The 56,071-nt window shown below is 65.0% G+C and carries 55 protein-coding genes (2 of these 55 cut by a window edge); 31 read left to right on the top strand and 24 right to left on the bottom strand.

The window, feature by feature from the left end; all coding sequences use genetic code 11:
• Positions 1 to 1,092: the 3' portion of a tRNA 2-thiouridine(34) synthase MnmA gene (gene mnmA / locus Q0C42_RS12425; RefSeq protein WP_295076050.1), read on the top strand. Its footprint begins 54 nt before the window's first position; 1,092 of the gene's 1,146 nt are visible here — the last part of the coding sequence; the start codon falls outside the window, past its left edge; its stop codon occupies positions 1,090 to 1,092.
• Positions 1,089 to 1,568: a DUF2059 domain-containing protein gene (locus Q0C42_RS12420; RefSeq protein WP_295076048.1), complete on the top strand. Its 480-nt coding sequence runs from the start codon at positions 1,089 to 1,091 to the stop codon at positions 1,566 to 1,568. Before mnmA ends, Q0C42_RS12420 begins: the two co-directional genes overlap by 4 nt.
• 35 nt (positions 1,569 to 1,603) lie before the next feature.
• On the opposite strand, the gene Q0C42_RS12415 is transcribed toward Q0C42_RS12420, so the two are convergent.
• The 13 genes from Q0C42_RS12415 to pyrH form a co-directional block, all read right to left on the bottom strand.
• On the bottom strand, positions 1,604 to 3,007 hold the full coding sequence (locus tag Q0C42_RS12415) for a heme peroxidase family protein (RefSeq protein ID WP_295076045.1): 1,404 nt from the start codon (positions 3,005 to 3,007) through the stop codon (positions 1,604 to 1,606).
• Positions 3,008 to 3,151: 144 nt separating this feature from the next.
• Positions 3,152 to 4,273, bottom strand: a complete 1,122-nt coding sequence (lpxB, locus tag Q0C42_RS12410; protein ID WP_295076330.1) for a lipid-A-disaccharide synthase — start codon at positions 4,271 to 4,273, stop codon at positions 3,152 to 3,154.
• Between the two features lie 88 nt (positions 4,274 to 4,361).
• Complete coding sequence (locus Q0C42_RS12405) at positions 4,362 to 5,174, bottom strand: LpxI family protein (RefSeq protein WP_295076042.1); 813 nt, start codon at positions 5,172 to 5,174, stop codon at positions 4,362 to 4,364.
• A complete protein-coding gene (gene lpxA, locus Q0C42_RS12400) occupies positions 5,171 to 5,977 on the bottom strand; it encodes an acyl-ACP--UDP-N-acetylglucosamine O-acyltransferase (RefSeq protein ID WP_295076039.1) in 807 nt (268 codons plus the stop codon). Before lpxA ends, Q0C42_RS12405 begins: the two co-directional genes overlap by 4 nt.
• A gap of 10 nt (positions 5,978 to 5,987) precedes the next feature.
• Complete coding sequence (gene fabZ, locus Q0C42_RS12395) at positions 5,988 to 6,449, bottom strand: 3-hydroxyacyl-ACP dehydratase FabZ (protein ID WP_295076036.1); 462 nt, start codon at positions 6,447 to 6,449, stop codon at positions 5,988 to 5,990.
• An 87-nt stretch (positions 6,450 to 6,536) separates the two neighbouring features.
• Entirely contained in the window at positions 6,537 to 7,046 is a 510-nt protein-coding gene (locus Q0C42_RS12390) for an OmpH family outer membrane protein (protein ID WP_295076033.1), read from the bottom strand.
• Positions 7,047 to 7,096: 50 nt separating this feature from the next.
• Positions 7,097 to 9,424 carry an outer membrane protein assembly factor BamA gene (bamA, locus tag Q0C42_RS12385; protein WP_295076030.1) on the bottom strand — a complete coding sequence of 776 codons (2,328 nt, stop codon included), beginning with the start codon at positions 9,422 to 9,424 and terminating at the stop codon, positions 7,097 to 7,099.
• 166 nt (positions 9,425 to 9,590) lie between these two features.
• Complete coding sequence (rseP, locus tag Q0C42_RS12380; protein WP_295076027.1) at positions 9,591 to 10,919, bottom strand: RIP metalloprotease RseP; 1,329 nt, start codon at positions 10,917 to 10,919, stop codon at positions 9,591 to 9,593.
• Positions 10,919 to 12,103 (bottom strand): 1-deoxy-D-xylulose-5-phosphate reductoisomerase, encoded by a 1,185-nt coding sequence (gene dxr, locus Q0C42_RS12375; RefSeq protein ID WP_295076024.1) that lies wholly within the window; start codon positions 12,101 to 12,103, stop codon positions 10,919 to 10,921. Before dxr ends, rseP begins: the two co-directional genes overlap by 1 nt.
• 4 nt (positions 12,104 to 12,107) lie before the next feature.
• Positions 12,108 to 12,914, bottom strand: a complete 807-nt coding sequence (locus Q0C42_RS12370; RefSeq protein WP_295076021.1) for a phosphatidate cytidylyltransferase — start codon at positions 12,912 to 12,914, stop codon at positions 12,108 to 12,110.
• Positions 12,914 to 13,648 (bottom strand): polyprenyl diphosphate synthase, encoded by a 735-nt coding sequence (uppS, locus tag Q0C42_RS12365; RefSeq protein ID WP_295076018.1) that lies wholly within the window; start codon positions 13,646 to 13,648, stop codon positions 12,914 to 12,916. The genes Q0C42_RS12370 and uppS overlap by 1 nt, the downstream gene beginning before the upstream one ends.
• A 21-nt stretch (positions 13,649 to 13,669) precedes the next feature.
• Positions 13,670 to 14,236: a ribosome recycling factor gene (frr, locus tag Q0C42_RS12360; protein WP_295076015.1), complete on the bottom strand. Its 567-nt coding sequence runs from the start codon at positions 14,234 to 14,236 to the stop codon at positions 13,670 to 13,672.
• A 159-nt stretch (positions 14,237 to 14,395) separates the two neighbouring features.
• The gene (pyrH, locus tag Q0C42_RS12355) at positions 14,396 to 15,118 is read right to left on the bottom strand and encodes a UMP kinase (protein ID WP_295076012.1); all 723 of its coding nucleotides are present in this window, start codon (positions 15,116 to 15,118) and stop codon (positions 14,396 to 14,398) included.
• Between the two features lie 42 nt (positions 15,119 to 15,160).
• On the opposite strand from pyrH, the gene miaA reads away from it, so the two are divergent.
• The 6 genes from miaA (at position 15,161) to Q0C42_RS12325 (ending at position 23,591) form a co-directional block, all read left to right on the top strand.
• On the top strand, positions 15,161 to 16,066 hold the full coding sequence (gene miaA, locus Q0C42_RS12350) for a tRNA (adenosine(37)-N6)-dimethylallyltransferase MiaA (protein WP_295076009.1): 906 nt from the start codon (positions 15,161 to 15,163) through the stop codon (positions 16,064 to 16,066).
• Between the two features lie 259 nt (positions 16,067 to 16,325).
• Positions 16,326 to 17,042, top strand: coding sequence for an AraC family transcriptional regulator (locus tag Q0C42_RS12345; protein WP_295076327.1), 717 nt, complete (start codon positions 16,326 to 16,328; stop codon positions 17,040 to 17,042).
• A gap of 214 nt (positions 17,043 to 17,256) precedes the next feature.
• Positions 17,257 to 18,891, top strand: a complete 1,635-nt coding sequence (locus tag Q0C42_RS12340) for an ABC transporter substrate-binding protein (RefSeq protein ID WP_295076006.1) — start codon at positions 17,257 to 17,259, stop codon at positions 18,889 to 18,891.
• A gap of 84 nt (positions 18,892 to 18,975) precedes the next feature.
• Positions 18,976 to 20,064, top strand: coding sequence for an ABC transporter permease (locus Q0C42_RS12335; RefSeq protein ID WP_295076003.1), 1,089 nt, complete (start codon positions 18,976 to 18,978; stop codon positions 20,062 to 20,064).
• A 13-nt stretch (positions 20,065 to 20,077) separates the two neighbouring features.
• Positions 20,078 to 21,487 (top strand): ABC transporter permease, encoded by a 1,410-nt coding sequence (locus tag Q0C42_RS12330; RefSeq protein WP_295076000.1) that lies wholly within the window; start codon positions 20,078 to 20,080, stop codon positions 21,485 to 21,487.
• 4 nt (positions 21,488 to 21,491) lie between these two features.
• Positions 21,492 to 23,591 carry an ABC transporter ATP-binding protein gene (locus Q0C42_RS12325; RefSeq protein ID WP_295075997.1) on the top strand — a complete coding sequence of 700 codons (2,100 nt, stop codon included), beginning with the start codon at positions 21,492 to 21,494 and terminating at the stop codon, positions 23,589 to 23,591.
• A gap of 30 nt (positions 23,592 to 23,621) precedes the next feature.
• On the opposite strand, the gene Q0C42_RS12320 is transcribed toward Q0C42_RS12325, so the two are convergent.
• The gene (locus Q0C42_RS12320; protein WP_295075994.1) at positions 23,622 to 24,227 is read right to left on the bottom strand and encodes a lytic transglycosylase domain-containing protein; all 606 of its coding nucleotides are present in this window, start codon (positions 24,225 to 24,227) and stop codon (positions 23,622 to 23,624) included.
• Positions 24,228 to 24,423: 196 nt separating this feature from the next.
• Here Q0C42_RS12320 and ssb point away from each other — a divergent pair, with 196 nt between their 5' ends.
• From ssb to Q0C42_RS12280, 8 genes are all read left to right on the top strand, one after another.
• Positions 24,424 to 24,957, top strand: a complete 534-nt coding sequence (ssb, locus tag Q0C42_RS12315; RefSeq protein ID WP_295075991.1) for a single-stranded DNA-binding protein — start codon at positions 24,424 to 24,426, stop codon at positions 24,955 to 24,957.
• A gap of 91 nt (positions 24,958 to 25,048) precedes the next feature.
• Entirely contained in the window at positions 25,049 to 25,414 is a 366-nt protein-coding gene (locus Q0C42_RS12310) for an SUF system Fe-S cluster assembly protein (RefSeq protein WP_295075988.1), read from the top strand.
• A 158-nt stretch (positions 25,415 to 25,572) separates the two neighbouring features.
• Complete coding sequence (locus Q0C42_RS12305) at positions 25,573 to 26,151, top strand: hypothetical protein (protein ID WP_295075985.1); 579 nt, start codon at positions 25,573 to 25,575, stop codon at positions 26,149 to 26,151.
• On the top strand, positions 26,148 to 26,963 hold the full coding sequence (locus Q0C42_RS12300) for a DUF3307 domain-containing protein (protein WP_295075981.1): 816 nt from the start codon (positions 26,148 to 26,150) through the stop codon (positions 26,961 to 26,963). Before Q0C42_RS12305 ends, Q0C42_RS12300 begins: the two co-directional genes overlap by 4 nt.
• A gap of 24 nt (positions 26,964 to 26,987) precedes the next feature.
• Positions 26,988 to 27,347, top strand: a complete 360-nt coding sequence (locus Q0C42_RS12295) for an iron-sulfur cluster assembly accessory protein (RefSeq protein ID WP_295075978.1) — start codon at positions 26,988 to 26,990, stop codon at positions 27,345 to 27,347.
• Positions 27,348 to 27,451: 104 nt separating this feature from the next.
• Entirely contained in the window at positions 27,452 to 28,195 is a 744-nt protein-coding gene (gene tpiA / locus Q0C42_RS12290) for a triose-phosphate isomerase (RefSeq protein ID WP_295075975.1), read from the top strand.
• A 60-nt stretch (positions 28,196 to 28,255) separates the two neighbouring features.
• Positions 28,256 to 29,173, top strand: coding sequence for a DMT family transporter (locus Q0C42_RS12285; RefSeq protein WP_295075971.1), 918 nt, complete (start codon positions 28,256 to 28,258; stop codon positions 29,171 to 29,173).
• Positions 29,170 to 30,345: a cytochrome P450 gene (locus tag Q0C42_RS12280; protein WP_295075968.1), complete on the top strand. Its 1,176-nt coding sequence runs from the start codon at positions 29,170 to 29,172 to the stop codon at positions 30,343 to 30,345. The genes Q0C42_RS12285 and Q0C42_RS12280 overlap by 4 nt, the downstream gene beginning before the upstream one ends.
• 40 nt (positions 30,346 to 30,385) lie before the next feature.
• Here Q0C42_RS12280 and Q0C42_RS12275 read toward each other — a convergent pair whose 3' ends face one another.
• Entirely contained in the window at positions 30,386 to 30,847 is a 462-nt protein-coding gene (locus Q0C42_RS12275; RefSeq protein ID WP_295075965.1) for an Lrp/AsnC family transcriptional regulator, read from the bottom strand.
• A gap of 138 nt (positions 30,848 to 30,985) precedes the next feature.
• Between Q0C42_RS12275 and Q0C42_RS12270 the strand changes: the two genes are divergently transcribed.
• The 5 genes from Q0C42_RS12270 (at position 30,986) to Q0C42_RS12250 (ending at position 35,027) form a co-directional block, all read left to right on the top strand.
• Positions 30,986 to 31,291, top strand: a complete 306-nt coding sequence (locus Q0C42_RS12270) for a DUF2849 domain-containing protein (RefSeq protein WP_295075961.1) — start codon at positions 30,986 to 30,988, stop codon at positions 31,289 to 31,291.
• 8 nt (positions 31,292 to 31,299) lie between these two features.
• On the top strand, positions 31,300 to 32,970 hold the full coding sequence (locus Q0C42_RS12265; protein WP_295075959.1) for a nitrite/sulfite reductase: 1,671 nt from the start codon (positions 31,300 to 31,302) through the stop codon (positions 32,968 to 32,970).
• Positions 32,960 to 33,739, top strand: coding sequence for a phosphoadenylyl-sulfate reductase (locus Q0C42_RS12260; RefSeq protein WP_295075957.1), 780 nt, complete (start codon positions 32,960 to 32,962; stop codon positions 33,737 to 33,739). The genes Q0C42_RS12265 and Q0C42_RS12260 overlap by 11 nt, the downstream gene beginning before the upstream one ends.
• Positions 33,736 to 34,140 (top strand): DUF934 domain-containing protein, encoded by a 405-nt coding sequence (locus Q0C42_RS12255; RefSeq protein WP_295075954.1) that lies wholly within the window; start codon positions 33,736 to 33,738, stop codon positions 34,138 to 34,140. Before Q0C42_RS12260 ends, Q0C42_RS12255 begins: the two co-directional genes overlap by 4 nt.
• Positions 34,141 to 34,208: 68 nt before the next feature.
• On the top strand, positions 34,209 to 35,027 hold the full coding sequence (locus Q0C42_RS12250) for a ferredoxin--NADP reductase (protein WP_367115732.1): 819 nt from the start codon (positions 34,209 to 34,211) through the stop codon (positions 35,025 to 35,027).
• Positions 35,028 to 35,227: 200 nt separating this feature from the next.
• Here Q0C42_RS12250 and Q0C42_RS12245 read toward each other — a convergent pair whose 3' ends face one another.
• On the bottom strand, positions 35,228 to 35,713 hold the full coding sequence (locus Q0C42_RS12245; protein WP_295075951.1) for a hypothetical protein: 486 nt from the start codon (positions 35,711 to 35,713) through the stop codon (positions 35,228 to 35,230).
• A gap of 208 nt (positions 35,714 to 35,921) precedes the next feature.
• On the opposite strand from Q0C42_RS12245, the gene infC reads away from it, so the two are divergent.
• Positions 35,922 to 36,461, top strand: coding sequence for a translation initiation factor IF-3 (infC, locus tag Q0C42_RS12240; RefSeq protein WP_367115736.1), 540 nt, complete (start codon positions 35,922 to 35,924; stop codon positions 36,459 to 36,461).
• A gap of 52 nt (positions 36,462 to 36,513) precedes the next feature.
• Here the strand turns inward: infC and Q0C42_RS12235 are convergent, their stop codons facing one another.
• From Q0C42_RS12235 to Q0C42_RS12210, 6 genes are all read right to left on the bottom strand, one after another.
• Positions 36,514 to 37,515 carry a molybdopterin-binding protein gene (locus Q0C42_RS12235; protein WP_295075945.1) on the bottom strand — a complete coding sequence of 334 codons (1,002 nt, stop codon included), beginning with the start codon at positions 37,513 to 37,515 and terminating at the stop codon, positions 36,514 to 36,516.
• Entirely contained in the window at positions 37,515 to 38,501 is a 987-nt protein-coding gene (locus Q0C42_RS12230; protein ID WP_295075942.1) for an XdhC family protein, read from the bottom strand. The genes Q0C42_RS12235 and Q0C42_RS12230 overlap by 1 nt, the downstream gene beginning before the upstream one ends.
• A 92-nt stretch (positions 38,502 to 38,593) precedes the next feature.
• Positions 38,594 to 40,909 (bottom strand): OmpA family protein, encoded by a 2,316-nt coding sequence (locus tag Q0C42_RS12225; RefSeq protein ID WP_295075939.1) that lies wholly within the window; start codon positions 40,907 to 40,909, stop codon positions 38,594 to 38,596.
• Positions 40,910 to 41,054: 145 nt separating this feature from the next.
• Positions 41,055 to 42,305, bottom strand: a complete 1,251-nt coding sequence (locus Q0C42_RS12220; RefSeq protein ID WP_295076321.1) for a VWA domain-containing protein — start codon at positions 42,303 to 42,305, stop codon at positions 41,055 to 41,057.
• 64 nt (positions 42,306 to 42,369) lie between these two features.
• Entirely contained in the window at positions 42,370 to 43,275 is a 906-nt protein-coding gene (locus Q0C42_RS12215; protein ID WP_295075936.1) for a MoxR family ATPase, read from the bottom strand.
• A 15-nt stretch (positions 43,276 to 43,290) separates the two neighbouring features.
• Entirely contained in the window at positions 43,291 to 44,226 is a 936-nt protein-coding gene (locus Q0C42_RS12210; protein WP_295076318.1) for a LysR substrate-binding domain-containing protein, read from the bottom strand.
• An 85-nt stretch (positions 44,227 to 44,311) separates the two neighbouring features.
• On the opposite strand from Q0C42_RS12210, the gene Q0C42_RS12205 reads away from it, so the two are divergent.
• The 3 genes from Q0C42_RS12205 to Q0C42_RS12195 all read left to right on the top strand — a co-directional run bounded on the left by Q0C42_RS12205 (position 44,312) and on the right by Q0C42_RS12195 (position 47,754).
• The gene (locus Q0C42_RS12205; protein ID WP_295075933.1) at positions 44,312 to 45,544 is read left to right on the top strand and encodes an acyl-CoA dehydrogenase; all 1,233 of its coding nucleotides are present in this window, start codon (positions 44,312 to 44,314) and stop codon (positions 45,542 to 45,544) included.
• Positions 45,545 to 45,652: 108 nt separating this feature from the next.
• A complete protein-coding gene (locus Q0C42_RS12200) occupies positions 45,653 to 46,672 on the top strand; it encodes a glycosyltransferase family 2 protein (RefSeq protein WP_295075930.1) in 1,020 nt (339 codons plus the stop codon).
• A 164-nt stretch (positions 46,673 to 46,836) separates the two neighbouring features.
• Positions 46,837 to 47,754 (top strand): phosphoadenosine phosphosulfate reductase, encoded by a 918-nt coding sequence (locus Q0C42_RS12195; protein WP_295075927.1) that lies wholly within the window; start codon positions 46,837 to 46,839, stop codon positions 47,752 to 47,754.
• On the opposite strand, the gene Q0C42_RS12190 is transcribed toward Q0C42_RS12195, so the two are convergent.
• A complete protein-coding gene (locus Q0C42_RS12190) occupies positions 47,755 to 48,192 on the bottom strand; it encodes a lysozyme inhibitor LprI family protein (RefSeq protein WP_295075924.1) in 438 nt (145 codons plus the stop codon).
• A 46-nt stretch (positions 48,193 to 48,238) separates the two neighbouring features.
• Between Q0C42_RS12190 and pyrC the strand changes: the two genes are divergently transcribed.
• From pyrC to Q0C42_RS12175, 3 genes are all read left to right on the top strand, one after another.
• Positions 48,239 to 49,279: a dihydroorotase gene (pyrC, locus tag Q0C42_RS12185; RefSeq protein WP_295075921.1), complete on the top strand. Its 1,041-nt coding sequence runs from the start codon at positions 48,239 to 48,241 to the stop codon at positions 49,277 to 49,279.
• Positions 49,280 to 49,370: 91 nt separating this feature from the next.
• The gene (locus Q0C42_RS12180; RefSeq protein WP_295075918.1) at positions 49,371 to 50,048 is read left to right on the top strand and encodes an orotate phosphoribosyltransferase; all 678 of its coding nucleotides are present in this window, start codon (positions 49,371 to 49,373) and stop codon (positions 50,046 to 50,048) included.
• A 241-nt stretch (positions 50,049 to 50,289) separates the two neighbouring features.
• Complete coding sequence (locus Q0C42_RS12175; RefSeq protein WP_295076315.1) at positions 50,290 to 51,780, top strand: replicative DNA helicase; 1,491 nt, start codon at positions 50,290 to 50,292, stop codon at positions 51,778 to 51,780.
• Here the strand turns inward: Q0C42_RS12175 and Q0C42_RS12170 are convergent.
• Positions 51,777 to 53,672 (bottom strand): cation-translocating P-type ATPase, encoded by a 1,896-nt coding sequence (locus Q0C42_RS12170; RefSeq protein ID WP_295075915.1) that lies wholly within the window; start codon positions 53,670 to 53,672, stop codon positions 51,777 to 51,779. The two genes, Q0C42_RS12175 and Q0C42_RS12170, sit on opposite strands and share 4 nt — an antisense overlap.
• A 113-nt stretch (positions 53,673 to 53,785) precedes the next feature.
• Here Q0C42_RS12170 and alr point away from each other — a divergent pair, with 113 nt between their 5' ends.
• The 3 genes in view from alr to Q0C42_RS12155 are tightly spaced (each overlapping or abutting the next) and all read left to right on the top strand, a layout consistent with a single transcriptional unit that may run on beyond the window.
• The gene (gene alr / locus Q0C42_RS12165; RefSeq protein ID WP_295075912.1) at positions 53,786 to 54,835 is read left to right on the top strand and encodes an alanine racemase; all 1,050 of its coding nucleotides are present in this window, start codon (positions 53,786 to 53,788) and stop codon (positions 54,833 to 54,835) included.
• Complete coding sequence (locus Q0C42_RS12160) at positions 54,832 to 55,611, top strand: ABC transporter permease (protein WP_295075909.1); 780 nt, start codon at positions 54,832 to 54,834, stop codon at positions 55,609 to 55,611. Before alr ends, Q0C42_RS12160 begins: the two co-directional genes overlap by 4 nt.
• Positions 55,608 to 56,071: the 5' portion of an ABC transporter ATP-binding protein gene (locus Q0C42_RS12155; RefSeq protein WP_295075906.1), read on the top strand. Its footprint extends 283 nt past the window's final position; only the first 464 of its 747 coding nucleotides appear in the window; the start codon lies at positions 55,608 to 55,610; the stop codon falls past the right edge of the window. The genes Q0C42_RS12160 and Q0C42_RS12155 overlap by 4 nt, the downstream gene beginning before the upstream one ends.

Raw genomic sequence — 56,071 nt, 5'->3', positions numbered from 1 at the left:
ACGCGGGTCGTCGTTGCCATGTCCGGCGGCGTCGACAGTTCGGTCGTGGCCGCGATGCTGGCCGAAGAAGGCTATGACGTCGTCGGCGTCACGCTGCAGCTTTACGACCACGGGGCTGCGCTGGCTAAAAAGGGCGCCTGCTGTGCGGGCCGCGACATCCACGATGCCCGGCGGGTGGCCGAGACGATGGGCTTTCCGCATTATGTGCTGGATTACGAGAACACGTTCCGGGAGGCGGTGATCGAGGAATTCGCCGACGCCTATCTGGCGGGCGCGACCCCGGTGCCCTGCATTCGCTGCAACGAGCGGGTGAAGTTCAAGGACCTGCTGGCCACGGCCAAGGACCTGGAGGCCGACTGCATGGCGACCGGGCACTACATCCAGCGCAAGCTTGGCGACCACGGTCCGGAACTGCACCAAGCCGCCGACGCGGCGCGGGATCAGTCGTACTTCCTGTTCTCGACCACGCCAGAGCAGTTGTCCTATCTGCGCTTTCCGCTTGGCCACCTTGGCTCGAAAGCCGAGACGCGCGCCCTTGCCGCGAAGTACGGGCTGCCGGTGGCGGACAAGCCCGACAGCCAGGATATCTGCTTTGTCCCGAACAACGATTATGCGGCGGTGATCGAGAAGCTGCGTCCCGGTGCTGCCGACCCGGGCGAGATCGTGGACATGGACGGCAATGTCATGGGCCAACACCGGGGCGTGATCCATTACACCATCGGCCAGCGCAAGGGCCTGGGGATCGGCGGTCTGGAAACACCGCTGTACGTCGTGAAGCTGGACCCCCAGCACCGCCGGGTGATTGTCGGACCGAAAGAGGCGCTGTCGACCCGGATCATCCCGGTACGCGAGATCAACTGGTTGGGGGACGAGGCCTTTGACAGCCGTTGCGAATGGCAGTTGAAGGTCAAGGTCCGCTCCACCCGTCCCCCGCGCGAGGCGATTATTCGCCCGACCGGAGCCACAACGGCCGAAGTGGAACTGCTGTCGCCTGAGGATGGGGTCAGCGCCGGGCAGGCTTGTGTCTTTTACGCCCCGGAAGGCAGCCGCATCTTCGGTGGTGGCTGGATCTGGAAAGGAAATGCGTCGTGAAACCCCTGCTTCTGGCGCTTGCCTTGGCGCTTCCCCTTCCCCTTCTTGCCGAGACGCGCGAAGAGCGGGTGGCTGCAGCGGCGGAGTATGTGGAACTGGCCCTGCAGGGCTTCGACATGGACGCGATGATCGAGACAATGTACCAGCCGATCTTGCAACAGGTCGCGGCGGGCGGGCAGACCCTGAACGACGACCAGGTCGCCCGGATCCGTGCGCTTTACCTGGACACGTTCACCGATCCGCTGACCAAGATCATGCGCGATCAGGCCGGGATCATGGCAGACATGATGACGCTGGCGGAAATCACCGCCTTGCGTGATTTCTATGCGACGCCCGAGGGCCGGTCGGTGATGGCAAAGCTGCCGCAACTGACTGCCGCGCAGCAGCCGGGGATCATCGATCTGATCAACCAGAACATGGAAGGCCTGATGCCGCAGGTTCTTGCCATCGTGAATGGCGAGGTTTCGGCGCCTTGAATGGGCAGGCGGCCCATTCGGACCGCCCCCCAGGCTCAGATGACGTCCGGCAGGGTGGCAATATCCTCGGACGCCAGCGACGTCCCGAGGGTATAGTTGACCATGTCGGACATGGTGAAGCGACCGCCCTGCCCCAGCGTCGGGACAAAGGACGGGTCCTGCACCAGGTACGAGGCCTTGTCCTTCAGCATCAGGGCCACGAAAGTGCGTGCGACGATGGCCGCACCCACACCGTCCAGCCGTGCGCCTCCAGTCCCGACTTCGCCCTCGCGCAGGCAGTAGAACCACAAGGGCGCGGGTCCGGAACCCACCACGGCCCCATTCGTCGTCCAGAGCGCAGCTTCGCTGAGCGCCGGAATCCCGAGGTGCGCTGCCACCGTCTGGCCCGAGGGCAGGTTCATGTCGATCCCGCGCTGCAGGTTGCGGGTGGCAAGTGACCGGTGGCGGTTCGCCACGTCCTTCGGCACGACGCCGGTCGGAAGCTTCAGAAGAACCGTGGACAGCAGGGTGTCGATCTTCTTGCTGGCCTGGGCACCGCCTCCGAAGAAGAGGGCCCAGTCGACCACCAGAGTTGCGGGAACCGGGCGAAAGCCGCGCAAGTCGCCGGTGCCGAAGGCCGCATCCGGATCGCCCGGAAAGAGCCCCGCACCCGCAGTCGCGTTCACTCCATAGCCGGGTCGGACCTGACTATGGCCGAAGCGATAGGCCGCCACGCTGAACTCGACCGGCATATAGGCATGTTCGGTCTCGTAGCTGAAGGAAGGGCTGGCGATTTCCTGGCTTGCCATGGCGGTTCCGACGATCCGCGGCAGGAACTCGTTCATCACCAGCCACTGGTAATGCCAGCGCACCAGGGTCTGCGCGGCCTCGAACCGGGCCCGGCCATGCGGCATGTTGGCGAACTCGGTGTCGTAGACCTTGTTGTGGAACTTGATGAACAGAAGCTGAAGCTGCGAGATCAGGATGTTCTCGTCGTTGCGCGGGTCGCCGATGATCGCCCGACCCTGCCCGTTGCGCTGCAGATCGTTGCCGTCGGCCGCGATCAAAAGCCGTCCTCCGTTGGGCTGCTCGTAAAGGTAGGGCTGGACGGCAGGCCCGAGGCCGTAGATCGAATCCAGTTCGAAGGCAGGCGTGCGGAAGTTGGTCGTGCTGTCCACGTCGACCTGCCGCTCGAGGATCGATGTGGTGTCCAGCGTCAGGTCGTGGTCGATGAACTGGCCGAGGAAGGTATAGCCGGCCTTGATCCGCGGGTTGTTCTGGGACGTGTCGCTGGGCGGGGGATTGCCGCCATCCATCGGGCCGCCGACCGCACCAAGCGTATCGGGACCCGGGTCGAAGGTGCGAAGCCCGCGCAGCCACGGGAACATCCGACCGAAGCGACCGGGTTCGTTGAAGCGGCTACGGGGGATCTGCGGCTCACGGTAATTGAAGCCATGCATGGAGCATCTCCATTTGAATGAGGAATTGAAAAGACGGAGTAAAAGGTCGGCAAAGGCACCCCGGAAAATCGGGATGTGGGGACAATAGCACAAAGTTGGGGGCAACTGTATCCACGACAGACGCAGTGGAGGGTCGTGAATCCCTTATGCCCTGCCCAATGCCCGCAGGACGGATCGCGCTGCACGAAGGCCGGGCGGTTCGCCGTCACGGCCAAGACGTGCCATCGTCAGCGCCATCGCTGCGGCCTGAGCCGTCGGATCGGCGAGAAGTGCCTCCAAGGCAGGGGCAATCTTCTCCGGTTGGCAATCCCTGCCGATGAACTCTGGCACCACGCGGGTCTCGCTGACCAGGTTGACCAGTGTCACGGTGTCGACCAGTGCCGCCCGTCGCATGAGCCACAGCGTCAGCGGGTGCATGTCGTAGGCGATGACCATCGGGCAGCCATTCGCGGCAAGCTCCAGGGAAACCGTGCCCGAGGCCGCCAGGGCCACGTCCGCGGCTGCAAAGGCGCCACGCTTGGCGGCGGCATCCTCGATGATCCGGGGCTGAACCGCCCAGTTTGCCGACAGCTCCCGCACCAGGTTTGCGACACCCCGCACGGTGGGTAGGGCCACCCGCAGGTCGGGGTGATTGACCTTCAGTCGCGCCACCACCCCGCCAAAGACCGGGGCCAGCCGCGCCACCTCGCCCTTGCGCGATCCTGGCAGGACGAGGAGAAGCGGCCCCTTGCCGTCAAAGGCGGCCCGCTCAGCTTCGGTTGCCAGCGGCTCCGCCACCACCGGGTGGCCGACGAAATCACAGGTCATCCCTGCCGCAGTCATGTAGGGCGGCTCGAAGGGCAAAAGCGCAAGCACGTGGTCGACAACCCGCGCCATCTTTTTCGCCCGTCCTGGCCGCCAGGCCCAGACCGAGGGCGCGACGTAGTGGATCACCCGCATCTGCGGTCGCGCGGCCTTGACCAGTGCTGCAACCCGCAACCCGAAATCAGGCGAGTCGATCGTCACCAGCGCCTCTGCCCCGGAGGCAAGAGCCGCGTCTGCCGTCTCGCGGATCCGGCGCTTGAGGGGCAAGTACTTCGGGAGGACCTCGGCGATACCCATCACCGACAGCTCTTCCATCGGGAAAAGACTTTGCAACCCCTGGGCCTGCATCAGCGGTCCGCCCACGCCCGCGATGTCGACCGGGACCAGGGATCTTAGCGCCGCGATCAGCGCGGCGCCAAGTCGGTCACCCGAGGGTTCGCCAGCAACGAAAAACAGCTTCAGCGTGCCGATCATCGGTCGCCTGCGTCCAGTCTTGATACCCGAACACCCGACCCGGGGCGCCGTGCAGTGGCACTCGCTCCCGCCGGGATCACGGCCGCGCCCAAAGGAACAGGCCCAACTCCCCGGCCAGACGATGCATCTCGGAAAGGTCCAGGCAGATCACCGATCCGGCCTGGAACGCCACCCCGCCCAACCCCGCCGCCGCTGCCCCGCGCAATGTCTCGGGGCCGAGGGTCGGCAAGTCGATCCGGCGGTCCTGGCCGGGTTTGGCAGCCTTGTAGAAGACACCTCTCCCCCGCGCCGGATCAGGTCGCAGCACGCCGATCTCGGCCACTTGCGCCAGCAGCACATCCGTTCCCGGCAAAGCCTCGACCCCGAGGCAGAGACCTTGGGCCACGACAGCGCCCTGCCCCACGTCGACTGACCCCAAGGCCGCGACAATTGCCGCGGCACGTGCGGCATCAGCCTCATCCATTGGCGAGACGGTCCCGACAAGCACTCCCGCCCCCGGAAGCAGCTCGTGCGCGACTTCGTCGACGCCCACGACGCGGAAGCCGAATTCCTCGAAAAGCTCGATCACGACGCGCAGCGTTGCGTCATCACCGGACGCCATTGCGCCCATCAGACGCGGCAATAGGGTCGCAGTCGCTTCGTCCAGGAGCGCAGGGTCCAGCCGCGGCCGGGCCACCGCACCGGCAAAGATCACCTGCCCGACCCCGTCGCGTTCAAGCGCGCGCAGGAAGGGGACCAGACGCTCGATCCGCACGCGCAGGTCGACAGTCAACCCGTCCGGAGGGAAGCCGTCGACGGCCGCGACAAGGGGCGGCTCCGCCATCAAGCCGGCCAGGGCGGCCGGCAACCGGCCCTGCCCTGCGATGATTGCGGTCCTCATGCCGGTCACCTGCCGCCCTTGGGGGTCAGGAAACTGCGATCGGACTTCGACAGGATGAAATCGGCGATCTCGCGGACCAGGGGCGAATCGCTCTCCTCGGCCAGCTTGCGCGCGCGGTCGAGAAAGCTGCCGTCTTCCTGCGCCAGTGTCTGGTAGGCGGCCCGGAGCGCGGTGATCCCCGCCCGGTCGACGCCCCGCCGCTTCAATCCGACGAGATTCAACCCGTCCAACTCGCCACGAGGAGCCTGCACGAGGCCGTAGGGGATCACGTCGTTTGTCACCATCGTGACCGCCCCGATTATCGCGCCCTGGCCGATGCGCACCCACTGGTGCACGCCGGAAAGTCCGCCGACAATGACGTCATCGCCCAATACACAGTGGCCCGCGATGGCGACATGGTTGACCAGGATGACCCGATTGCCTATCTGAGCGTCGTGGCCGACATGCGCCCCGGTCATGATCAGAACGTCGTCCCCGATCCGGGTCACTCCACCGCCACCCTCGGTTCCGGTGTTCAGGGTTGCCGCCTCGCGGATGCGGCACCTCTTGCCGATAACCAGTCTGGTCCGTTCCCCGTGATACTTGAGGTCCTGCGGCACCTCACCGACGGTGGCGAATGGAAAGACCACCGTTTCGTCGCCGATCTCGGTCCAGCCGGTAATGACGGCATGCGACTTCAGCACCACCCGCAGGCCCAGGGTCACTTCTGCGCCGACGGTGCAGAACGGTCCGATCTCGCAACCTTCGCCGATCACCGCGCCGGACTCGACGACGGCCGAGGCGTGGACGCGGGCTGTAGGATGGATGCTCATGCCCCGACACTCACGACTTGGGCACGTCGAACATCGCCATGAAGGTCGCTTCGCAGGCCAACTCGCCATCGACAAGGGCGCGGCCTTCGAACTTCCACACCCGTCCGCCGCCGCGCAGCGCCTTGACGTGCAGCTCCATCACGTCGCCCGGCACCACCTTGCGACGGAACTTGACGCCGTCGACGCCCATGAAGAAGACCTTGGCCTGCTTGTCCACCAGGTCCATCGACAGGCCCACCAGCACGCCCGAGGTCTGCGCCATCGCTTCGATGATCATCACGCCGGGGAAGATTGGCATTCCGGGAAAGTGACCTTGGAATTGCGGCTCGTTCAAGGTGATGCACTTGATGCCGATGCAGCTTTCGTTCGGGACGATAGCGCGGACCTTGTCGATCAGCAGGAAAGGATAGCGGTGCGGGATGATCCGCTGGATCAGGTCCAGGTCGGCGGTGGTCACTGCGCTTGCATCCATGTCGTCGTTCCTTCGCGTCCCTGCTGTGGCCTTGGGCCTTGAGGTCTGACTACCAAGTCGGCACGCGACAGACAAGTTGCCGAGGGATCACGGCGCGGGGGCGGGAGCCACCAGGGCCGCGTTCAGCTTCGCGATGGCCTCGTCGGTGATATCGACGGCCGACAGAGAAACGATGACCAGCCCCTTGTCCAGGATTGCCGCCGCCTTGCGCTCGCTGAGAAGCTCGCCCAGCACCGGGGCGGCAAGACGCAGAAACTCTTGCCGCTCGACGTCACGCTTTTCGACAATGCTGCGCGCCTTGGCATCCTGCTCGGCCCGGATGCGTTCGACCTTGTCGTCGAATGCCGCGGCCCGGGCCGAGAAGTCCGCAGACGAGAGTGCGCCACGCTGGTCGGTCAGCGCCTGTTCTTCCGCGACCAGTTCCGCTTCGATCCGGTTATTTTCCTGCTCAAGCGCGGCTGTCTCGGCCTGCTCGCGTTCAATGGCGGCGCGGCCAAAATCGGACTGCAGAAAGAAGCGGTCCTGATCCAGCGTCAGAACCGGGGCTGGCGCCTCCTGCGACTGCACCTGGGTTGCAAGCGCCAGCACAACGACCATGGACCGCAGCCAGGGACCACGGCGCCTTGCTTTGCGCCACTCCCCCGCCATCAGAACTTCGTCGAGATCGTCAGGTCGAAGCTTTGTTCCTTGTCGTAGTCTTCCTTCTTCACCGCCCGGCTGAAGTTGAACCGCAGCGGACCGATCGGCGTCGTCCAGAATACCGAAACCCCGACTGCGGCCCGCGGATTGAAGCTGTCGTCCACGGCACCTCCGTTATCGTTGTCCAGGCTCCAGACCGAGCCGACATCGAAGAACGCGCCGCCGGAAATGCCGTATTCCTCGGGCAGGCCAAGCGGGAAATCAGCCTCGAACCGGGCAACGGCGAAGAGATTGCCGCCAAGTGCCTCAGCCAGGTCAGTGCCGTCCCGCGGGCCGATTCCGTTCGGTTCGAAACCGCGGATCTTGCCGTTGCCGAAGAAGCGGTCGGTCACCCGGCTTCTGCTATCCCCAAGCGACGTGATGGCACCGCCTTCGAAAATCGCGCGCAGCGTGACTTCCTCGTTCATGATCCGGGTTTCACCGACGGCAAGACCTGTCGTCTCGACATACTTGGTGTCGCCGCCCAGACCGGCGAAATCCTGACCGAAGCGCAGAAGCACCCCGCCCTTCGGGTTAAGCCCGGTGATGCGGTTGTCGAATTCGTAGGTGTAGCCAAGCGAGACCGTCGAAAGCGCCCCTTCGGCCACTTCCGCCCCGATGATGGTCGAATCACCGCTGTAGTTGGACAGCTTGTCGTCAGAGACGCTGATCCTGAGATCCAGCGACGACTCTTCACCAAGCGGGAACCCGATCCCCGTCGAGAATCCCGCACTGCGTGTGTCGTAGAGGGCGTAATCCGATTCAGAGGTGCGGTAGAAGCCGCTGACGTTGAAGCTGAGGTCACGACCCAGAAGCGCGGGCTCGGTGAAGCTGAAGCTGGAATTCTGGTTGTCCGCCACGGTCGAAACCGACAGCGACAGGCGTTGACCACGACCGAGGAAGTTCGACTCGGAAAAGCCCACGTTGATCCCGGTGCCGGATGCCACCGAATAGCTCAACCCGAAGCTGAGCGAGCCAGTCGGCTGCTCTTCGACATCGACGTTCACCACCACCTGATCTGGCGCCGAGCCCTGATCCGCGTTCACCTGGGCATCCGCGAAGAATCCAAGCGCACGAATGCGCTCCGCGGCCTGGCGGATTTCGCGCGGGTTGAAGGGATCGCCCTCCACCGTGCGGAACTGCCGGCGGATCACCTGGTCCAGCGTCGTGGTGTTTCCCTCGATGTCGATGCGTTCGACGAAGATACGCTCGCCGCGCACGATGGCGAACTGAACATCCACCACCTGGCCAGCCGGATTTCGGGTCAGGCGCGGCTCGACCCGGACGAAGTTGAGCCCCTTCTTCAGGGCCAAAGTCTCCATCCGGGTGATGTTGTTGTCGATCAGAAGCGGGCTGTAGGTCTGGCCCGCCCGAATCTTCTGCACCGCCTCGAACTCGGCGGCATCCAGGCCCTCGACTTCGGACACGGTGCTGATCGCGCCGATACTGTAGGCCACGCCCTCGCGCACCGTGAAGGTGACGAAGGTCGCATCACGCTCGCGCGAAATCTCGGCACCGGCTTCCAGCACCTGGAAGTCGATGAAGCCGCGCGACAGGTAGAAGTCGGTCAGCACCTTCTTGTCCAGTTCCAGCCGTTCGGCGACATAGGTGTCGCGCTGGATCAGGTTGCGCAGCAAACCGGCCTGCTTCGTCTCGAGCACCTGGCGCAGGCGGCGATCGGTGAAGGCCTTGTTGCCGACAAAACTGATGCGTTCGTTCTCGACCACCCTGCCTTCGGTGATCTCGAACACGAGGTCGACACGGTTGTCGCTGCGGCGGATGATCTTCGGCGTGACGGTGGCCGCCAGGCGGCCTGCGACGCGGTAGGCCTCGGCGATGGCGGCAGCGTCCGACTCGGCCTGGCTCGGCGAATAGACCCGGCGGGTTTGCGACTGGATCAGTTCAGCCAACCGCTCGTCCTTGAGCCGCTTGTTGCCTTCGATGCTGATGACGTTGACGACCGGGTATTCCCGGACGCGGATGACCAGCGTCGAGCCGTTGGGCACCAGTTCCACTTCCTCGAAGAGACCGGAGTTCAGAATGCGCTGGTAGGCGTCGTTCAGACCCCCGGCGCTGACCTCGTCGCCGCGGCTGATTCCGGCGTAGTTCAGGATGGTCGCGGTATCGACCCGCTCGTTGCCTTCGATGGTCACGTTCGAAAACGAAAAGACCTGCGCGAAGGCTGGGGTGAGGAACGGAACCGAAGCCGTTGCGGTACCGATGAAAACCGCCGTGGCAAGAAGACGCGCCCTAGACGTGGCCCTGAACGACCGCCCTGTGGCCGTGCTTTGGGTCATCCGCATTTTGCATCCTCGCCGCAATTTTCTGTTTCCGGATAGCTACCGGGAAAGCCAAGCTTTGTCAAAAGCCTGCGGTTGCTGTGGATAACTTTGCAAGATGTTGTGGCGACAAGCAATCCGGCGGCAGGTCAGGCTTTGCTGACCCTGCCGCCGGCGCGTTGGTTTACTGGCACAAAAGATCGCGGCTGAGGCCAAACAGCATGATGGTAAGCACCAGGCTAAGACCGATGGTCATCAGCACCCTGAGAGCCCGGTCCGAAGGAGCGCGCCCGGTCACCGCCTCGTAGGCATGGAAGACCAGATGGCCACCGTCCAGCACGGGAATCGGGAAGAGATTCAACAGACCGACCCCGAACGACAGGATCGCCAGCATCCCGATAAAGCTTTGCGCGCCGTTTCGCGCCGCATCGCCCGCGGTTTCGGCCATCCCGATGGCACCAGAAAGGTTGCAGCTGGAGATCGCGCCCTGGATCATGTGCCACAGGCCCGAGAAGGTGGTGGTGGTCATCAGCCACATGCTGCTGCCCGCACCCGACACTGCCTCCCACGGGCCGACGCTGCGCACGGCGGGTTCGAAGAACATGCCCGAATATAGGCCCAGCAGGTAGCGCTCGGTAAAACCGCCGCTGCCGTCGTCAACCGTGCGAATGCGCGGGGACAGCGACACCTCGAAGCTTTCGCCGTTGCGCCAGACGGTCAGGGCCACGGGCTGGCCCTTGCTGGCGGCGACGATCTCGGGAAGCTGGTCGAAATAGCGCACATCCTGGCCGCCGGCCTTGAGGATGATGTCGCCCTCGACGATCCCGGCGTCCATTGCTGCCGAACGGATCTGCACCTCGCCCACGACGGGGGCCAAAGGATGCGGGCCGTTCACGGTCAGCACTTCGTCGTCCCGCCGCACCTCATAGGCCAGAGCGACATTGCCCTTCAGGGCCTCGGTGACGCTTCGGAAGGTTTCCCAGTCCGGAGTCGCCTGCCCCTCGACCGAAAGAATCACGTCATTCTGCTGCAGGGTAGGACCCTCGAAGGGAAAGGCACGCATGGTGCCAACCGTCGGTTCTTCGCGTGGGGCTCCGACGAAAAGGGCCAGCCCCACCAGCAGGAAGAAGGTCAGGATGAAGTTGAACACGGGTCCTGCCGCGACAGTCGCCGACCGCGCCCAAAGGGGAGCCCCCGCCATCGTGTGACGGCGTTCCTCGACGGACATCCCCGAGACATCGCCCTGCCGGACCGAGCTTGCGTCGGCATCGCCCATGAACTTGACGTAACCGCCGAAGGGAATCGCCGCGAACTGCCAGCGGGTACCGCGCTTGTCGGTGCGGCTGAAAAGGACCGGGCCGAAACCGACCGAGAAGACCTCGGAATGGATGCCGGACCAGCGGCCCACTATGTAATGGCCGTATTCGTGAACGAAAACGATCACCGACAGCGCGATCACGAAGAACACGAGGGTCCAGGCCGTGCCGCCAAGCGCCGCCACAATCGCTTCCATTACTGCTCTCCTGCCTGCCGGCGAGCGATTTTGCCCGCCCTTTGTCGTGCCAGATGGTCTACCAGCTGCACATCCTCAAGGGTCATGGCGTCATTTTCGTGGCCGAGGTCGGCATCCAGCGCCTCCAGCGTGGCTTCCACGACACCGCTCATGTCCATGAAACCGATGCCGCCCGCGAGGAAATGATCAAGCGCCACCTCTTTCGCCGCATTGAATGCCGCACCGGCCAGGCCCCGCCGTGCCATGACCTGGCGCGCAAGCCGGAGCGCGGGATAGCGCGCCAGGTCCGGGGCCCGGAAGGTGAGCGTCGCCACCTGGGCAAGATCCAGTCGCGCCACTGGCAGGTGGGACCGGTCCGGCCAGTTCAGCGCATAGCCGATGGAATGGCGCATGTCGGGCGCACCCATATGGGCCATGATCGCCCCGTCGCGGTAGGCGACCATCGAATGGATCAAGGACTCCGGGTGGATGATCACTTCGATCTGATCGGGCGCCACCCCGAAGAATTCACGAGTTTCAATGACTTCCAGCGCCTTGTTGAACATGGAGGCGGAATCGATGGTGATCCGCTGCCCCATCGCCCAATTCGGATGCGCAAGCGCCTCGGTCACGGTGGCCTTCGCCAGCCGCTCCAGCGGCCAGTCGCGCAAGGCACCGCCGCTGGCGGTCAGGATGATCCGCTCGACCGCGGCGATGTCCTCACCCACCAACGCCTGGAAGATCGCCGAATGCTCGCTGTCCACCGGCAGGATGCGGGCCCCGTGCCGCGCGGCCTCTGCCATCAGCAAGGGCCCGGCCGTGACCAGGCTTTCCTTGTTCGCCAATGCCAGCGTCGCACCATGCCGCAGGGCGCGGAACCCCGGCTCCAGCCCTGCCGCGCCGACGATCGCGCTCATCACCCAGTCGGCAGGACGCTCTGCCGCCTCGACGATGGCGGTTGTGCCTGCCGCCGCCTCGACGCCTGAGCCGGCAAGTCGGTCACGGAGTTCCGCCAGCCCTGACGCGTCCGCACAGACCGCAATCTCTGCTCGCAGCGTGCGCGCCATTTCGGCAAGCCGCGCGATGTTGCGCCCTCCGGTCAGAGCGACGATCTTGTGCGTCTCTGCACCGCCCGCGCGAAGCAGCAGGTCCACTGTCTGCTCGCCGATGGAACCGGTAGCCCCGAAGATCGACAGGCTGCGCAATCCGTCAGCCCCCAAAGAGCCCTTGGACCGGCACCAGCAGGCCAAGCGCCAGCACCGCGACCACAGCCCCGATCAGTGCGTCGAAACGGTCGAGCACCCCGCCATGCCCCGGGATAAGGTTCGACGCATCCTTGACCCCGGCCCGCCGCTTGACCCAGCTTTCGGCGATGTCGCCCAGCTGACCGGCAAAAGCCACCAGCGCCGACAGTGGCACCAGTAGCCAGCTTGCACCCGCCACCAGAACCATGACGAGCCCGACCAGCCCCGCACCGATCCAGCCCGCGACAGTCCCCGACCAGGTTTTCTTCGGACTGACCCGTTCCCAGAACTTCGGTCCGCCCAGCATCCGGCCCGCGAAATAGCCCAGAACGTCCGACGCGACGACCACGGCAACCAGCCAGAGGATCATCGGTCCGCCGCCGGTTTCGCGCAGGTCGATCAGACCATAGCCTGCCAGCATGATCGCCAGGGCGTAGGCCCCCGCCAGACGCCGGTCACGCCTGGGCGTCAGGATAAGTGCCACCGATGGCACTGCAAGAAACAGCGCGGCGACATCGGTCCGCAGGATCAACGCGGCCAGCAACGCCGCTGAGGCCGCCACCGCAAGCGTCACCGGAGAGCGCCGCCGCTGCGGGGCGGTCATCGTCGCCAGTTCCCAGATCATCACGCCGGTCAGCACCACGACCAAAGCGGCAAAGGCGGTACCGCCCAGCCAGATCTCGACTGCACCCACAGCTACCATGACGATGGCCGACAGCACTCGCGTGCGCAGGTCCGCCCATTTGCCAGAGGCCGCCGGTGCGGGCTCCATCACCGCGACACCCCGCCGAACCGTCTTTCACGGTTGGAGAAGCGCTGGACGATGGCCGCAAGTTCCTCGGGTCCGAAGTCGGGCCAGAGCGTTTCGGTGAATTCGTATTCCGAATAGGCTGCCTGCCAGGGCAGGAAGTTCGAGGTCCGGGTCTCGCCGCTGGTGCGGATCACCAGATCAGGGTCGGGCAGACCGCCGGTGTCCAGCCTTTCGGCAAAAGCCGCCTCGCTGACGTGACGCGGATCAAGAATGCCCTGCGCCGCCGCTTCGGCGATCTTGCGCACCGCCCGAATGATCTCGTCCCTGCCGCCATAGTTGATCGCCACGGTCAGGTTCAGCCGGTCCAGCCCAGCTGTCCGCGCCTCGATCCCGGCCATCATGCGCTGCAGTTTGGGGTCAAGCCGGCTGCGGTCGCCGATGAAGCGCATCCGCACACCGGCCTTTGCCAGACGGTCGGCCTCACGTTCGATGTAGCGGGCGAAGATCGCCATCAGGCCAAGGACTTCCTCGGTCGAACGCTTCCAGTTCTCGGTGGAGAAGGCGTAAAGCGTCAGCCACCTGATCCCAAGATCCGGCGCAGTCTTGACGATTTCCCGCACCCGTTCCGCACCCTTGCGGTGACCCACCAGACGCGCCCAGCCCCGGTTCGTGGCCCAGCGGCCATTGCCGTCCATGATGATTGCCAGGTGGTTCACCGGCCGCAACGCGACACCCACCTGCAGGTCCTTTGACACCTGCCGCCCTCCGTGTGCAGGTCAGACCTGCATGATCTCTGCCTGTTTGGCTTCAAGCGCCCGGTCGACGGCAGCAATCGCCGCGTCGGTCAGTTCCTGCACCGCGTCCGACCAGAACTTCTGGTCATCCTCGCCCATGCCCTGCGCCTTCGCCTTCTTGATCTGGTCCATTCCATCACGCCGCACGTTGCGAATCGCAACTTTGGCGCTTTCGGCATATTGCGCAGCAACTTTGGTCAATTCGCGGCGGCGCTCTTCGTTCAGCTCGGGGATCGGCAGGCGGATAAGCGGACCGTCAGCGATCGGGTTGATGCCGATGCCGCTTTCGCGGATTGCCTTTTCCACTTTCGAGATCATCGCCTTGTCCCAGACGTTGATCACGACCATCCGCGGTTCGGGCACGTTCACCGTGCCAAGCTGGTTGATCGGGGTCATCTGTCCGTAGGCTTCGACCTGGATCGGTTCGACCAGAGCCGCCGAGGCGCGACCGGTCCGCAGTGACGAGAATTCCGTCTTCAGAGCCGCCATAGCGCCGTCCATGCGGCGCTGGATTGCATCGGTGTCGATCTCGATCTCTTCGTTGGCCATGCGAAAGGTCCTTCAACTTCCCCTGCGGGCCGTTCCCCGCGATTTCGCGCTCTATAGCAGAGCGTCCGGCGCCCGGTATAGGCCAAAGCTCCTGACCTGCCCGACCGGGCCAGCCGCGTTATTGCGACGTGGCGTGCCGTGGCGGTTCAATGAAGCGGATCAATCCTGCACCCGGGTATAGGTCCCCTCGCCCGCGAGAATGCCCCGGAACCCGCCGGGTTCATCCAGGCTGAAAACGATGATTGGCAGGTTGTTGTCACGGGCAAGAGCGATGGCGGTCGCGTCCATCACGCCCAGATGCTTTTCCAGCACCTCGTCATAGGTCACGTCGTCATAGCGCTTGGCGTCGGCTTGCTTCTTCGGGTCCTTGTCATAGACCCCGTCGACCTTGGTGCCCTTGAAGATCGCCTGGCAGGCCATTTCGCTGGCCCGCAGCGTCGCCGCCGTGTCGGTGGTGAAATAGGGGTTCCCGGTCCCGGCGGCGAAGATGCAGACCCGCTTCTTTTCAAGGTGCCGCACGGCACGGCGGCGGATGTAGGGCTCGCAGACCTGGTCCATCGGGATCGCACTGATGACGCGGGTGAACACGCCGATCGCCTCCAGCGCGGACTGCATCGCCAGGGCGTTCATCACCGTCGCCAGCATCCCCATGTAGTCGGCCGTGGTCCGCTCCATACCTTGCGCGCTGCCTTGCAGGCCGCGGAAGATGTTGCCACCCCCGATCACCATGCAGATCTCGACCCCCATGTCACGGACCGACTTCACCTCTTGCGCGATGCGGGCCACAGTTGGCGGGTGCAGGCCATAGCCCTGGTCGCCCATCAGCGCCTCGCCCGAGATTTTCAGCATCACGCGGCTGTATTTGGTGGCTGTCTCCGGCATGGGACCCCTGCATATCGTTTTCTATTTGGACTAGGCCCCAAAATGTCGCAAAACCGCGGCGGGTTCAACGGGAGATCGGCGGTGAGGATCGACAGCATCTCGCAAGAGGCGCCCGTACTGGTGGCGGGCCCCACGGCCAGCGGGAAATCCGCCCTGTCGATGGAGATTGCGGCGCGAGATGGTCGGCTGATCGTCAACGCGGACGCGCTGCAGGTCTATGCGAACTGGCGCATCCTTACCGCCCGGCCCTCACCCCAGGATGAGGCCACCCTGCCCCATGCACTTTACGGCCACGTTGCAGGCAACGCCTCCTACTCGGTCGGCCACTGGCTGCGCGAGGTGGCATCCCTGCTGGACCGGCCGGTAGTGATCGTCGGTGGAACCGGCCTGAATTTCAACGCCTTGACCCGCGGCTTGGCGGCCGTGCCCGAGATTCCCCCTGAGGTTCGGAGCGAAGCCGACACCCGCCTTTCCGCCGAGGGCCCAGGGGCACTTCTGGCCGATCTCGATCCAGCCACAGCATCAAGGATCGACCGGCTGAACCCCGTCCGCATCCAGCGGGCCTGGGAAGTCTGGCGCGCGACCGGCCGTGGTCTTGCCGCCTGGCAGGACGATACCCCACCGCCGCTTGTGTCCCTGCCACAGGCCGAGGCGCTGGTCCTCATGCCCGAAGTTTCATGGCTGAACGCCCGTATAGATCGGCGCTTTCAGCAGATGCTGACCGAGGGTGCCCTGGATGAGGCGCGGACGAATCTTGAAGGTTGGGACCCCCGGCGTCCGTCATCAAAGGCCATCGGAGGGCCGGAACTGATCGCTCATCTGCGCGGGGAGCTGACCCTGCAGGCAGCCGTTGAAGCTGCCACCGTCGCCAGTCGGCAATATGCAAAACGCCAGCGGACCTGGTTCAGATCGAACATGAAGGCCTGGAGGCAGGTTTCCCTTCCGTGACGGGAGCTTGCACGCCGCAGTTGTAGCGGCCTTGCGCTTATCCACAGGGTTTTACACAGATTAATGCAACCTCGGTGGACAAGTCCCGGGCCGGGTGCGGAAAACCGCTTGGGTTGCTCCCTCGCCCCTGCTTTACTGGCACGGACGGCGCCTCTGCCGCAGGAACTGCCTTATCATGATCAAGTCTGCACCAGCATCGCAGCTCAGACTCGTTGCGATTCCGCGCCTCGCCGCCGGCGGTCGCTGGCGCGTGGAAGCGATGCGCTCGCTGTCCGAACCCTGCTTGCTTTGGTTCACCAAGGGCCAGGGCCGCATCACGATTTCGGGGGTCACGCGCGGCTACACGGCACATAATGCGGTTTTCATCCCCGCGGGCGTGATGCACGGCTTTGAAGCGGGGGCGCAGGTATTCGGAACAGCGGTCTTCTTCGGCCGCGATCCAAAGGTGACCTTACCGAAGTCGCCGGTGCATCTGCGCATCCGCGAAGTCCATGCCCAGCAGGAAGTGAACGTGTTGCTTGATTCGATCCAGCGCGAGATCGAAAGCGACACGCCCGCCCATGACCGCGCGACCGAGGCCTATGTCGGACTGCTCGGCGTCTGGCTGGAACGGCAGGCGAAGAAGGCCGACCCGCTGGAAAGCCCGCGGCAGGATGCGACGCGGCGACTGGTTGCGCGCTACACCGCGCTTCTGGAACGGAATTTCCGCACCGGAATGAACGTGGCCGACTTTGCCGCCGCCCTGGGCGTGACGCCGACGCATCTCACGCGCTGCTGCAACACTGCCTGCGGCCGCCCCGCCAGTGCTCTGCTGCAGGATCGTCGCATCTTCGAGGCCCGCAAACTGCTGGCCGAGACGAAAATCCCCGTGGGCAAGATCGCCGAGCAGTTGGGCTTCAACTCCCCGGCCTACTTTACCCGTGCATTCCAGCATCTGACGGGAAAATCGCCCTCGGCCTTCCGCCGCGCGGGCTGACGGGCTTTTGGGCGGCGGATAAAGGAAATCGACACGAGGATGTCGCTTTTGGACGCCAACTGTCGAAACCAGTCGTTGACGCAAGCTTGAAAAAGATGCGCAATAGACATTGGGGGTGCCCGGGTCGCGTGAGGTGTTGGAACGGTCCGACCGTCCGACATCCGAGGGCTACGGCGCCACAACCACAAAACAAAAACGTGACAGGGAGACCAGAATGAAAGACATGATCCACGAGGCCGGGATGCACTCGGCCGCAAAGATGTACGTAGCCGAATATGCGGAAGGCAAGCTGAGCCGCCGCGAATTTCTGACCCGCACCACCGCGCTCGGGCTGTCCGCAGTCGCCGCCTATGGCCTGATCGGCCTGCCCGCCCCTGCTCAGGCGCAGGAAGCAAAGGTCGGCGGCAAGATCCGCGTCGCGATGGAAGTGAAGGGCACCAAGGATCCGCGTCTGGCTGACTGGCCGCAGATTGCCAACGTCTATCGCGGCTGGCTGGAATACCTGGTGCAGTACAATAACGACGGCTCCTTCGAAGGCCGCCTGCTGGAAAGCTGGGAAGCCAACGCCGACGCCACCCAATACACCCTGAAGATCCGCCAGGGCGTGACCTGGAACAATGGCGAGCCCTTCACGGCTGACGACGTTGTGCGCAACTTCGCCCGCTGGACGGACGGCAACGTCGAGGGCAACGCAATGGCGTCGCGCTTCCCTGGCCTCGTGGATGAAGCGACCAAGACGATGCGCGAAGGCGCGGTGGTCAAGGTCGATGACACGACCGTGCAGCTGAACCTGACCGCTTCGGACATCGCTGTCGTCGCCAACCTGTCGGACTATCCGGCGGCCGTCGTTCACGCATCCTTCCAGGACGGCCAGGATCCGGCCTCGAACGCGATTGGTACCGGCCCCTACATCCCGCAGGAAGTCGCGGTTGGCCAGAAGGCCATCCTGGTCCGCGCGCCGAACCACACCTGGTGGGGTGGCACCGCGCCTCTGGACGAGATCCACTATGTCGACTTCGGCACCGACCCGGCGGCGATGGTCGCGCTCTTCTCCTCGGACGAGGTGGACGCGAACTATGAATCCGTCGGCGAATTCATCGACATCCTCGATGGCATGGACCTGGTGAAGGAAGAGCTTGTCACCGCTTCGACCATCGTGGTGCGGATGAACTCGTCTTCGGATCTCTACAAGGACAAGGCCGTGCGTTCCGCGGTCCAGCTGGCCGTTGATCCGAAAGTCGTGCTTGAACTGGGTTACAACAACCTGGGCAAGACCGGCGAAAACCATCACATGTTCCCGATCCATCCGGAATATCCGGAGCTGCCCGCGCAGACGATCAACCCGGCTGGCCTGATGCCCGCGCTTGAGGCTGCAGGCCTGAAGGACACCGAGTTCGAAGTGATCTCGCTGGACGACGGCTGGGAAGCGGCGACCACCGCGGCGGTTCAAGCCCAGCTGAAGGACGCTGGCATGAACATCAAGCACACCGTGATGCCGGGTTCGACCTTCTGGAACGACTGGCAGAAGTACCCGTTCTCCTCGACGACCTGGAACCACCGTCCGCTCGCCGTGCAGAACATGAGCCTCGCCTACACCTCGACCGGCTCGTGGAACGAGACCGCGATGGCCAACGCCGAGTTCGACGCCTTGATGACCGAGGCGCTGTCGATCGCGGACGCGGACAAGCGGCGCGAACTGGCGGCGAAGATGGGCACGATCCTTCAGGAAGAAGGCTACATCATAAACCCGTTCTCGCGGTCGCTGTTCAACCACCACAAGGACGGCTTCCTGGGCCTGGCGCATCACCCGGCCTTCGAACACCATCACTACAAGTGGTCGATGGCCTGATCGCCTTACCGGGCTGAATGATCGAAGGGGCGCGCCCGTCGCGCCCCTTCCTGGGGGCTTTTACGAAAAATCGAGGGGACCGGCATGGGATTGTTCGTGCTGCGGCGTCTTGGGGTCATGCTGTTGACCGCCATCGCCCTGACCTTTGTGGTCTTCTATCTGACAAATCTCCAGCCCAACCTGGAAAAGCTTGCCCGAACCGAGGGCTCCGTCCGCATGACCGAAGAGGCCGTGCAGGACTGGATCGCGCAGAACGGCCACTCCGGCTCGGTCTTCATGCGCTATGGCCAGTGGCTGGGCGTGGTTCCCGGCTGGACCTACACCGACGAGAAGGGCCAGATGCGCGGCCGCTGCTTCGAGATCGGCCAGGATGCTGCCGCCGCCCCAAACTATTGCGGCCTGCTGCAAGGCAACTGGGGTTACTCGACGTTCTTCAAGACCCCCGTGATGGACTCGCTGGGCGAAAAGCTTGCCGCAACCGGCTGGCTGATGCTGGCGGTGATGCTGGTCATGGTTCCCACATCCCTGCTGCTGGGGGTGCTTTCGGGAATGCGCGAAGGTTCGGCGACCGACCGGACGCTTTCGACCTTCTCGATCGCTTCGACGGCCACACCGGAATATGTGTCGGGGGTCGTGCTGGTAGCACTCTTCGCGACCGCGGCGACCGGGCTGTCCCCGATCCTGGCCGAATACGGACTGATCGAGCCGAAAAAGACCCTGTTCCTTGCCTCTGCCACCTCGGCGATGGACGATATAACTTTCTGGAACTTTGCCCTGCCGGTTATGACCATCGCGCTTTATGGCATCGGCTACATCGCCCGCATGACCCGCGCGTCGATGACCGAGGTGATGACCCAACAGTACATCCGCACCGCCCGCCTGAAGGGTGTCCCCTTCCAAACGGTGGTCATGCGGCACGCCCTGCGGAACGCGTTGATCGCGCCATTCACCGTGATCATGCTGCAGTTCCCCTGGCTTCTGAACGGCGTCGTGATCGTGGAGAGCCTTTTCAACTACAAGGGCTTCGGCTGGACGCTGGTCCAGGCGGCCTCGAACAACGACATCCCGCTTCTTCTGGCCTGTTCGGTCGTGGCGGTGGTCGTCGTCCTCTTGACGCAGCTGATCTCGGACATCGGCTATGTCTTCCTGAATCCCCGCATCCGGCTGGCCTGAGGGAGGGCGCGTCATGGACCAACTGACCTGGACGGGATCGGCGGGGACGCTGCTGTTGCCCGTGTTCGAAATCGCAGTGCTGGCTCTTGTCTTGTCACTGGTGGCGAAGCTTGTCTTCGTACTTGCTGGCCTCGATGCGCCGTCCCTGCCGGGGCCGGACGGAACCACCACCGCCCGCTCGCCCGGCCTGCTGGCCAGCCTAGGCATCCGCTACAGCTTCTTTGCGGCGCTGGCGGCGATGGTTTGTACCCTGGCCGCCGGGGCCGTCATGCCGTCGCCGGTAGAGGCAGGCATCCTGGGCGCAATGGCCGTGCGCTTCTGGCCAGTGTGGCTGGCGTTGGCCGCGACCTTCATCCTGTCGATCCGCTTCCGCCGCAGGCTGGGGCTTTACGGCAAGCTCTTTGACTCGACTGTGGGCATGATCGGTTTTGCCATTGTTATGTTCTGGGTATTCACCGCGATCTTCGCCGACGTGATCATCACCCAGGATCCCTTTGCGCAGTTGTCCGGCCTGAAGAACAAGGTTCCCGGCATCGCCGCGCCGGAAAGCCCCTATGGCTGGTACCTTCTGGGCGGCGACCATCTGGCAAGGGACGTCTTCAGCCGCATGGTGATGGGCGCGCGTGAAGTGCTGAAGATCGCCCCAGCCGCGACGCTATTTGCCTTCATGGTCGGCATCACCCTTGGCCTTCCGGCGGGCTATTTCGGCGGCAAGCTGGACACTTTCATCTCGTTCCTTGCCAACCTCGTCCTCGCCTTCCCGGTCATCCTGTTGTTCTACCTGCTGGTCACGCCCGAGATCCGCGACACCGGCATCCCCATCGTCCTTGCCGCCCTTCTGTTCCTGTTCCCGATCATCTTCTTCAGCGTCCTTTGGAACAGCCGCTACTACACCAACCCGCCGCAGCGGAACCTCTATGTCGGCATCACGCTGGTCCTGGGGCTCTGGGCCTACTCCGGCCTGGCCTTCAACATGGACCCGCTCGGCGTCTGGTCGATGGAGCCGAACATGCTGAACGTCTTCGTCTCGGTCGTGTTCGTGAACTCGCCCGGCGTGTTCCGGATCGTCCGGGGTCTGGTGATGGACCTCAAGGCGCGCGACTACGTGGCGGCAGGCCAGACCCGGGGCGAAGGCCCCTGGTACATCATGCTGTGGGAGATCCTGCCCAACGCCCGCGGGCCCCTGATCGTGGACTTCTGCCTGCGCATCGGCTATACCACGATCCTTCTCGGGACACTTGGCTTCTTCGGCCTCGGCGTCTCACCGGACAGCCCGGACTGGGGCTCGACCATCGACGACGGGCGGAAGCTTCTCAACCTCTTCCCGCATCCCGCGCTTGCGCCAGCCCTAGCCCTCATGAGCCTTGTCCTCGGCCTGAACCTCCTCGCCGATGGCCTGCGCGAAGAAAGCCTGAAGGATTGATGCCATGACAGCCGTCGCCCCCGATACCGCCTGGGACCCGTCGCAGCCGATCCTGGAAATCGAGCATCTCTCGATTTCCTTCTTCACCCGCCTGCGGGAAATCCCGGCAGTTATGGACTTCTCCTGCACGGTGATGGCTGGCGAGGCGATGGGCCTTGTCGGCGAATCCGGGTGCGGCAAGTCCACGGTCGCGCTTGGGGTCATGCGCGAGCTTGGCAAGAACGGGCGCATCGTCGCAGGCTCGATCAAGTTCAAAGGCCGCGACCTGGCAAAGATGAGCGACGAAGAACTGCGCCACATCCGCGGCTCGGAAATCGCGATGATCTACCAAGAGCCGATGGCTTCGCTGAACCCGGCGATGAAGGTCGGCGCGCAATTGGCCGAGGTGCCGATGCTGCACTCCGGCATGTCGAAGGACGCAGCCTGGAAACTGGCGCGCGAGATCGTCGCCGACGTGCGCCTGCCGGACCCTGACCGGATCATCAACGCGTACCCGCACCAGCTTTCAGGCGGGCAGCAGCAGCGCATCGTCATCGCGATGGCGCTGATGGCAAAGCCCGCGCTGCTGATCCTGGATGAACCTACCACCGCGCTGGACGTGACGGTCGAGGCGGGGATCGTCGATCTGGTCAAGGAATTGGGCAAGAAGTACGGCACCTCGATGCTGTTCATCAGTCACAACCTTGGGCTGGTGATGGATGTCTGCGACCGGATCTGCGTGATGTACTCCGGCGAGGCCGTGGAAACCGGAAACGTCGTCGAAGTTTTCGACGAGATGCGCCATCCGTATACCCAGGCGCTCTTCCGCTCGATCCCGCTGCCGGGCGCCGACAAGAACGCGCGCCCCCTGATCAGCATTCCGGGCAACTTTCCCCTGCCCCATGAACGCCCACCCGGCTGCAACTTCGGTCCGCGCTGCGACTATTTCCAGAAGGGCCGCTGTGACGCCGCCGAAGTGCCGATGTACCCCGTCCCTGTTGGAGACCGGCACGCGACGCGCTGCTTCCGCTGGGAGGAGATCGACTGGAACGCTCCCCCTGCGAAGCGTGAGGTGAAGCAGAAGGCCGAGATCGGTCGCGTGGTCCTGAAGATGGAGGACCTGCGGAAGTATTACTCGGTTTCAGGCGGCGCCTTCGGGGGTGGTGCGAAGAAGGTGGTCAAGGCCAACGAGACGCTCAGCTTCGAGGCCCGCGAAGGCGAGACGCTGGCCATCGTCGGCGAATCCGGTTGCGGCAAGTCGACCTTCGCCAAGGTGTTGATGGGCTTGGAGACCGCGACCTCGGGATCGATCATGCTCTTCGATGAGAACGTGCAGTCGACCCCGATCCAGAAGCGCAATACCGACACCGTCAGCCAGGTCCAGATGGTGTTTCAGAACCCTTTCGACACGCTGAACCCGTCGATGAACGTGGGGCGCCAGATCATCCGTGCGCTGGAAATCTTCAAGCACGGCAAATCGGACGAGGAACGGCACCTGCGGATGCTTGAGCTGCTGGACCTCGTGAAGCTGCCCCGCGCCTTCGCGGAACGGATGCCGAGGCAGCTTTCCGGCGGACAGAAACAGCGCGTCGGGATTGCGCGGGCCTTTGCCGGTGGGGCGAAGGTGGTCGTGGCCGACGAACCGGTCTCGGCGCTGGACGTCAGCGTGCAGGCCGCGGTGACCGATCTCCTGATGGACATCCAGCGCGAGAACAAGACGACGCTCCTGTTCATCAGCCACGACCTTTCCATCGTCCGCTACCTGTCGGACCGGGTCATGGTCATGTACCTGGGTCACGTCGTGGAGATGGGCACGACCGATCAGGTCTTTGCACCGCCCTACCACCCCTACACCGAGGCGCTTCTGTCCGCCGTGCCCATCGCCGACACCAAGGTCATCCGCAAGCGGATCGTGCTGGAGGGCGACATTCCTTCGGCAATGAACCCGCCTCCGGGCTGCCCGTTCCAGACCCGATGCCGTTGGAAGTCCCAGGTTCCCGGAAATCTGTGCGAAACCGAGGTTCCGCCCGTGCAGGTGCTGGAGGGCGGACACCAGGTCAAATGCCACCTCAGCCGTGAGGTGCTGGCCCAGATGGAACCCGTGATCAAGGTGGCTGCAGAGTAACGTGCAGGGTGGGCGGTCGGCCCACCTTCCTTACCCGAGGATCGCTTTCACGTAGTTCTCGGTTTCGGCATAGGGCGGGATACCGTTGTAGGCCTCGACCGCGCCGGGGCCGGCGTTATAGGCGGCCAGTGCCAATTCCCAGGTGCCGAACTTGTCGAACATCATCCGCAGGTAGCGTGCCCCGCCTTCCAGATTTGCCTCGGGGTTCGAGATGTCGACGCCCAGGACTTCGGCCGTACCCGGCATCAGCTGGGCCAGCCCCGTGGCGCCCTTGGACGACACCGCCACCACGTTCCAGCCGCTTTCCTGCTGCACCAGCCGCAGGAACAGGTCTTCGGGCACGCCATGCTTGCGCGCGGCGGCCTTCGCAACCTCAAGATACTCACCCTTGTAGCTGCCGCGATAGGCCGGGATTCCTGCGGCTGCGGCCGTCTCCTCGCCCTTCTTGTACTTCGGCGTATGCTTGACCGAGCCGGAATACTGCTTCTTCAGCTTGCGGTCGATCAGATCGGACTGCGATTCGAAAAGTGCCGTGCGTGACTTGCTCGAGCCGCTGAGATTCAGCCCTTCGGCTGCAGCGGCACAAGGCCCGCAGACGATCAGGGCCGACACTGCAAGCTGGCAGAGGATCTTCATGCGGATCTTTACCTGTCCCACGCACCCTAGGGCGCAACCGGGCAGACTATAGCCGCTTCCCCCGGTTTTTCCAGAGGCCAAGCCCGCGGCATTCCGGACCTTGCCGACGGTCTGGTTGCAGCCGCGGGCAAGCACGGTATAGGTTTGTTGACCATCCGTGGCGAAGCTGCCCCGGACAGCTGCAAGGGAGATTCGCATGGCGGGGTCGGTCAACAAGGTAATCATCATCGGCAACCTCGGCCGGGATCCCGAGGTGCGCAGTTTCCAGAACGGCGGCAAGGTGGTGAACCTGCGCATCGCCACGTCGGAAACCTGGCGCGACAAGCAATCGGGCGAACGGAAGGAGCGGACCGAATGGCATTCGGTCGCGATCTTCAACGAAGGGCTGGCCAAGATCGCCGAGCAGTACCTGAAGAAGGGCAGCACGGTCTATATCGAGGGGTCGCTGGAAACCCGCAAATGGCAGGACCAGTCCGGCCAGGACAAGTACACGACGGAAATCGTGCTGCGTCCCTATAATGGCAACCTGACCCTTCTCGGCGGTCGTGGCGAAGGTGGCGGCACCGGCGGCGGCGGCTATGAGGACCGCGGCGGCTATGATGATGGTGGCCAAGCGGGCAGCCAGGGTGGCGGCTACGGCGGTGGCTCCGCATCTGGCGGCGGGCGCGGCGGCGCATCATCGGGCGGCGGCGGCGGCCGATCGGACATGGATGACGAGATCCCCTTCTGACCGCTGAACCCTATCCTTCCGGCGGCACTGGACCTTGACCCGGGCATTCCCTATATAATCGGTCAACAACCTTTGTCGCCGAGTGGAAATCATGCAGGACCAGACCGTGGGCCAGACCGAGGGCGCGCCGCTCATCAAGCCCTCGACCACCGACCATCCTCTGTATCCGCAGATCGTCGAAGCCTGTCGGACGGTCTACGATCCGGAAATTCCGGTGAACATCTATGACCTCGGCCTCGTCTACACGATCGAGATCGGTCAGGAGAACGAGGTCGAGATCACCATGACCCTGACTGCGCCCGGTTGCCCGGTCGCGGGCGAGATGCCGGGCTGGGTCGCCAATGCGGTCGAGCCCCTGCCCGGGGTCAAGCAGGTCGACGTCCAGATGACCTTCGATCCGCCCTGGGGCATGGACATGATGTCCGACGAAGCACGGCTTGAGCTCGGCTTCATGTAGCATCAAGCCTTATGACTTGATTACTGAATTTTAAAGCCCTATGACTTGATGCAAGGCACTTCAAGTCACAGGACCTTATGGCCCATTCTCAGATTGCTGTCCTAACCGGCGACCTCGTTCAGTCGTCCCGCCAACCCGCGGGCCGGATCGACAGCGCGATGCAAGCACTGCGCCAGGCTGCGGACCAGATTGCGACTTGGCGCTCTGATGGTCAGGACACCCGCTTCACCCGATTCCGTGGCGATGGCTGGCAGATCGTCCTCGCCGACGCAGCTCTGTCACTGCGCGCCGCAGTCGTCCTGCAGGGAACGCTTGGCGCGCTGGGCCTGGAAAGCCGCATCTCCATCGGGATCGGACCTGCGGAAAGCCTTGGCACGACTGACCTCTCCGATGCCGCCGGGCTGGCCTTCGAGCTTTCGGGCCAGGGGTTGGACAAGATGACAGACACCTCCCGCATCGCCATTGCGGGACATTCCGTAACCGACGCGGACGCGATGATCGCCGATCTTCTGGGCGAACGCATGGGCCGATGGACCGCCGCACAGGCCGAGGCCGCGGCAATGCAGCTTGCCACGCCCGACCGTATCGTCACCCAACAGGACATCGGCAGGACCCTCGGCATCAGCCCCCAGGCGGTGAACGACCGCGTAAGAGGTGCAGGTTCTGCAACCATTGCCTCCGTGTTGCGTCGGTGGGAAGCTCTCAGGCGCCGCGACAGCCGGGACCCTGCGCCATGACCGAAACCTTCATCGCTCTCCTCTTCGCGCATACCCTGGCCGACTTCGTCTTCCAGAATGACTGGATGGTCCGGAACAAGAGAAGCCCGCTCGCCCTTGGCCTGCATGCCCTGATCGTCGGCCTGACAGCCGTGATTGCCACGGGTACGCTTCACCCCGCGCTTCTGGCGCTTGCCCTGGTCCATATCGGCATTGACGTCGGAAAGCTGATCCTCAGCGCGGTCTGGAAGAAATCGGCGGGTTTCGGGCCGTTCATGATCGATCAGGCGCTGCATGTCGTCAGCCTGGTTGCCCTTGCCCTCTTGCAACCCGACCTTTGGGCGCAAGGCCTCTGGTCGCCCGGCGCGATCGTGACGGGCGACGACAGTGGCATCCTTGGGACCGGGCTCTGGGCCGACGACGCGACCCTGCCGATCAGCCAGCTTCCCACCCTCATGGTGCTGCTGACTGGCCTCCTCCTCGCCACCCGGGCCGGAGGTTTCGCGGTCGGTCTCTTGATGGAGCCCTTTTCCCCCCATCTGGGAAAGGGCGATGCCAGCAAAAGTCTTCCCGGCGCGGGCCGCGTCATCGGCTATCTTGAGCGTGGGCTCATCTTTGCCCTTGTCCTTTTCGGCCAGGCGCAGGGCGTGGGCCTCCTGATCGCCGCCAAATCCATCCTGCGCTTCGGGGCGGTCAAGGACGACCGGCGGCTGTCGGAATACGTGATCATCGGCACTCTGGCCTCGTTCGGCTGGGCGCTGATCGTCGCCTTTGCGACGCTTCATGCACTTGCTCTGCTCCCGCCGCTTGGAATTTCCCCCGATGCACCCTAGATTGGGGTCAAAGGAGCCCATCTCATGTTCGGCATTCCCGGAAAAGCCGCTGTCACTCTGACCCCAACCGCCACCCGCCAGATCGCGCGGCTGATGGCGCGTGAAGGCAGCCAAGGGCTGCGCATCGGCGTCAAGAAGGGCGGCTGCGCGGGGATGGAATATACGATGGACTACGTCACATCGGTCAACCCGCTGGACGAGGTCGTGGAACAGGATGGCGCGCGGGTGATGATCGCCCCGATGGCGCAGATGTTCCTGATCGGAACCGAAATCGACTATGAGATCGGCCTGATCGAAAGCGGCTTCAAGTTCCGCAACCCCAACGTGGTCGACGCTTGCGGTTGCGGCGAGTCGATCAAGTTCCGCGACGCCCCCGCCGCCTGACCCTGGCGTCGCCAGACTTTCCGACACATTGTTCTCGATCTGCCGTCTTTTCCTTTGCGCGCTGACACGCTAGGCGTGTGGCACGTCAAGAAGGAAATGCCGACATGAAGAAACTCGCCGCCGGAAACTGGAAGATGAACGGCACCAAGGCCTCGCTGGCCGAGGTTTCCGCCCTGCTCGCCGCCCATCCCGCCCCCGTTTGCGAGATGCTGCTCTGCCCGCCCGCCACGCTGATTGACCGCATGGCCGAGACTGCGAAAGGCACCACCCTCCTGGTCGGAGCGCAGGACAGCCACGCCAAACCCCAAGGCGCGCATACCGGTGATCTCTCGGTGGCCATGCTGAAGGATGCCGGTGCGACCCATGTGATCGTCGGCCATTCCGAGCGCCGCACCGACCACGGCGAGACCGATGACCTCGTCCGAGCAAAGGCGCAAGCGGTGGTGGACGCAGGCCTGATCGCCATCGTCTGCATCGGCGAGACCGAGGCCGAACGCGACGCGGGTCAGACGCTGGCCGTGATCGGCACCCAGCTTGACGGCTCGATCCCGCTGGGAGCGACCGCCACAAACGTCGTCGTCGCGTATGAGCCTGTCTGGGCCATCGGCACCGGACGCACCCCGACCCTCTCCGAAATTGCCGAAGTCCACAGCTTCCTGCGCGGTCGCCTGCGCGGGCTGGTCGGCGAAGAGGCCGCCGGCGTGCGCATCCTTTACGGCGGTTCGGTCAAGCCGTCGAATGCCACCGACATCTTCGCCGTGCCCCATGTCGACGGGGCGCTGGTCGGCGGAGCCAGCCTGAAGGCCGCCGATTTCGGGGCCATCGTCGCCGCTCTTTCCGCCGCCTGACGACGTTTCCCTGTCGCGGACAGGCCAGCCCTGTCCGCGCCCCCCGCCTAGGCTGCGCGCATGACCACACTTGACCCGACCGCCCGGCGGTCCCTCGTCGTCTCGAACCTCATCTGTCTGGCGTCGATGGTAACCTGGGCCGCGGGTCTTCCGGCGGCGGACCTCATCATTCCGCACATGCCCCCGGTGGCGCTGACGGCATGCCGCGCGCTTCTGGCAGCCGCGGTCCTGTTGCCGATCTGGTGGCTGGTCGAGGGCGGAAAGGTTGTCCTAGGCGCGAACTGGGTGAAAGGCGCCTGGGTCGGCTTCGTGACGCTGGGCCTGGCCTCGTTCTTCGTGATCATCGCGCTGCAGTACAACGACCCGGTGACGGTCGCCATCGTAAGCGCGATCATGCCGGTGATCGGTATCCTGCTGGAGTGCCTCGCCGATCACCGACCCTTCACCCGCGCGTTGGCTGTCGGACTGGTCCTGTCGGTCGCAGGCGGGCTGATCGCCGTCAGTGGTGCGGACGGAGAGGTCAGCTTCGGCATCGGCGTTCTTGCCGCCCTTGCCTCGGTCACCTTCTACACCTGGGGCTCACGCGAAACGGTGAAGGCGTTCCCGGAACTCACCCCGCTCGGCCGCAGCACGATCACCATCGCCGGGGGTGCCGCCGTCGCTACCATCGCCGCCTTGGCCGACGGAACCCTGCGCGGCCAATGGCCGGACTGGGCCGCGATCGGCTGGGTCGAATTCGGTGGCCTTGCCGCTTTTTCCATCGGTTCGATGGCCATCGCGCAGCTTCTGTGGATCGTCTCGGTCGGCCGGATCGGCATCGGGGCGGCCTCGATGCACATGAACGCCGTCCCGTTCTACGTGATGCTGATGGTCTTTGTGGCGGGCGGGCCCTGGAACTGGGCCCAGACGGTCGGGGCGGTCATCGTCGTCACCGGCGCCGCCATCGCCCAGGGCCTGATCGGTGGCAGGCGCTCATGAACGAATTGCAGCAATCCCCCACCGACCAGGCGTTCGTCCAGAATCCGTACCCGTTCTATGAACGCGCTCGCGCAGCCGGGCCGTTCTTCCACTGGACCGACTACAAACTTGTCTGCACCGGCAACGCCGCCGCCGTGAATGCCATCTTCCGCGACCGCCGCTTCGGCCGTGAGCCGGTGGAGCCCCTGCCCGTTCCGGCCCACCTCGCCCCCTTCTACGCGGTCGAGGCGCATTCCATGCTGGAGCTGGAGCCACCCCGCCACACCCGCCTCCGCACCCTAGTCCTGCGCGCCTTCACCTCGCGCCGGATCGCCGGCCTTGGCCCCGAGATCGCGGCCCTGGCGACCGAGCTTGCCGCAGCGATCCCGCCAGGGACAAGCGACCTGTTGGACAGCTTCGCCCGCCCTCTCCCCGTCCGCATCATCGCCCGGCTTCTTGGTGTGCCAGAGGAGATGGCGCCGGACCTTCTGCGCTGGTCCAACGCGATGGTCGGCATGTACATGGCGGGCCGGACCCGCGACATGGAGGACAAGGCCGTCGCCGCGACCGAAGCCTTCGTCGCCTTCCTCCGCGCCTACATCGACGAACGCCGCGCCCGTCCCGCCGACGACCTGATCACCCAGCTCATCGCCGCCGAGATGGAAGGCGACAAGCTGACCACCGACGAGCTGATCTCGACCTGCATCCTTTTGCTAAACGCGGGCCACGAAGCCACGGTCCATACCATCGGCAACGGCGTGAAGACGCTTTTGGAAACCCGGACGCCCCTGTCTGCCCTGGCCCCGGAGAACGTGGACTCCACGGTCGAGGAAATCCTGCGCTTCGACCCCGCGCTCCATATGTTCACCCGCCACGCCTACGAAGATATCGAGGTGATGGGCCACACCTTCCACCGCGGCGACCAGGTGGCGCTTCTCCTCGCGGCCGCCAACCGCGATCCCGGAGTCTGGGACGCACCGTACGATTTCCGTCCCAACCGCTCGGTGAATCCCCATGCCAGCTTCGGCGCGGGGCTGCATTTCTGCGTCGGCGCGCCGCTGGCCCGGCTGGAACTTCAGATCGCCCTGCCGATCCTGTTTCAGACCCACCCGAACCTGCGCCTCGCCAATGCGCCGCGCTACGCCGATGTCTACCACTTCCACGGCCTCGCCGCCTTGGATGTCACGCGCTAGGCCAGTCAAGGCCCAAGGATCGCCGCCGAAGGCTCCGCCCCTAAAGCGGCAGTACCGTCGTCGACTTGATCTCTTCCATGCTTAGAAGCGCCGTCACGTTGTAGATCCGCACCTCGGAAATCAGCGCCTGATAGAACGTGTCGTAGGCCCGCGCGTTCTTCACCCGCACCTTCAGAATATAGTCGATGTCCCCGGCCAGCCGGTGCGCCTCAAGCACTTCCGGGCGTTCCCGCAGGGCTTTCAGAAACTTCCGCTGCCACTCCGCCTCATGCTCGGATGTCCGGATCAGCACGAAGAAACAGGCCTCCAGCCCCAGCGCTTCCGGGTCCAGGATCGCCGTTGTCCGGGTGATCACCCCCTGCTCGCGCATCCGGCGGATCCGGTTCCACACCGGGGTCTTGGACGACCCCACTTTACGTGCGATTTCGTCCAGGCTTTGCTCGGCGTCTTGCTGCAGTTCGGACAGGATTTTCCGGTCCAGATCGTCCAGGGGGGCGGTCATTCCTCGATTACCCTTTCCGGCGGAACATGTGTTCGCGTGTGTGGCAGTATCGGAACACACATCCTTATCTGCAAGCACCCATAGCCCCCATTCGGGAAAATGTCCTATATTGGAACAGGAAATCCCGGGATAATCGCCATGAGCCGCCGCTTCACCCCCAAGGTCGTCACCGCCAATCGCCTGCGCGAGGGCGATGTCGTGTATCTCACCACCGATGACCGCTGGTCGCCTGTCCACCACGAGGCAGAATTGATCGAGGACGAGGCCCACGCCCAGATGCGTCTCCTTCATGCTGCGGCCCAGAAACTTCTTGTGGTCGGCGCCTATCTCGCCGATGCCAAGCCTGGGGCGAACGGCCCGGAGCCGACGCATTTCCGCGAAGAATTCCGCACCCGCGGCCCGTCGAACTACAACCACGGCAAGCAAGCCGACCTGGCCAGCTGAGAGCGCAGATGTACTCCTATTCCGACTTCGACGAAGCCTTCGTCCGCACCCGCGTGGCGCAGTTCACCAATCAGGTGGAACGCCGCCTCGACGGCTCCTTGACCGAGGATGAGTTCCGTCCGCTGCGGCTGATGAACGGGCTTTACCTGCAACTGCACGCCTACATGCTGCGCGTGGCGATCCCCTATGGCACGGTCAGCCCGCGCCAGATGCGCCAGCTTGCCTATATCGCCGACACCTGGGACAAGGGCTACGGCCACTTCACCACCCGGCAGAACATCCAGTTCAACTGGCCGAAACTGCCCGACGTGCCCGCGATCCTGCAGGCGCTGGCGGATGTCGAGATGCACGCCATCCAGACCTCGGGCAACTGCGTGCGGAACGTCACCGCCGACCACTTCGCTGGCGCCGCTGCCGACGAAATCGCCGATCCACGTCCCTACGCCGAACTTCTCCGCCAGTGGTCCACCGACCACCCGGAATTCCAGTTCCTGCCGCGCAAGTTCAAGATTGCCATCACCGGCGCGCCGAACGACCGCGCCGTGACCAAGGCGCACGACATCGGCCTGCGCATGGTCCGCAACGCGGCTGGCGAGCCGGGCTTTGAGGTCATGGTCGGTGGCGGCCTTGGCCGGACTCCGATGATCGGCGTGACTGTCCGCGACTTCCTACCGGAAGCCGATTTGCTGCCGTACGTCGAGGCCGTCCTCAGCGTCTACAACACGCTCGGCCGCCGCGACAACAAGTACAAGGCACGGATCAAGATCACCGTGCACGAGACCGGGGCCGAAGAAATCACCCGGATGATCGAAGCACGGTTCGCCGAGCTGCGTCCCCTCTTCGGCGGCAACGACCTGAAACTGCTGGCGGATATCAGTGAGGCCTTCGCGCCCCCCGCCTTCCGCAGCGCGCCGACCGACGCCTACGACGCCTTCTACAGCGCAGACCCCGTGTTCCGCGCCTGGTCCGATACCAACCTGACCGCCCACCGCAATTCGCAATACGTTATCGTCACGATCAGCCTGAAAGCGCATGGCGAAACCCCCGGCGATGCTTCCAGCGCGCAGATGCGCCTCATGGCTGACCTGGCCGAGAAGTACGGCCACGGCGACCTGCGCATCAGCCACGAACAGAACGTGATCCTGCCGCATGTCCACAAGTCGGACCTGCCGACTCTGCATGCGGCGCTGACGCAGGCCGGTCTCGGCACCGCCAATGTGGGCCTCCTCAGCGACATCATCGCCTGCCCCGGCATGGACTACTGCGCCCTTGCCACGGCTCGCTCGATCCCCGTCGCACAGGAACTCGCCACGCATTTCGAGGCGCTGAAGCTTGAACACGAAATCGGCCCGCTGAAGATCAAGATCTCTGGCTGCATCAACGCCTGCGGCCACCACCACGTCGGCCACATCGGAATCCTCGGCCTCGACCGTGCGGGGGTGGAGAACTACCAGATAACGCTTGGTGGCGACGGCACCGAAGATGCGGTGATCGGCGAAAAGACCGGACCGGGCTTTGCCTATACCGAGATCGTCCCCGCCATCGAACGCATCCTGCGCGCCTACCTCGACCTGCGGACGGAGCCGTCCGAGACCTTCCTCCAGGCGTACAAGCGCGTCGGGATGGAACCGTTCAAGGCCGCTCTCTACGAGGCCGAAGGCGAAAAAGATGCCGCGTGACGCCAGTCAGTTCGGGCGCCACGAAGGCCCGGTTGCCGAGCGTGTCGCGACGCTGAACGCGCGCTACAAGCATCATTCGGCAACGGCCGTGCTGGAGCATGCATTGAAGGACGACGACCTTGGCCAAGTGGCCCTCGTCTCGTCATTCGGGGCGGAGTCCGTCGTGCTGCTGCATCTCGTCTCCGTCATCGCACCCGAAACCCCGGTCCTATTCATCGACACCCGGATGCTGTTTCAGGAAACGCTGGACTACCAGCGCGACCTTGCCGAAAAACTGCACCTCTGCGACGTCCGGACCATTCGGGCAAACCCCGCACGGGTCAGTTTCGAGGACCCGGACGGCACGCTGCATCAGTTTTCGACCGACAGCTGCTGCAACGTCCGCAAAGTGGAACCGCTGGAACGGGCTCTGGCCCCCTTCGACGGCTGGATCACCGGCCGCAAGCGGTTCCAGAACACGGACCGCGAGGCGCTTCTGTTCTTCGAGAACGAGGGCGACCACCGGATCAAGGTCAACCCGCTTGCCCATTGGGGGCGCGAGGACCTGGAAGAATACCTGGTCGAAAACCGCCTGCCCCGGCATCCCCTAGTCGCAAAGGGCTACCCCTCGATCGGGTGCGCGCCTTGCACCAGCCCGGTGAAGCCAGGCGAAGACCCTCGCGCCGGTCGCTGGCGCGGGCAGGCGAAGACCGAATGCGGTATCCATTTCATCGACGGCAAGGCCGTGAAGGTCCAGACCGACCACAAATCAACGGAGAATGCGGCATGACCGTTACCGTCACCGACACAGGCTTCGGGCCGGCAACGCAGGCCGACATCGTGGCCCTGGCTGATCTGACGGACCAAACCGCCGTCGATCTGTCCAACACCGATGATCCGGCGGCACTGCAAGATCACCTTGACCGGCTGACCCTGATCCGTGTCGCCTTCCCCGCCTTCAACGACGGCCGCGCCTTCACCATCGCCCGCCGCTTGCGGGAAATGGGATACTCGGGCCAGCTTCTCGCCAAGGGTCCGGTGATCGCCGACCAGTATGCCATGCTCCGCCGCGTGGGCTTTGACGGGGCCGAGATCCCGGACGACCTCGCCGCGCGCCAGCCCGCCGATCAATGGCAGTTCCGCACAGTCGACTGGCAGCAGCATCACTATCAGGCCCGTCTGCGCGCCTAATTGAGCCAATTTTGCCGCAGAGCGAGGGCTTCCCTCGCGGCACACGCTCGCCTATGGAGGGCGAAACGATGAACGAGACCGTCCAGATGACCGCCCCCGCGAAACCTCACCTTCCCGACGCGCAGGTCGTCACCAGCGTGAAGCACTGGACGGACCGGCTCTTTTCCTTCCGCGTCGCGCGTCCCGCTACGCTGCGGTTCCGGTCGGGAGAGTTTGTCATGATCGGCCTGATGGGCGACACCGGCAAGCCGCTGCTCCGGGCCTATTCGATCGCTTCGCCAAGTTGGGATGAGGAACTGGAGTTCTACTCCATCAAGGTCCCGGACGGCCCGCTGACAAGCCGGCTCCAGCATATCCAGCCGGGCGACGAGATCATCCTGCGGCCCAAGCCTGTGGGGACGCTGGTGGTCGACGCCCTGCTTCCTGGCAAGCGGCTGTGGTTCTTGGCGACCGGTACCGGGCTTGCCCCGTTTGCCAGCCTGATGCGCGATCCCGAAGTCTACGAGAAGTTCGACCAGGTCATCATGATGCACACCTGCCGCGAAGTGGCTGAGCTGGAGTATGGTCGTCAGCTTGTCGAGGGGCTGGAGACCGACCCGCTGATCGGCGAGATGGTGCAGGGCAAGCTGCGCTACTATCCGACGACAACGCGCGAGCCCTTCCATCACATGGGGCGGGTGACGGACAACCTTGCCTCGGGCAAAGTCTTCGCCGACCTCGATTTGCCGAAGATGAACCCCGAGGAAGACCGGGCGATGGTCTGCGGAAGCCTCGCTTTCAACGTCGATGTGAAGACGATCCTGGAGGGGTTCGGACTGCGTGAGGGGGCGAATTCGGACCCCAAGGAATTCGTCGTCGAGAAGGCTTTCGTCGGGGACGGGATCTGATCCACCACGGCGGTGCAATCTGGATTATTCAATCTTGTCAGGTAAATGCCGGATCATGTTAAGGTCGCGTTAACCTTTGGAAGTCGCAGGCCGCGGGAGTAATCCTCGCGGCCATTTGCATTTCCGCGGCACGTCACAGCGTAAAGAAAAAGGCCGCAGGAATCCTCTGCGGCCTTCGCTTTCGGCCGGATACCGAAAGATTACATTCCCAGTGCGGTCTTGACCTGGGCGATGGTGTCGGCGACCAGCGCAGGGTTGGCGCGGGCGGCTTCTACGGCGGTCTTCAGCGTCGCCTTGGTCGCATCGTCAAGCGCCGAGCCGTCGATCAGGGCGACCACAGCGTCTGCGTTGAAGTTGGCCGGATCCAGAGCGGCGGCAGCTGCGTCGGTTGCAGCGGTAGCGGCTTCAGTCGCAGCTTCGGTGGTTGCGGCGGCAGCGTCGGTCGCGGCTTCGGTGGTCGCGGCGGCAGCAGCGGCAGCTTCGTCAGCGGCCTTCTGTGCGGCGGCGGCGGCCTCTTCAGCAGCCTTGGCGGCAGCTTCTTCAGCGGCTTTGGCGTCAGCCTCGGCCTGTACAGCAGCAGCAGCAGCTTGCTCCGCAGCTTCCTGAGCCGGCTTGTAGCTGAACTGGTAGTAGCCGCCAGCTGCCAAGAGGACGACGATGGCACCGATGATAACGGTTCTGTTCATGTTTAATACTCCCATGACCGGAGCTAGCGCCCGGATGGCGGTCATATGGCACCTCGCCCGCCGAATGAAAAGGGTGCCGCACTGCAGCACGGGGAAAAACGCCGGAATCTTGCGGAAAACTGGAACTCTGGGAGGCCAGCCGGGTTGCAGATGTGGGCGCCGGGGTCTAGATTGCCGCCGCACATTGAACCATCAAAGGACGACTACCATAGCCCGCAGACCGCACAATGCCCCGCCGCAACGCGAAACCGGTCCCCGCATCAATGACCGCATTCGCGCTCCGGAGATCCGCCTGATCGGCGCGGATGGCGAAAACGTCGGGGTGGTGACCCCCGCCCGCGCGATGCAGATGGCCGAGGAAGCCGGACTTGACCTGGTGGAAATCTCGCCGACCGCGGTTCCGCCGGTCTGCAAGATCATGGACTTCGGCAAGTTCAAGTATGAGACGCAGAAGCGCGAGGCCGAGGCCCGCAAGAAGCAGAAGATCATCGAGATCAAGGAAATCAAGTTCCGCCCGGGGACCGACATCCATGACTATGAAGTCAAGATGCGGTCCGTCTTCAAGTTCCTGGACGAGGGTGACAAGGTGAAGATCACCCTGCGCTTCCGGGGTCGGGAAATGGCGCACCAGGACCTGGGTCTTGAGCTTCTTAAGCGGGTCGAGGCGGATGTTGCCGAGGTGGGCAAGATCGAAAGCTTCCCGCGGCTTGAAGGTCGCCAGATGGTGATGATGATCGGCCCCAAGTAAGGCCAGCCCAGTTCGACCTGGACCTGTGCGGGGGCAATCTGCCCCCGCTTTTTCATTCCGGTTTCGCCTCACGCAGGCGTCCACGCGTCGGGATTTCCTTCAATAGCCCGCCCACGCCCATCCCGGCGATATCCGCGCTGGTGACGGCGACACCGCAAATCAGCCGCTCCATCACCCAATCCGCACCGTTCAGCGCGGGGCTGCGGGCGCAACCGGGCAGGCCGATGACCGGTGTGCCATTCAGGTTGCCAATAAACAGCAGGTTGCCGGGATCGACCGGCATCCCGAACCGCTCGATGTGCCCCCCTGCCTTTCGCACCGCACTTGGCGCAACGTCGTGCGGGTCCGAAGTAGCCGAAGCCGTCAGGATCAGGATCAGTTCGGCATCCGTAACTTCCGCCAGAACTGCCGCCAGATCAGCCTCCCGGTGCGGGCTATGGAGATGGCTGCAAAGCCCGGCGCCCAGAGCGGCCAGCCGCTGGGTTATCGCATCGACTCCCAAGGTCTTTGCCGTGGTTTCGGCATGGGTTTCGACCAGCGCGACGCGGCGCAACCGGGTGGGCCGCAGGCGAAGCGCCTCCGCCCCCACATCACAGGCAGCGCGGACAGAGCTTTCCGCAACCCCGTAGGCGATGATCTTGGCTGTGGCGACCATTTCACCGGCACCGACGCGCTGCCAGCGGGGAACGGTGGCCAGGGTGACCATCGGGTCCACGGCGTTCAGCGCATTCACCCGGTCGGCATCGACCTCGACCACGCCGGCCGCGCGGGCGTGCAAGTTGACGCGGCCAGTGCCCACCGGGCGGAGGTCAAGGCCCGCAACCACCGTGTCGGGGACAAGAGCCCGGGCAATGGCAAGCGCAGCGGCGTCTTCATGCAGGTCTTCCGGGTCCAGACGGGCGGCAATGACCTCGGTCCTGCCCGACGCCTGAAGCAAAGCGATCTCGCGCGGGCCAAGGGTGCAGCCTTTGCGAAGGCGGCCGTCGGACAGGGCGACGGAATGGGCCAGGATAGCGCCTTCGGCCTGCGACAGGGGAAGCGGACCGAAGCGCATTACTTGCGCAGGGTTTCGGTGATCTGGGCCATGACGCTGACCGCGATTTCCGCGGGCGTCTTGGCGCCAATGTCCAGACCGACGGGCGCGTGGATCTTGGCGATCTGGTCGGGGGTAAAACCCTCGGCGGTCAACCGGTCGACGCGCTTGGCGTGGGTGCGGGTGGACCCGAGGCAGCCAAGGTAGAAGGCCGGCGAGTTGAGCGCCACGCGGATGGCGGGGTCGTCAAGCTTGGGGTCGTGGGTCAGCGTCACGATGGCGGTCCGGGCGTCCGGTTCCAACGCCGCAAGGGCCTCATCAGGCCAATCCTCCAGGATCGTCTCGCCGGGGAACCGCTCGGCCGAGCCGAAGGCCGCGCGGGGGTCGATGAGGGTCGGGGCGTAGCCGCAGGTGCGAGCGATCTGGAGAAGGGGCTGGGCGATGTGGACGGCGCCGACCACGATCAGGCGCAGGGGGGGATTGTGGATGGCGATGAAGCGGCCGTCCTCTTCCATACCCGAGCGGTCGGATTTGAAGCGGGCGTCGGCGGCCGGGTCGTCGCCGGGCGTTATAAAGCGTCTTTCCCAGGTGGCCTGCGTGGTCGCGATCGCCGCCGCGCGGGGGGCTGCGCGGGCGTCTACAAGGTCGGAGAGCATGGTTTCGGGCAGCGCCTCGGCACCGTGGCCCACCGGTTCGACGAGGACGCGGATCGTGCCTCCGCAGGCGAGGCCCGCGGCAAAGGCAGTCTCATCGGTGACGCCGAAGGTCAGGACGCGGGACTTGCCGTCCTGAAGGGCGTCCAGCGCCTCGGTGATCACGGCGCTTTCGACACAGCCGCCGGAGACAGAGCCGAGCATCTCACCATCACCAGAGATAGCGAGTTGGCTGCCGGCCTGGCGCGGGGCGGAGCCCCAGGTCTCGATCACGGTGGCGAGGGCGGCGCCTTTGCCGGCGCGGTGCCAGGCGAGGGCTGCTTCGGGGATCTGGTCATGCACGGCGCGGGTCATGGGGGGAGTATGCGTCCGTGCGAGGACCGATGCCACCAAAATGAAGCGCCGCGGGGGATGCCCGCGGCGCGACTTTGGTATGGGGTGCTGGGTTAGCCGCGCGAGGCGGTCCGCAGCAGCGGTGTGATCACCCGGACCTCGACCCGGCGGTTGCGGGCCTCGCTTTCCGCGGTGTCGATCAGCAGTTCCGTCTCGCCGTAGCCCTGGACGACCATGTTCTCCGGCGGGATGTCGAAGTACTCGGTCAGGGCCAGCGCAACCGATTCCGCGCGGCGGTCAGAGAGGGCGAGGTTCATCGCCGCCTTGCCGGTCGCATCGGTGTGGCCTTCGATCAGGAAGACCTCGCGCGGGTTCTCGTCCAGCAGTTCCTGCATGACGCGGCCAAGGTCGGCCAGGTCACGCGCCTCTTCCGCCGGGATCGCGGCAGAGCCGGAGGCGAAGGTCACCGGTTCCACGTCGATCGTGGCAGCGAGCGCCCGCACTTCCGGGATCTCGCGGATCTGGCGGAGCGAGAATTTGCGGCCCGCCTTCTCGGCTTCCAGGGCTGCAAGCTCACGCTTCAGGGCGGCGTCGTCGTCCTTGGACGAGATCACGATCCGCCGTTCAGGGCGCGGCAGGTCGCGGATCACCACGACTTCCTCTTCTGCGAGGTCGTCGAAGAGGACGAGCTCGCGGCCAAGGTCGTCATAGGTCGCCCGGCGCAGGACGCGGCCGGTCGCATCGCGGATGGTAACCACCTGCGTGCCGTCGGCACGTTCCACGATGGTCCGGGTCGAACCGTCACGGAAGGTTTCCGTCCGAACGGTCGAACCGGGACGGCGGATCACGGTGTCATCGTCCTTCAGCACCCGGTAGGTGCCGTCGGGCTGCAGCACGATCACGCGGTCACCGGTATTGGACACGACCCGGCTTTCGCCCGGTCCCATCGTCGATACGGTGGTATCCGTCGCGGCGGCTTCCCGGTTGTTCTTGATGATCGCGCCGACGGCGAGCGCACCAAGGACCAGAAGACCGGCCTTTTCAAGATCGGAGAAACCGCTCTTCCTGCCATCGCCAAGGGCCGTGGGGGCCGCAGCGAATTCTTCGGAGGAGGTCCGGGCAGTTTCCTCGGTGATCGTCTCGGTCGTCTCGGCCACCAGATTGGCCGGGTCGGCTTCGACGATCTCGGTCGCGGCATCGTCTTCCGCAGGTGCAGCGGCCACCAGTTCAGCTGCTGCCAGAGTCGACGGATTGATGGCCAGCGGATCGGCCGTCAGAAGCTGGGTCAGGCTTTCAACCTCGGTCTCCGAGACCTGAGGCGCTTCGACCGGTTCGACTTCAACAGCCGGATCGGGTTCGGCAACCACAAGGCCAGCGGCCGGGTCGACGACTTCACCACCTTCGGTGATTTCAAGTTCGGCCTCTGCTTCGGCGACGGCTTCTGCAGCGACGGCGGGATCGACGGGCTCGCCGGTGTTCGGGTCGACGGCTGCTTCTGTCTCGACCGTCCCCTCGACCGCAGGCTCTTCAGCCACCGGCTCTTCGGTTACAGCTTCTTCGGCAACAGGCTCTTCAGCAACAGGCTCTTCCGCGACTGGTTCTTCCGCTACAGGTTCTTCCGCGACGGGTTCCTCGGCCACAGGCTCTTCGGCGACCGGTTCTTCAACAACGGGTTCTTCCGCGACCGGCTCTTCAGCCACCGGTTCCTCAGCTACGGGTTCCTCAACCACTGGCTCTTCGGCCACCGGTTCTTCAGCCACCGGCTCTTCGGCAACAGGTTCCTCGGCCACAGGTTCTTCCACCACCGGTTCTTCGGCGGGGGCTTCCTCGACTGCGGGTTCTTCCGCGGGTGCGGCCTCTTCAGCAGCAGCAGCCTCGGCGGCGGCAGCATCTTCGGCAGCCCGAGCAGCGGCTTCGGCTTCAGCAGCAGCCTGAGCAGCCGCCTCGGCAGCGGCCTGTTCTTCGGCCGCACGTGCAGCCGCAGCTTCTGCTTCTACCTGTGCCGCAGCTTCCGCTTCGGCAGCGGCCGTTGCTGCAGCGGCGGCGGCGTCAGCTTCGGCCTGAGCCGCAGCCTGCGCGTCGGCTTCTGCGGCGGCGGCGGCCTCGGCGGTGGCGGCGGCTTCAGCATCGGCCTGAACCTTTGCTTCGGCTTCGACTTGTGCCGCAGCCTCGGCGGCGGCGGCCTCTTCGGCAGCGGCAGCCGCAGCGGCTTCCGCTTCTACAGCGGCGGCGGCGGCGGCATCGGCTTCCATCTGCGCGATGATCGCTTCAAGGTCGCAGGCCGCATCGGCGGTCGGCACGCACAGCACTGCGCCGTCATTGCCGGTGACCGAGCCGTCCTCGTTCAGTACCTGGGCGAAGCCCGGCACTGTGCCCAGGGGGCTCATCGCCACCGAAAGGGCCGTGGTGGATACCAGAAGTCTTCTCATGTACCAGTCCTCATTCTGATGGGCTCAGGAATAACGGATATGAATTCATCCGGTTCCTCGTGGCCCTATACGCTTAACTAGGGGCATGGGTTGCTGATATGCGATATCACCGACTTGCAAAGCCATAACCTTGCCGGCGACCCGCCTAGTTGCGGATCATTGCCAAGAGCCGATCGCGTTCGCCGTGGTCCGAGGGTTCCGAGATCGCGCGGCCAAGGGCTTCCAGCGAGGCGATGGAATGCCCGGCGCGGAAACTGTCGACATGCGGCAGGACCGCGCGAATGCCTTGCGCCTTGGGGGCAAAGCCGGTCCAGCGCAGCAGCGGATTGAGCCAGATCAGGCGGCGACAGGACAGGTGCAGGCGTTCGGTTTCCCTGGACAGCAGGTCGGCATCGTCCCGGTCAAGCCCGTCGGTGATCAGAAGAACCACCGCCCCCTGCCCCAGCACGCGCCGCGACCAGTCGCGGTTGAAGGCGTGAAGCGATTGGCCGATGCGCGTGCCCCCGGACCAGTCCTGTGCCTCGGACCCGGCGGCGCGGAGGGCGGCGTCAACGTCGCGGGCGCGCAGGTGTCTTGTGATGTTGGTGAGCCGGGTGCCGAAGGTGAAGGCGTGGACGCGGGCCCAGCCCTGACCTTTGCGGTTGGCGACGGCGTGGACGAAGTGAAGGACCATGCGGGAATAATCGGCCATCGAACCGGAGATGTCGCACAGGACGACGAGGTTCGGCCAACGGGTCACCGGCGCCTTGTGGATCAGCCTGGTCATCTCGCCGCCATGGCGCAGGGCGTCGCGCAGGGTGCGACGGGCGTCGATCCTTGCAGTCAGGGTGCTTGGCGCCGTGCGGCGGGTCTTCAGGGGCTGCACCGGGAGGGTAAGCTTTGCCAGCATGCGCTTGGCGGCTGCGATCTCGTCGGTGGACATCTGTTCAAAGTCGAGAGTCTTGAGACGTTCTTCGCCGGACATGGTGGAGGAGGCGTCGATCTCGATCTGCTCGCCTTCCGCGTCGTCCTTCGGGGGCGGGGGAAGCTGGCCGTCCAGCAGCGCCTCGGCCGCGCGCTTTTCGGCGGCTTCTGCACGGCGATCCTCCTGCACGCCATGCACCTGCGGCAGCATCAGCGACATCATGTGGTCCAGATAGCGCGGGTCGCGCCAGAAGAGGCGGAAGACCTGGGCGAAGGTGGAGCGTTCCTCGGGGCGGGAGACGAAGATGGCTTGCAGGGTAAAGTAGAAATCCTCGCGCCGGTCAAAACCTGCGGCGGCGACGGCGTTCACGGCGTCAAGCGTGCGGCCAGGGCCGATGGGGAGGCCCGCCTTGCGCAGCGCGCGGGCGAAATGGGCGATGTTATGGGCGAGCTTGCCGTCTTCGGGGATGTCGAGGGGCGTGTAGGTGGCCATCGTCGGAGCGAGGGGTTTCACACCCCTCGCGCTCCCCGTGGGATATTTGCGGACAGATGAATGGTCATGCCGGGATCAGTTCGCGTTTGACCTCGTCCAGGAGGCGCTTGGCCTCGAGGCCCTGCAGTTTCTGGATGTCGTCCTGGTATTTCAGGATCGCGCCCAGGGTGTCGGAGATGACTTCCGGGGACAGGGCAATGACGTCGAGGGCGAGAAGGCACTTGGCCCAGTCGATGGTTTCGGCCACGCCGGGGCGTTTGAAGAGGTCCTCGCGGCGGAGTTTCTGGACGAAGGCGACGACTTCGCGGGAAAGCTGGGAGTGGGCTTCGGAGGCGCGGGAGTTCAGGATGGCGAGTTCACGGTCGAAGGTGGGGTAGTCGACCCAGTGGTAAAGGCAGCGGCGTTTCAGGGCGTCATGCACCTCGCGCGTGCGGTTCGAGGTGAGGATGACGATGGGGGGTTCGGGGGCCTTGATGGTGCCCAGCTCCGGGATGGTGACCTGGAAGTCGGAGAGGGCTTCGAGGAGGAAGGCCTCGAACGGCTCGTCGGTGCGGTCGATCTCGTCGATGAGGAGGACGGGCGCGCCGCCGGGTTGCGGGCGCATGGCGGCGAGGAGCGGTCGTTCGATGAGGTAGTCTTCGGTGAAAAGTGCAGTCTTCAACTGATCGCGGTCCGATGTGCCCTCTGCCGTGCGGATTGCGATCATCTGGGCGGCGAAGTTCCATTCGGCGACGGCGGAGGCCGCGTCGAGGCCTTCGTAGCATTGCAGGCGGATCAGGCGCCGACCGAGGGCGGCGGCGAGGGTCTTGGCGATCTCGGTCTTGCCGGTGCCGGCCTCGCCTTCGAGGAACAGGGGGCGGCCGAGTTTCAGGGATAGGAAGACCACGGTGGCCAGCGCGCGGGAGGCGACGTAGCCCTGACCGGCGAGCATGGTTTCGACGGCGTCGATGCTTTGCGGGATCTGGGTCACGGGGCCTCCGGGCGTTCAGGCAAGAGTGGCGGGCGGGTCGGTGGGGGTCAAGGCGGGATCGGCGGCGTCGGACTGCAACCATAGTCGTAGGGAGCGGAGTGGCGCGCGGTCGGGAATCGTGTCGGGCCAGACGAGGTAGTAAGAGCCCAAGGCGCGGATCGGGGGGCCGAAAACGGGGATCAGTCGGCCCTCGGAAAGCTCGCGCTGGATGAGGAAGGTCGGGATCAGCGCCAGTCCCATGCCGTGGATCGCGCCCTGGGTCAGGGTGGCAAACTGGTCGAACAGCATGCCGGGGGGACGTAGGCCGGGGTGGCCATGGTGTGCCAGCCAGCGGCCCCAGTCGCCCGTGCGGGATTCAAGCTGGAGCAGTGGGTGGTGGAGGATGTCGGTCGCCGCGCCAAGCGCCGGGACGCCGGGGGCAGCCACGGCAAGGACCTCTTCGTCCATGAGTTTCAGGCTGTCGACATCCGGCCAGTCCTGACGGCCCCCGTCCAGCCGACCATAGTGGATGGCCGCGTCGAAAGCGGTTCCGGTGAAGTCGAAGGGTTTCAGGCGGGTCGACAGGTTGATCGTCACCTCCGGGTGGCTTTGCGCGAAGCGGGCCAGTCGCGGGGCGAGCCAGTGCATCCCGAAGGCGGGGAGGATGGCGAGGTTGAGCGCGCCTCCGGTCGGGTTGGCGCGCAGGGTGAGGGAGGCGGATGCCAGCAGGTTCAATGCCTTGCGCACCTCGGCCACGTAGTCACGCCCCGCAGGTGTCAGTCGCAGGCGCTGGCGTTCGCGCAGGATGAGCGCGACGCCAAGCTGCGCCTCCAGCCCTTGCAGCGCACGGCTGATGGCACCCTGCGTCAGGGACAACTCTTCGGCCGCGGCGGAGGCCGTGCCAAGGCGGTCAACGGCTTCCAGCGCCATGAGGGCGGGGATTGGCGGCAGGTAGCGGCGGGGCAGCATTATGAGTTTCCCTCATGAACCCGTGCAGGGCTTTCGATAGCCTGCCCTGCGCTTTTCTGCAATGATGCATGCAACGATGGAGGTTCCCATGCCCGATACCCTGCACACCCAACCGAAGCTGAAAGCCAAGGACGCACCCGATCTGGGCCGGTTCGACTGGGAGGACCCGTTCCGGCTGAACGACCAGCTGACCGAGGAAGAGCGGATGCTGCGCGACGGGGCCCGCGCCTATGCGCAGGAAAAGCTGCAACCCCGGGTCATCGCGGCCTACCGGGACGAGACGACCGATCCGACGATCTTCCGCGAGATGGGCGAGATGGGTCTCTTGGGCGTGACGGTCCCTGAGGAATACGGCGGGCTGGGCGCGTCCTATGTGGCCTACGGGCTGGTGGCGCGGGAAGTCGAGCGGGTCGATTCGGGCTATCGGTCCATGATGTCGGTGCAATCATCCCTGGTGATGTATCCGATCTACGCCTACGGCACCGAAGAACAGCGGATGAAATACCTGCCAAAGCTTGCCACGGGCGAGTGGATCGGCTGCTTCGGCCTGACGGAACCTGATGCGGGGTCGGACCCGGCCGGGATGAAGACGGTCGCGAAAAAGACCGCCAACGGCTATGTGCTGAACGGCGCAAAGATGTGGATATCGAACGCGCCCATCGCGGATGTCTTCGTGGTCTGGGCCAAGTCCGAGGCGCATGGCGGCAAGATCAAGGGTTTTGTGCTGGACAAGGGCACGAAAGGACTGACGGCTCCGAAGGTCGGGGGCAAGCTCAGCTTGCGGGCGTCCATCACCGGCGAGATCGTCATGAAGGACGTCGAGGTGGGCGAGGACGCGCTGCTGCCCTTCGTGGAAGGGCTGAAAGGGCCGTTCGGCTGCCTGAACCGGGCGCGCTATGGCATTTCCTGGGGCGTCATGGGTTCGGCCGAGTTCTGCATGGCCGCAGCGCGGCAGTACGGCCTTGACCGCAAGCAGTTCGGCAAGCCGATTGCCGGGACGCAGTTGTTCCAGTTGAAACTGGCGAACATGATGACCGAGATTTCGCTGGGCTTGCAGGCCTCCTTGCGCGTCGGGCGGCTTTTGGACGAGGCGAATGCGGCACCGGAGATGATCAGCATCATCAAGCGCAACAACTGCGGCAAGGCGCTGGAGGCGGCCCGCTGGGCGCGCGACATGCATGGCGGCAACGGGATCTCGGAAGACTTCCAGGTGATGCGCCATATGGTCAACCTGGAGACGGTGAACACCTACGAGGGTACGCATGACATCCATGCGCTGATCCTGGGCCGTGCCATCACCGGGGTGCAGGCATTCTTCTAAGGTTGGCCGGGCTTCGCTGTCCGTGCTAGGCCTTCGGGCGTGGTGCGGGTGGAGAGGTCGGATGCCTCCGGCGGGGATATTTCAGGCAAAGATGAAAGGGCGGGCGGGGTGAAGATCACGGCCGTGCTTTGCGTGCGGAACGAGGCCGCGTTCCTGCTTGAATGGCTGGCGCATCACCGGGCCTGCGGAGTTACGGATTTCCTCGTTTTCTCGAACGATTGCGATGACGGCACCGATGCGATGCTGGACCGGCTGGAGGCGTTGGGCTGGTTGACCCATGTCCGCAATCCGGGGCCGCACGGCGAGGGGCCGCAATGGGCAGCGCTGAAACAGGCGGCCCGGCATCCGCTGGTGACCGAAGCCGATTGGGTGCTGCCTCTGGACATCGACGAGTTCGTCAATGTCCACGTCGGCAACCGGACGATCCCTGCCCTTCTGGCCGTGCTGCCGGAGGCGACGGCGATCACGCTGACCTGGCGGCTTTTCGGCAATGCGGGCGTGGTGGAGTACGCGGACTCTGCGGTGACCGAGACCTTCACCCGCGCGGCACCGCATGTGCTGCACTGGCCGTGGCGGGCGCATCTGTTCAAGACGCTGGTCCGCAACGATGGCAGCTATGGCAAGCTGGGCGTGCATCGGCCGCGCGCCCCGGTGGTCGAGCGGCTTGCCGGACAGCGCTGGTTCGACGGGTCCGGGCGGAGGTTGCCGGCGGCCTTCCACCGGGGGCGGATCTTTTCGGACGTGGGGCGGGACAGTCATGGCCTTGTGCAGTTGAACCACTATCCGCTGGGCGCGGTGCAAAGCTTCCTACTGAAGCGCGACCGGGGCCGGGCGGTGCATGCCGACGGCGGGCTTGACGCCGGCTACTGGCTGGAGCGGAACTTCTGCGCTGAGGAGGACCGCTCGATCCTGGGGCTGGAGAGCCGCGGCCTTCGGGATGCGCTGCAGGCGGATGCGGTGCTGGGCCCGCTCCATCAAGATGCGGTCGCCTGGCGGCATGCACGGTTCCGCGGCCTGATGCAGCAGGACGTCTGGCGCAGCCTTTACGGCCAGTTGCTGATGTCGGCGCCGACGCGGGTCCTCAGCAAGGCCGAGGCCGAGTCGATCTGGAAGCCGCACCTGCGCTAGACCCTGCCACGGCAAATGCGGCCCGATTGCAACTCAAGGCTGTTCCGGCTTGCGGTAGTTGCCGAACTTTGCGCGTCAAGGCTGTATCGGTGGCAAATGTTTCCACCACAGGGCCTTGTGGTGGCCGCAATCTGACGCCAGAATCCTATGGTCAGAGCCCCATCATGCAACACACCGACAGTTTCCCGATGACCAGTGAAGTCCAGCCGCCCGACTGGCAGCGCCCGATGCTGGAAATCGCCGAGGGCGATGGCGACTTCCTGCCTTTGGGGGACAAGCACTTTGCCTTCTTTGCCGAGGAACGGCCGCAGCTATTGGTCACCTTCGAGGATGCGGCGACGCTGCGCGACCGCGAGGATCATCTGCCCGAACATTTCGGCCTGGCGCAGAACCGCGGCTGGTCGATGCTGACGATCCTGGCCGAGGGTGAGACCTGGTGGCGCGACCCGGCGGTGTTTCGGTATTTCGACCGTCTGGCCGACGACGGCTTCCTGGAAGATTTCGACCGCGTGGTCTTCTATGGCGCGGGTGCGGCGGGCTATGCGGCGGCCGCCTATTCCATCACCGCTCCCCAGGCGGAACTGGTTCTGGTGGCGCCCCGCGCGACGCTGGACCCAAGTCTGGCGGGCTGGGACGAGCGCCACCGGATTGCGCGGCGGATCAACTTTCGGGGCCGCTATGGATATGCGCCCGACATGACGGAAAGTGCGTCCAAGGTTTGGCTGATCCACGATCCGTTGCACCAACCCGATGCGATGCATGCGGCGCTTTTCCAGCGACCTTGGGTGCACCCTTTGCACGCCCGCTATACCGGCGAGGGGACCGAGGACACGCTGCGCGAGATGAAGGTCCTGGACCGCATCCTGGAAGCGGCGATGGAAGGCAAGATGTCGGCTGAACGGTTTTCCTGGCTTTGGCGCGGGCGCAGGTCCAACAGCAGCTACCTGCGCGCCATCCTGGCCGCGGCGAGGCTGTCGGGGCACACGGAACGTGAGGTCAAGATCTGCCGGTCGGTGACCTCGCGCCTGAATGCCCCGCGCTTTGCAAGGCGGCTGGAAGAGTTGACCGGCGAGAAGGCCTGATCACTCGGCATAGGCGTCGAACAACGCGGTCAGATGCGCGGTGCGTTCCTCGGTCAATTGGAGCATGCAACCGTAGATGACCAGCGGCTCGGCACTCCCGCCCTTCATGCCATAGCCTTCGGCCGCGCAGGCCTTGTCGCGGAAGGTGATCCAGGCGCGCTGCGCTTCCTTCAGCAAAAGCACCCCGCCCTGTTCGTTCTTGGGCAGGTTGTCATCCCAGCCCCGCAAAAGCGTCATCGCACGCTTGTAGGCCGTGTTCAGCTCTGCATCGGCCGCTTCCCAATCCGCATAGGCGCACTGGTTCATGTCCATCTGCGTGATGGCATTGGCGCAATCGACGTCCTGCGCGGCAGCGGGAAACGCGAGGCAAGCGGCGGCGAGAAACGGGCGGAACATCGGCAACTCCTTCTTTGGCGCGATCCTGTCGCAGTCTTTCATGCGATGCCACTGGAAACGCGGTCGGGTTTACGTTACCTGCGCGGCCATGAAAACGATCACCCTGCCCCGCCCCGATGACTGGCACCTGCACCTGCGCGACGGCGCGATGCTGGAAGCCGTGCTGCCGGAATCCGCCCGCCATTTCGCCCGCGCGATCATCATGCCGAACCTGGTGCCGCCCGTGGTGACGCTGGGCGACGCCCGGGCGTATCACCAACGGATCATGGCCGCCTTGCCCGAAGGCATGGCCTTTGATCCCCTGATGACGCTGTACCTGACCGAGGGTACGGACCCTGCGGAAGTGGAGCGCGCGGCGGCCTCGGGGCTGGTCAAGGCGGTGAAGCTTTATCCCGCGGGGGCTACGACGAATTCGCTTTCCGGGGTGCGGGACCTGTCCAAGGTGATGCCGGTCCTGGAAACCATGGCGCGGATCGGTCTGCCGCTGTGCACCCACGGCGAAGTCACTGACGCCCATGTCGACATCTTCGACCGCGAGGCGGTGTTCATCGACACGGTGCTTGATCCCCTGCGCCGCAGCCTGCCCGAGTTGCGGGTGGTGATGGAGCATATCACGACCGAGGAAGGTGTCGCCTATGCGGCCGAGGGTGGCGACACTTTAGCCGCGACGATCACCACCCATCACCTGATCATCAACCGCAACCATATCCTCGCGGGCGGGATCAAGCCGCACTACTACTGCCTGCCCGTCGCCAAGCGCGAAAAGCACCGGCTGGCGCTGAGGAAGGCTGCGACCTCGGGTTCGTCCCGGTATTTCCTGGGCACCGACAGCGCCCCGCATGTCGACGCGCTGAAGGAACACGCCTGCGGCTGCGCGGGCTGTTTCACCGCGACGAACACCATGTCCCTGCTGACGCACGTCTTCGAGGAAGAGGGCGCGCTGGACAAGCTGGAGGCTTTCGCCTCCCGGAGCGGGCCAGCCTTCTACCGCTTGCCGGTGAACGAAAGCACCATCACTTTGGAAAAGCGGGCCGAGGCTTGCACCTGGCCCGAAAAGATCGAAGCCGCGCCCGGCCCCGTCACGGTCTTCAATCCCGGCTTCCCCGTGCATTGGCACGTTCTGCCCTGACCCCACCTCCTCGTTGGACTTCGTCCCTCGTCGGGGGACCCGCGAGGAGAAGACGAAGTCGCACGACGAGCCCGCCCGAAAGGACCTCCGCATGATCCCCTCGACCTTCCCGCCCAAGGATGAAATTGCCCGGCTGACCGCCCGTGCACTTCTGGAAATCAAGGCCGTGCACTTCAACGCCGAGACGCCCTTCACGCTGGCATCCGGCCTTCCCAGCCCCACCTACATCGACTGCCGCAAGCTGATCAGCTATCCGCGCATCCGGTCCGTGCTGATGGATTTCCTGTCGGTCACGGTGATGCGGGAAGCGGGCTTCGAGGCCTTCGACAACATCGCCGGCGGCGAGACGGCGGGCATTCCCTTTGCGGCCCTGGTCGCGGAACGGCTTGCGCTCCCAATGACTTACGTGCGCAAGAAGCCCAAGGGCTATGGCCGCAACGCCCGGATTGAAGGCGCGATGACCGAAGGCCAGCGCGTCCTTCTTGTCGAGGACCTGACCACGGACGGCGGCTCCAAGCTGTCGTTCGTCGATGCGATCCGCGAGACGGGTGCGGTCTGCGGCCATACCGCGGTGATCTTCTACTATGGCATCTTCCCGGATACCGAGGCGAAGCTGGGCGCACATGGCGTCAAGCTCCATCACCTGTGCACCTGGTGGGACGTGCTGGCGGAGGCGCGGGCGCAAGGCTCCTTCGACGCGGCCACGCTGGCCGAGGTGGAAAGCTTCCTGAAAGCCCCCCGCGCCTGGCAGGACGCCCGCAAGGCCTGATTCCCGTCCAAGCGCTGTCGCGCCCGTCGAAAAGCCGCCCACTAAAGCCTGCTCAACCAGCAAGGGATAGGTTGCCGCTTCAACGGCGGGGCAAGATGTGGTAGGCTTTATCCTGTGGATAAGCGGCTTATGCACAGCTTTCCCCCAACCCAATCCACCGCTGGACATGCTAGGCGGTGGACACCAAAAAACAGAAAAACGGCAGGGGGCAGACATGACCGAGATCACAGCACTCAGGGCGATGGGCACCATCGTTCCGGGGACAGCGAACGCTGGGTCCCAGTCGGAAGTCCTGCCGCACAACATCGAAGCCGAGCAGCAGCTTCTGGGCGCAATCCTGACCAACAACGAGATCTTCGACCGCATCTCGTCTCTGGTGAAGGCCGAGCATTTCTTTGACCCCGTGCACCAGCGGATCTTCGAGGTCGCGGCGGCGCGTATCCTGAAGAACGCCCTTGCCTCGCCCGTGACGCTGAAGGCGTTTCTGGAAGACGACGCCGGCCTGAAGGAGTTGGGCGGACCGTCCTATCTGGTGCGCCTTGCCGGGGCTGCGATCTCGGCCTATGCGGCGCGGGACTATGCGCAGATGATCTATGATCTGGCGGTTCGGCGCGAACTGATCCAGCTGGGGCGGGACATCGCGGCGCAGGCGGCCAAGGTCGAAGTCGCATCGGAACCCAAGGACCAGATCATCGAGGCCGAACAGCGGCTGTACAAGCTGGGCGAGCAAGGCGTCGCCGAGCGCGGATTCCAAAGCTTTCTCAAAGCCGTAACCGACGCGGTGAATGTGGCCAACGCCGCCTATCAGCGCGAGGGCGGTCTGGCCGGCATCTCGACCGGGCTGATCGACATGGACAAGAAGCTGGGCGGGTTGCACCCTTCCGACCTTCTGATCCTGGCCGGGCGTCCGTCGATGGGCAAGACCTCGCTGGCCACCAACATCGCGTTCAACATCGCCAAGGCGCACAAGCGGGGCCGCATGCCGGATGGCGGTGAGGGTTCGGTCGAAGGCGGCGTCGTCGGGTTCTTCTCGCTGGAAATGAGCGCCGAACAGCTCGCGGCGCGTATCCTGTCCGAAGCCTCCGAGGTTCCGTCCGAACAGATCCGCCGCGGCGACATGACCGAACAGGAGTTCCGCCGTTTCGTCGAAGCGGCGAAGTCGCTGGAAGCCTGCCCCTTGTACATCGACGACACCCCTGCCCTGCCGATCAGCCAGGTCGCTGCGCGGGCGCGGCGGTTGAAGCGGACGCACGGGCTGGATGTGCTGATCATCGACTACCTGCAGCTTCTGAAAGGCACGTCCAAGGAAAACCGGGTGCAAGAGGTTAGCGAGATCACGCAAGGGCTGAAGGCCATCGCCAAGGAGCTGAACATCCCGGTCATCGCGCTCTCGCAGCTGTCCCGCGCCGTGGAAAGCCGCGAGGACAAGCGTCCGCAGCTGTCCGACCTGCGGGAATCGGGCTCGATCGAGCAGGACGCGGACGTGGTGATGTTCGTGTACCGGGACGAGTACTACAAGGAACGTGAAAAGCCCGGCGACCACGAGCTGGAAAAGATGGCCCAATGGCAGTCGGTCATGGAATCGGTGCATGGCAAGGCCGAGGTCATCATCGGCAAGCAGCGCCACGGTCCAATCGGCACGGTGGAGCTGTCGTTCGAGGGTCGGTTCACCCGCTTTGGCAACCTGGCAAAGCCGTGGCAGGGTCAGGGCGGGCCGGATGTGGGCTTCTAGCCCCGCACCCGGATCGGATCGGCCAGAAGCCTGAGGCCGTTCAGCACGACCAGCAACGTCCCGCCCTCGTGGCCCAGAACGGCCAGCGGCAATGGCAGTTCGAAGAACAGGCTTCCCACCACGAGGACGGCCATCGCGCCCAGGGCGAGCGTAAGGTTCTGCCGGATCACCCGCATCGTGCGGCGGGCCAGGCGACGGGCATCGGCCAGCTTGCGCAGATCGTCCGCCATCAGCGCCACGTCGGCGGCCTGCAGTGCGACCTCGCTGCCCGCCACCCCCATAGCCACGCCGACATCAGCCCGCGCCAGGGCTGCGGCGTCGTTCACCCCGTCGCCGATGAAAGCGACCTTGCCGCGCTTGGCGGCCGCGTCGACCAGCGCGACCTTGTCCGCCGGCAGGAGGGCCGCGTGGATTTCGGCCGGTACAAGCCCCAGCCGCTCGCCGATCCGTGCCGCCACCGGGGCGCGGTCGCCGGTCATCATCAGGATCTCGGTGCGCCCGCCCGCCTTCAACGCGACCAGCGCCTCGGCTGCCGTCTGCCGGGGCTCATCCGCCACGGTCACGGCCCCCAGCACCTGTGTCCCACGGCCGACGACGACCAGCGTCTCGGCCCCATTGGCGAGCGCCTCCAGCTCAGGCGGCAGGGCCGCCCCCATCGCCGCCAGCATCCGCGCGTTTCCGGCCCAGACCGGCCCCTCGGCGTCCTGCCCGGTGATGCCCTCGGAAGGATGTGAGCGCGCATCGCGGACCGCGACCGGAGTGAGACCGCGTTCGGCCGCCTCACGTCGGATCGCGGCGGCGATGGGATGCTCGGACTGCGCCTCCAGCCCCGCCGCGAGGGCAAGGAAGGCGTCCTCCTCTCCCTGAAGCGCGCGGATATTGGTGACCGAGGCGAGGCCTGTGGTCAGCGTGCCGGTCTTGTCGAAGGCGAAGGTACGAACCTCGGCCAGACCCTCCAGCGCCCCGCCGCCCTTGAAGAGCACTCCGCCCCGCGCCGCTGCGGACAAGGCCGACAGGATCGCGGCGGGGACCGAGATCACCACCGCGCAAGGCGATGCCGCAACCAGCAGCGTCGCCGAGCGATAAAGCGCATCGCCGCCCTCATAGCCCGCCCACCGAAAGCCGAACCAGGACAGGATCGACCCCACCAGCACCGCAATGGTGTAACGCTGGCCGAACCAGTCGGAAAACCGTTCCGAGGGCGATTTCATCGCCTGCGCCTCGGTCACCAGCTTGATCATCTGGGCAACCGTGCTGGTGGCAAGGGTCCGCGTCACCTCGACCGTCAGGATGCCGTCGAGGTTGACCGTCGCCTCATGCACCGGATCGCCTGCCGCCTTCCGCACCGGAAGCGATTCCCCCGTGACCGTGCTTTCGTCCAGATGGCCCGCGCCCTCGGCCACCCGGCCGTCTACCGGCACGCGCGCGCCCGGTCGCAGGATCACCCGGTCACCCGGCACGAGGTCCGCCACCGCCACCTCGACCACCCCATCCGGCCCGTCCAACAGCGCCGTCTCGGGCCGTAGCTGCATCAACGCCTCGACGGCGCGGCGGGCCTTGCCCATCGCCCGATGCTCCAGCGTCTGCGACAGCGAGAATAGCGCCAGCAGCACCGCCCCTTCCAGCGCCGCACCAACCGCCGCCGCCGCCAGGGCCGCCACCACCATCAGAAGGTCGATGTCCAGCCGGTGGTCCTGCCAAAGCTCCGCCAGCGCCGTCCGCAGTGGTGGCAGGCCGCCGGTCAGGAAGGACAGCCCCAGCGCACCCCAGACCAGGCCGGCGGGCAGCGGCTGCAGGAAGGCGTCCAGTGTCGCGATGCCAAGGCCGATCCAGCACAGGATCGTCAGGTAGAGATCCGCATCTTCGTCATGTTCCGTGCTGTGCTCGGACACCGGCGATCTCCTTTTCCAGGGCCCACCGTCGCGCAGGCGGCTGGAAAGGGCAAGCGCCCGCCCGGTCCGAGGTTTTCCCTTGACCGCGACCCCGCCCCGGTCGAAACAGCCGCATGGCGACTGGAACCCTGACGATTGACCTCGATGCGATTGCCGCCAACTGGCGCGCTCTGGACCGGATGTCCGGCCCCGGTGTGCAGACTGCGGCGGTGGTGAAAGCCGATGCCTATGGGCTTGGCGTGACGCGGATTGCACGTTCCCTGGCAGCGGCCGGTGCCCGGCGCTTCTTCGTGGCCCAATCCGAGGAAGGTGCCGCCGTCCGTCAGGCGCTGGGTCCTGGGCCGCAGATCGCGGTCCTGTCGGGCCACATGGCCGGCGATACCGAGATGATCCATGACCTGGATCTGACGCCGATGCTGAACAGCTTGGAGCAGATCACCCGCCACCTGGAATCGCTGCCGGGCCACCCGTTCGGGGTGCAGCTTGACACCGGAATGAACCGACTGGGCGTCGAGATGCTGGAATGGCAAGCCGTCGCTCCGATCCTGATCGATACGGGACCAGAGCTTTTGATGAGCCACCTTGCCTGCGCTGACGAGCCGGACCATCCGCTGAACGAGGCGCAGCTTGCGGCCTTCCACAAGATGACCGACGGCACCGGCCTGCCACGCAGCCTTGCGGCCACCGGGGGCATCCTGCTGGGGCCGCGCTATCATTTCGACCTGACCCGCCCCGGCGTGGGCCTCTACGGCGGCCTGCCGCATGAGGCCGCGATCCCCGCCCTGACCCTGTCGCTTCCGGTGATCCAGACCCGTGAGGTCGCCCCCGGCGAGGCGGTGGGTTACGGCTGCACCTGGGTCGCCGACCGGCCTTCGCTGATTGCGACCCTGGCTGCGGGCTATGCCGACGGCTTGCCGCGGACCCTGTCGAACAAGGCGCATCTCTGGGACGGCGACACGCCCTGCCCGCTGGTGGGCCGCGTCTCGATGGACCTGATCACGGTTGACATCACCCACCTTCCTGAGGTGCCGAAGTCCCTGGACATCCTCGGCCCGAACCAGCCGGTCGACGCTCTGGCCGACATGGCCGGAACCATCGGCTACGAACTTCTGACCGCACTCGGCCCCCGCTACACCCGGCGTTACCAGGAGCGTCCGGCATGATCGAGGCGACCCTGGGGTCGCTGGGCCGCCCTGTCCTGCAGGCCGTCGCAGCAGTCGGCCGTGTGGCGCTGTTTGCCGCAGCGGTCCTGGGACATATCCTGCGCCCGCCCTTCTATCTGCGCGAGCTTGGCTCGTCGCTCTTGCAGATCGGCTGGTATTCGCTGCCCGTCGTCGGCCTGACCGCGATCTTCACCGGGGGCGCGCTGGCGCTGCAGATCTATGCCGGCGGGTCGCGCTTCAACGCCGAATCCGTCGTGCCCTCCATCGTCGCCATCGGTATGACGCGCGAGCTTGGGCCGGTGTTGGGCGGTCTGATGGTCGCGGCCCGCGTGGCGTCGTCGATCGCTGCCGAGATCGGCACGATGAAGGTGACCGAGCAGATCGACGCGCTGGTAACGCTGTCGACCAACCCCCTGAAATACCTTGCCGTTCCGCGCGTGGTCGCTGCAACCCTGTCGATGCCGATCCTGGTCGCGGTGGGCGACGCCATCGGGATCATGGGCGGTTGGCTGGTCGGGATCACCCGGCTGGATTTCAACTCTGCCGCCTATCTCAAGAACACCGTCGATTTTCTTGAGGGGTGGGACATCGGCTCGGGCCTCGTCAAAGGCGCGGTTTTCGGCTTCATCGTGGCTCTGATGGGCTGCTACCACGGCATGAACTCGGCCCGCGGTGCGCAAGGCGTGGGGGCCGCGACCAAGGCCGCCGTCGTGTCCGCCAGTGTGCTGATCCTGGCGGCGAATTACATCCTGACCGAAGTGTTCTTCTCGTCATGATCGAACTTCATGACGTCCACAAACGCTTTGGCGAGAACTGTGTCCTGCAGGGTGTGAACCTGTCGATCGCATCGGGCACCTCGATGGTCATCATCGGCGGGTCGGGGACGGGCAAGTCGGTGCTGCTGAAATCAGTGCTCGGCCTTGTGCGTCCCGACAGCGGGACGATCACGCTGGACGGGCAGGACGTCACCAAAGGCGACCGCGACGCCTTCCTCGCCCGGTTCGGAATGCTTTTCCAAGGCGGCGCGCTGTTTGACTCGCTTCGCGTCTGGGAGAACGTCGCCTTCCGACTGGTCCGTGGCCCGAAAGCACTTCCCAAGGCCCAGGCCCGCGAGATTGCCATCGAAAAGCTTCGCCGCGTGGGCCTGAAGCCCGAGACCGCCGACCTCTTCCCTGCGGAACTTTCGGGTGGCATGCAGAAGCGTGTCGGCCTGGCCCGCGCCATCGCGGCGCAACC

It is taken from the genome of Tabrizicola sp., assembly GCF_022842145.1.
Lineage (GTDB): Bacteria > Pseudomonadota > Alphaproteobacteria > Rhodobacterales > Rhodobacteraceae > Tabrizicola.
This window is presented reverse-complemented; position numbering and strand designations above follow the sequence as displayed.

Bases quoted from the DNA above. Each gene is read 5' to 3' on its own strand.
- pyrC (WP_295075921.1), top strand. From the start codon at position 48,239: ATGAAAACGATCACCCTGCCCCGCCCCGATGACTGGCACCTGCACCTG.
- fabZ (WP_295076036.1), bottom strand. From the start codon at position 6,449: ATGGATGCAAGCGCAGTGACCACCGCCGACCTGGACCTGATCCAGCGG.
- Q0C42_RS12275 (WP_295075965.1), bottom strand. From the start codon at position 30,847: ATGACCGCCCCCCTGGACGATCTGGACCGGAAAATCCTGTCCGAACTG.
- Q0C42_RS12280 (WP_295075968.1), top strand. From the start codon at position 29,170: ATGAACGAATTGCAGCAATCCCCCACCGACCAGGCGTTCGTCCAGAAT.
- Q0C42_RS12285 (WP_295075971.1), top strand. From the start codon at position 28,256: ATGACCACACTTGACCCGACCGCCCGGCGGTCCCTCGTCGTCTCGAAC.
- frr (WP_295076015.1), bottom strand. From the start codon at position 14,236: ATGGCCAACGAAGAGATCGAGATCGACACCGATGCAATCCAGCGCCGC.
- Q0C42_RS12235 (WP_295075945.1), bottom strand. From the start codon at position 37,515: ATGCGCTTCGGTCCGCTTCCCCTGTCGCAGGCCGAAGGCGCTATCCTG.
- bamA (WP_295076030.1), bottom strand. From the start codon at position 9,424: ATGACCCAAAGCACGGCCACAGGGCGGTCGTTCAGGGCCACGTCTAGG.
- Q0C42_RS12195 (WP_295075927.1), top strand. From the start codon at position 46,837: ATGCAACACACCGACAGTTTCCCGATGACCAGTGAAGTCCAGCCGCCC.
- Q0C42_RS12305 (WP_295075985.1), top strand. From the start codon at position 25,573: ATGCAAGCACTGCGCCAGGCTGCGGACCAGATTGCGACTTGGCGCTCT.
- Q0C42_RS12225 (WP_295075939.1), bottom strand. From the start codon at position 40,909: ATGAGAAGACTTCTGGTATCCACCACGGCCCTTTCGGTGGCGATGAGC.
- Q0C42_RS12180 (WP_295075918.1), top strand. From the start codon at position 49,371: ATGATCCCCTCGACCTTCCCGCCCAAGGATGAAATTGCCCGGCTGACC.
- ssb (WP_295075991.1), top strand. From the start codon at position 24,424: ATGGCGGGGTCGGTCAACAAGGTAATCATCATCGGCAACCTCGGCCGG.
- alr (WP_295075912.1), top strand. From the start codon at position 53,786: ATGGCGACTGGAACCCTGACGATTGACCTCGATGCGATTGCCGCCAAC.
- Q0C42_RS12310 (WP_295075988.1), top strand. From the start codon at position 25,049: ATGCAGGACCAGACCGTGGGCCAGACCGAGGGCGCGCCGCTCATCAAG.
- Q0C42_RS12250 (WP_367115732.1), top strand. From the start codon at position 34,209: ATGAACGAGACCGTCCAGATGACCGCCCCCGCGAAACCTCACCTTCCC.
- Q0C42_RS12345 (WP_295076327.1), top strand. From the start codon at position 16,326: ATGCGCTCGCTGTCCGAACCCTGCTTGCTTTGGTTCACCAAGGGCCAG.
- lpxA (WP_295076039.1), bottom strand. From the start codon at position 5,977: ATGAGCATCCATCCTACAGCCCGCGTCCACGCCTCGGCCGTCGTCGAG.
- Q0C42_RS12340 (WP_295076006.1), top strand. From the start codon at position 17,257: ATGAAAGACATGATCCACGAGGCCGGGATGCACTCGGCCGCAAAGATG.
- Q0C42_RS12255 (WP_295075954.1), top strand. From the start codon at position 33,736: ATGACCGTTACCGTCACCGACACAGGCTTCGGGCCGGCAACGCAGGCC.
- Q0C42_RS12260 (WP_295075957.1), top strand. From the start codon at position 32,960: ATGCCGCGTGACGCCAGTCAGTTCGGGCGCCACGAAGGCCCGGTTGCC.
- Q0C42_RS12370 (WP_295076021.1), bottom strand. From the start codon at position 12,914: ATGGAGCCCGCACCGGCGGCCTCTGGCAAATGGGCGGACCTGCGCACG.
- Q0C42_RS12160 (WP_295075909.1), top strand. From the start codon at position 54,832: ATGATCGAGGCGACCCTGGGGTCGCTGGGCCGCCCTGTCCTGCAGGCC.
- Q0C42_RS12245 (WP_295075951.1), bottom strand. From the start codon at position 35,713: ATGAACAGAACCGTTATCATCGGTGCCATCGTCGTCCTCTTGGCAGCT.
- Q0C42_RS12335 (WP_295076003.1), top strand. From the start codon at position 18,976: ATGGGATTGTTCGTGCTGCGGCGTCTTGGGGTCATGCTGTTGACCGCC.
- Q0C42_RS12390 (WP_295076033.1), bottom strand. From the start codon at position 7,046: ATGGTCGTTGTGCTGGCGCTTGCAACCCAGGTGCAGTCGCAGGAGGCG.
- Q0C42_RS12175 (WP_295076315.1), top strand. From the start codon at position 50,290: ATGGGCACCATCGTTCCGGGGACAGCGAACGCTGGGTCCCAGTCGGAA.
- tpiA (WP_295075975.1), top strand. From the start codon at position 27,452: ATGAAGAAACTCGCCGCCGGAAACTGGAAGATGAACGGCACCAAGGCC.
- Q0C42_RS12205 (WP_295075933.1), top strand. From the start codon at position 44,312: ATGCCCGATACCCTGCACACCCAACCGAAGCTGAAAGCCAAGGACGCA.
- pyrH (WP_295076012.1), bottom strand. From the start codon at position 15,118: ATGCCGGAGACAGCCACCAAATACAGCCGCGTGATGCTGAAAATCTCG.
- Q0C42_RS12330 (WP_295076000.1), top strand. From the start codon at position 20,078: ATGGACCAACTGACCTGGACGGGATCGGCGGGGACGCTGCTGTTGCCC.
- Q0C42_RS12415 (WP_295076045.1), bottom strand. From the start codon at position 3,007: ATGCATGGCTTCAATTACCGTGAGCCGCAGATCCCCCGTAGCCGCTTC.
- Q0C42_RS12265 (WP_295075959.1), top strand. From the start codon at position 31,300: ATGTACTCCTATTCCGACTTCGACGAAGCCTTCGTCCGCACCCGCGTG.
- Q0C42_RS12300 (WP_295075981.1), top strand. From the start codon at position 26,148: ATGACCGAAACCTTCATCGCTCTCCTCTTCGCGCATACCCTGGCCGAC.
- Q0C42_RS12325 (WP_295075997.1), top strand. From the start codon at position 21,492: ATGACAGCCGTCGCCCCCGATACCGCCTGGGACCCGTCGCAGCCGATC.
- Q0C42_RS12190 (WP_295075924.1), bottom strand. From the start codon at position 48,192: ATGAAAGACTGCGACAGGATCGCGCCAAAGAAGGAGTTGCCGATGTTC.
- Q0C42_RS12320 (WP_295075994.1), bottom strand. From the start codon at position 24,227: ATGAAGATCCTCTGCCAGCTTGCAGTGTCGGCCCTGATCGTCTGCGGG.
- Q0C42_RS12220 (WP_295076321.1), bottom strand. From the start codon at position 42,305: ATGGCCACCTACACGCCCCTCGACATCCCCGAAGACGGCAAGCTCGCC.
- miaA (WP_295076009.1), top strand. From the start codon at position 15,161: ATGTCGCAAAACCGCGGCGGGTTCAACGGGAGATCGGCGGTGAGGATC.
- Q0C42_RS12270 (WP_295075961.1), top strand. From the start codon at position 30,986: ATGAGCCGCCGCTTCACCCCCAAGGTCGTCACCGCCAATCGCCTGCGC.
- rseP (WP_295076027.1), bottom strand. From the start codon at position 10,919: ATGGAAGCGATTGTGGCGGCGCTTGGCGGCACGGCCTGGACCCTCGTG.
- Q0C42_RS12295 (WP_295075978.1), top strand. From the start codon at position 26,988: ATGTTCGGCATTCCCGGAAAAGCCGCTGTCACTCTGACCCCAACCGCC.
- Q0C42_RS12230 (WP_295075942.1), bottom strand. From the start codon at position 38,501: ATGACCCGCGCCGTGCATGACCAGATCCCCGAAGCAGCCCTCGCCTGG.